Source organism: Streptomyces sp. NPDC012825 (assembly GCF_042900925.1).
Lineage (GTDB): Bacteria > Actinomycetota > Actinomycetes > Streptomycetales > Streptomycetaceae > Streptomyces.
Genome location: NZ_JBIBBZ010000009.1, coordinates 1 through 55,700 on the forward strand (window position 1 = coordinate 1; position 55,700 = coordinate 55,700).

The following is a 55,700-nucleotide window of genomic DNA, read 5'->3' on the forward strand; positions in this document are numbered from 1 at the left end:
ATCACGCCGTACCAGGCGAGGGTCCGCTGCCATCAACGGCTGGACCTCGCGGCATAAAACGGAAGTGTCGGGACCTGAGGGGTCACTTCACCCGACGGTCTGCACCCTCCGGACCGGCGGCGCTGATGGAAAAGTGGTACCGGGCGGCCCTGCAGCGAGCTGAGCTGCCGCCCGTCTCGGACGCCGCAGCCGAAGCGGTGCGGTCTCGGGGGACAACGTATTGCTCGTCCAGGCCAAGCACGCGCCGGCGCCCGACCGCGAGGGAGCCGAGGTCTGCGTCTTCGACGCCGACGAGCACCAGGTGGCGGCCGCCCGAGTTCGCGGCCGCTCGCGGCTGAGCCCTCGTCGGCCCTCTGGCGTGTCGCTGCGAGGGGCTTCTGTGTCCTCACCATTCGGTGAGGTCCACCACCCGGACGCAGTGCGGGTCGGTCGCATCTGCCGCCATGCGTTCCTCCTCAGTGATCAGGGAGGGCAGGGCCGCAAAGAGGGCCGTGACCGCACTGGACAGTCGTACGTCCGCCGCGATCACGCCGGAGGCGTCCTCCGTGTCGAGGTAGAGACGGAGTCGGTTCCGCCCCAGGAAGAGAAACCCGCGCAGACGCGGGTCCGGCTGTTCCTCAGTGAAGGGGTGAGCAAGGGAACGCAGGATGGTCAGCGCGTTGTCGGCCGGCGTGGGGTCCGCCACTTCAGCGGCGGTGACATCCACGCGGACAAGGGTCATGCCCATCACCGTGCCGACGCGGTCGCTCGCGTAGACGTGGGTGCCGGCATGGAGGGCGCGCAGGATACCGATGATGTCGTGAGCGGTGACGACATGGTCGTCCGCGTGGAGGGGGATCTCATAGGCCACCAGGTCGTCTGGGGTGTAGGCGTTCTCGGGGCCGGTGGCGATGCGGACGGCTTCGGCAGCCGTGGGGGCCGGTAGGACGCCCCGGATGTACTGGCTGCCGGTGAGAGGTGCCTGGATGTGATGGAACAGCAGGCGGGTAATATCCGCCTGCTGTTCCGCGATCTCTTCTTCATGCATGGATGTCACTCGTTGACCCAGTTGGGGCACTTGTTCATGCCCTTGCAGTAGGCGGTGATGACGCCGATCTTCTGACCTCTCCCGGCATCGTACCGACCGTCCGCGGTCTTCTGTGCGTACTGCGCGATGACGATGATCTTCACCTGGCGTCCGCCGTTGATGGCGTAACCCCAGTACTCCAGGCGAGCACCACTCACCTTGTCGGGCTTTCCGTTGAGAGGCCCGTTGACCACCTTGAACTTCTTGATGTTGTGTTTGCTGGAGAAGTGATTCCAGCCGAGGTCTCCATTACCGAAGCGCGTAGGTACGACCCGGCCACCCCAGTCCCTCTGCTCACACTTCTTGCTCTTGTTCCAGTAGGGCGCAGCATGCGCAGAAGTGGCGGGACCGACCAAAAGAGATGCTGTCCCGATGGCTACCCCGGCGAGCGTCGCGATCTTCTTCATCGCCGCACCATGACATCTCGGTGGCTGCCTGTCTCGCCGATTTGCCGTCGAGCGGATAATTTCGGCCATCGATTGCCGGGGTACACCCGTCTGTGCTCAGGCGGGTACGGACCAACTGGCTCTGTCGCTGATCTTGTGACGCCGTGATGATTGGATCGTTTCGCGTAGGTGTGCGTATCCGGGGGTTTGCATCAGGTCTTGCCACATCTGGCGGACGTCGTGGTTGAGCGGGTGCATCGGGGTGTGGATGTCCACGTGCTGCGTGCGCGTTCTCGTAGAGCTCGTAACACGATCTTGTGAACTTGCCCTGGTCGGGCGTGACCGGTGTGGCGATTCGGCCGTTCGGAGGGTGTGAGTGTTCGGCCGTGGATCGTGGACGATGACTTGTGGGCGCTGATCGAGCCGCTGCTGCCGCCCTGGCCCGAGAGGGCTCCCGGCCCGCGGCCGGTGCCGGACCGGCTGTGCCTGCAGGGCATCCTGTACGTGCTGCACAACGACATCGCCTGGCAACTGCTGGCCCTGGAGCTGGGGTTCGGCTCCGGACAGACCTGCTGGCGACGCCTTGAGCGGTGGCAGCAGGCCGGGGTTTTCGACCGGCTGCACCGGATCCTGCTCGCCGAGCTGAACGCGGCCGGTGAGCTGGACTGGTCCAGAGCATGCGTAGACGGTTCCCACGTGCGCGCGAAAAAGGGGGAGCCGACACCGGTCCGTCGCCGGTCGACCGGCGCAAGACGGGCAGCAAGCACCATCTGATCTGCGACGGACGCGGCACCCCGCTGAAGGTCATCACGACCGCGGCCAACGTCAACGACGTCACACAGACCCTCGCCCTGGTCGACGGCATCCCACCCGTCGCCGGACGCCCCGGCCGACCGCGCCGCCGCCCTGAGGCCCTGCTCGGCGACAAGGGCTACGACTCCGATCCCCACCGCCGCGAACTGCGCAAACGCCGGATCCTGCCGGTCATCTCCCGCAGGCGTGCCCCCAACATCGAGGACCTGGGCAAGCTCCGCTACGTCGTCGAGCAGACCTTCGCCCTCCTCCACCAGTTCAAACGCCTCGCCGTCCGCTGGGAACGCCGCACCGAACTCCACGACGCCTTCATCTCCCTCGCCTGCAGCCTCATCTGCTGGAGAAGACTCAAGAAAGCCCGAACATGATCGTGTTACGAGCTCTTACAAGTTGCCCTACAAGTTGCCCCCAGGCTCCCGCGCCGGGCGTCTGCGTGAGGCTGTGACCTGCATGTCAAGGGGTGCAAGAAGGAGGTTGGCGCCGCCGACTACTTCCCCGCAGGACCCTCCTGGAGCTCTTCAGGAAGTCCGACCCGAAGATCCGTCGACTTGGACGGGGCCGAAGGCTGCGCTGCAAGGCGCGCCGGGGCGCGGGGCGTGGGCATGCTCCTGGCCGTGCGCGGCGGCGGGGAAGAAGAGGGTGGGGCGGCCCGGCGGTACTGCGTCCCAGAGCGCGTCTGGGTGCCGGGCCTGACCCGTGCACGCCATATCGGCACGGGCTGAGTGCCGCCTACATGACAGCGGCCTGCCCACCCGTAGAAGCCGCTGACCAGCCCCGAAACATCGACCCCCGGATCAGCACGACCGACTCTCACCACCACCGACACCAATCCAAGAGATCGCAATCAACAGTTTCCCCTGGAACCTTTAAACAACTTCTCAGTCGTCTCTTCACTAGTCCTCGAATCCCTGTCCAGAACTGAAGCATCCAGCGTTTCCAACAAATCGTCTGGAACCACGCTTTTCAGCACATCAAGTGGGACGGGGGCGACGTCGCAGAGCATGGGAAGATCCGCGCCGCCGCATTGATTAAGGGCGCCAGTGAGAGGGAGGGCAGCAAGATTTCCACCCGCGGATCCTGTGCTGTGTGTAGTGGCTCCGTCTGCTTATACGCCTACCTGGTGGTTGGCGCAGGAGGTTCCGAAGGACGGGCTGAGGAAGTCGCCGATGCCGCCGGCGGATGCGGGAGCGGCGGCCACGATGCCGCCCGCTACGGCGGTGGCGGTCAGGGCGAGCGAGGTGAGTACGGGGGAGCGTTGTGTCATGCCTGGTGAACGAACGCTGTGACGGCCGGTCACGTACCGACTCGTCCGTCCGGTGGCACCGCCCCGGCGCCCGGTGCGTCATGGTCCGAGCATCTGCGGGTCGATGGTCCGGGGAGGAGCGCGAGCGGGTCCCGAGGGCGGTCGACGAGGTCGACGGCTGCGGGACGGCGGAGCGCCCGCCCGGGGTCCGTGTGGGCGCTTCGGGGTCGGGGAGGGGGCGGTCAGGCCGGGGTCGAGGAGGACAGGACGGGGTGGTCGACGTGGTGGTGCTCGATGTCGACGCCGTACGCCCCGCCCCACGCCTCCCAGACCAGGCGCCCGACGGTTTGTGCGACCGCGACGCTGCGGTGTCGACCTCCCTGGCACGCCACCGTGAGCCGCACCAGGCGGCCCACGGGGACCTCGTCGGCCAGGGCGCGGAGCTGGACGGGGGTGCGGAAGATCACCTCCAGGGCGCCGGGGGTGGCCAGGACGTGGGCGTGCACGTCGTCGTCCAGGCCGGTGCGGTAGCGCATCGTCGGATCGGCGGCGGGGTTGCGCAGCGCGCGGCTCAGGTCGAGGTACAGGCCGTCTGTGACGAGGGCGTGGGCGCCGTCGTGGCGGACGCCGATGGAGGAGACGACGGCGGCGACGAGGCCCCGTCCGGGGAGGTGTGTGATCTGCATGCCTCCCACCGTCCCGGCCGGACAGCTCCCCCGCCAAGGGTTGCCTGTTGCGTCCTCACGAACTCAACAGGCAACGTGGCGGCGACCGTTGGCGCGCGGGGCGAGGAGACCTACCTCCGGGTCGGGCGCCGCCGGGCAAAGGTCAGGCCGTGCCCAGCCCGGCGGGCGCCCTGAGGCGGGCGATCACCCGCACTCACCGCCTGGACGTGCGGGTACCGCTCTGCGCGCCGTCGTGCTGTGCGGCGGGGGTGTCGGCGCCGACCACGCGCAGCCCGGTTTGCCGGAGTCCGGCGAGCAGCGAGGATTCCAGGTCCTCGGTCTCGAAGTCCTCGGGGTCGACCTCTTCGAAAAAGGCGCCGATGCGCTCGGCGAGGGCGGCGGCGGCCCGGGCCTGGCGATCTGTCATGGAACAGTCTGCCGGACGGCGGGAGGCCGCTGGAAGGTTTGCGGGCGCACCCGGGCAGGGGCGGCGCTCCCCCTCGCCGCTGGGCGGCGCGGTTCACGGGGCCGTTGTGCGGCCGGTTCGGTCCTCGGTCCGGGCGAGGCAGGAGGCGTCGTCCGCGAGGTGGCCCTGTTCTCGTATGGCTACGGCGAGGGGACAAGTAGCTCAGCGTGGTTTCAGGGCCTCTGCTCGAGTGCGGGCTCGGGGACCGCTCCGTTGTTCATAGCGGCGAAATCGTCGTGCGCGGCCGCGATGGCTTCGGGATACGCCTCGCGTTTGGCGTGCTCGGCGAGCGCCCAGTAGATGCTGGCGACGGACGGGTTCTGGCCCTTGCGTTTGCCAGTGGGGATGATCAGGTCGGGCTGGATCTGCTCGACGGACTCGCCGCCCGCTCGGCGGCGGAGGACGGTATGGAGCATGTCGTCGGTGATGACCGGGGGCCGGCCGCCGTGCTTGCCCTTGTCGGCCGCGGTGTCGAGCCCTGAGCCGATGGTCATGACGGCGCGGGGACCGCGCCGGTCCAGAATGCGGCCGACGCGGATCCCGGCGAGGGCGGAGATGACGAGAGCGAGGGAGAACACCGCGGTGGTCGCCCCGGCCGGCCAGCCGGTCGCGGCGGTGATCTGCGGGTTGAGGACAGGGAACGCGTAGTAGACGATGCCCCAGCTCACGATCTCGTGGCGCAGAGCGCGCGCAGGGGTGCCCAGGCTGGCCACGAGCCGCAGCAGCCGCCCGCCGGGACCTCCTCGGCAGCCGCCCCGACCGTGGCGGGAGCACCGAGCTGGACGAGCTGCGGTGCGGGCGCGCAGCAGCCACCGCTGTCGGCCTCAGCGGCGCCGGGGGTGTCAAACAGGCCGGCGCCGCCGCAGACTCCGGTCTCGGGCAGGGTCAGTTCCACGCGGTCGGCTGCTTCGAGGTCGCCGGCGATCGCGGCGGCGACGGAGCGGACCTGCTCGTAGCCGGTCATCGCCAGGAACGTCGGGGCGCGGCCGTAGGACTTCATCCCGACCAGGTAGATGCCCTGTTCGGGGTGGGAGAGCTCGCGGTGGCCGTGGGGGTAGACGGTGCCGCAAGAGTGCTGGTTGGGGTCGATCAGCGGGGCGAGCTCGACGGGGGCCTGGAGGCGCTCGTCGAGACCGAGGCGGACCTCGGACAGGAAGGACAGGTCGGGGCGGAAGCCGGTCAGCACGATCACCTCGTCGACCGGGTCGAGGCGGCGGCCGTCCTCGGCCACGAGGACGAGCTGCCCGCCGTCGCGCTCGATCGCCTCGGTGCGAAAACCCGTGACCGCGTCGGCGTAGCCCTGGTCGACGGCGGCCTTGGCGGCCAGGCCCAGTGCGCCGCGCGCCGGGAGCTGGTCGGCTTCGCCGCCGCCGAAGGTGGAGCCGGAGATGCCGCGGCGCAGGATCCACACGCCCTTCGTGCCCGCGCCGTCGCCGGACTTGGCGAGGTCGGCGAGGTAGGCCAGCGCGGTGAAGGCGGAGGTTCCAGAGCCGATGACGGCGGTCCGCTTGCCCGCGTACCGGGCGCGGACGACGGGGTCCTTCAGGTCCGGGACGCGGTAGGTGATTCGGTCGGCGGCCGCGCGCTCGCCGAGTGCGGCGAGGCCGCTGGCCCCGGTGGGGCCGGGGGTGGTCCAGGTGCCGGAGGCGTCGATGACCGCGCGGGCGAACAGCCGATCCTCTCGGCCGTCGGCGTGGGCGACGTGGACGACGAAGGGCTGGGCGTCGCGGTCGGCGTCGACGATCCGGTCCCGGCCCGCCCGGGAGACCCCGATGACCTGGGCGCCGGTGCGCACGCGCCCCCCGAGGACGTCGGCGAGCGGCTGCAGGTACTGCTCGGCCCAGTCGCCACCGGAGGGGTAGGTCGCCGGGTCGGGCCGCGTCCAGCCGGTGGGGGCCAGCAGCTTCTCGGCGGCCGGGTCGACGACCTCGCCCCAGGTGGAGAACAGCCGCACGTGCGACCACTCGCGCACCGCCGCGCCGGCGGCCGGGCCGGCTTCGAGGACCAGGGGCTCGATGCCGCGCTCGATCAGGTGGGCGGCGGCGGCCAGACCGGCGGGTCCGGCGCCGATCACGATGACGGGCAGCTCGGTGGTGGCGGGCGCGTTCACGGCGACTCCTTGCATATTTCGACATCTGTCGATGGCTTGCGCGGCCCAGCATGGCACCTGTATCGATAGACGTCAACATAGACATTCATCGAAATTAGGGGGTTCGTTCACGGAGTACGTCGACGTCGCGGTGATCGGGGGCGGACAGTCCGGCCTCGCCACCGCCCACGCCCTGCCGAGCGAGGGCCTTCGGCCGGTGGTGCTGGAGGCGTCCGACACCGCAGCCGGGTCCTGGCCGCGGTACTACGACAGCCCCACGCTGTTTTCCCCGGCCCGGTACAGCTCCCTGCCCGGCATTCCGTTCCCCGGCGACCCGGGCCACCGCCCGCACCGCGACGAGGTCGCCGCCTACCTCACCGGCTATGCCGCCTGCCTGGACGCGGACATCCGCACCGGCCACCGGATCACCGGCGTACGACGAGGTGACGCCGGCTTCGAGGTGGAGCTCGCCGACGACAGCACGCTCGGCGCGCCGGCCGTGGTCGCGGCTTCCGGAACGTTCGGACGCCCCCACCGCCCCGCCCTTGCGGGCCTGGACGGCTTCACCGGGACGGTGCCGCACGCCGCCGACTACCGCCGCCCGGAGGCCCTTCGCCGGCCAGCAGGTCGTGGTGGCGGGAGCGGGGAACTCCGCAGTGCAGATTGCCGCCGAGCTCGCCAAGACCGCCCGGGTCACGCTCGCCACCCGCGCGCCGGTGAAGTTCGCCCGGCAGAAGATCGCCGGACGTGACCTGCACTTCTGGCTGCGGCACACCGGCGTGGACATCGCCCCGCTCGGCGGCCTGCTGCGCGAGCCGCCCACGCAGCTCGTCATCGACGACGGCCGCTACCACTCCGCGCTCGCCCAGGGCGCTCCGGACCGGCGGCCGGTCTTCACCGGCATCGACGGTATGAAGGTCTGCTGGGCGAACGGGAGCCGGGAGGAAGTCGACGCAATCGTGCTGGCCACCGGTTACCGGCCCGACGTGCCGTACCTGGCCGGCCTGGACGGCGCGCTCGACGCCGCCGGGCACCCCCGGCACCGCGGTGGGGTCTCGGCCGCCGTGCCGGGACTGGCGTTCGTCGGGCTGGAGTGGCAGCGCTCCCTGTCCTCCAACTCGCTGCGCGGGGTCGGCCGGGACGCCGCCCGCATAGCCCGCCACCTCGCCGCACACCTGCGGGGCCGCTGACCCGCTGCCCGCCTGGTTCGACATGTGTCAACATAGACGTATGTCGAATACGAAGGTGCTGCCGGTGCTCGAAGCCGACGGCCAGGGCGTGACGCCGTGCTGCCCGCCGCTGACCGAGCGGCCGATAACCGCCGAGGAGGCCGAGACCGCGGCGCGGATGTTCAAGGCGCTCGGCGACCCGGTCCGCCTCCGTCTCTTCTCGGCCGTGGCCTCGCACGAGGGCGGCGAGGCGTGCGTATGCGACGTCTCCGACGTCGGCGTCTCCCAACCCACGGTGTCCCACCACCTGAAGAAGCTCAAGGAGGCTGGACTGCTCACCTCCGAGCGGCGCGGCACCTGGGTCTACTACCGGGTCGAGCCGTCCGTGCTGGCGGCGATGGGCAAGCTGCTGGCCCTGCCGGCCGCGGCCTGACCGGGTCGGGGAGGGGGGACGTCGTGGGTAGCGGATCTGCGAGCGCGGCGATCGTTCCGCTGGCACCAGAGCACGCGGGGCAGGTGATCGCCATCTATCAGGCGGGGATCGACGAGGGGAACGCCACCTTCGAGACCATCGCGCCGGCCTGGGAGGCGTTCGACGCGGCGAAGCTGCCCGAGCACCGCTTCGCCGCCGTCGACGCCGACGGGGCGGTGCTGGGGTGGGTGGCCGCGAGCCGGGTCTCCGACCGGTGCGCGTACGCGGGCGTGGTCGAGCACTCCGTCTACGTCCACCCGGCCGCCCGCGGCCGCGGCGTCGCCTCGGCCCTGCTGAAGGCCCTGGTGGATTCCACCGAGCGGGCCGGGATCTGGACGATCCAGTCGGGGATCTTCCCCGAGAACACCGCCAGCCTCGCCGTCCACCAACGGGCCGGCTTCCGTGTCATCGGGACGCGGGAGCGGATCGGGCGCCATCACGGCGTCTGGCGCGACGTCGTCCTTGTTGAGCGCCGCAGCCCGGTGATCGTGTAGCCGTCAGCTCAGCTGAGCGATTTCGCGGACGGCGTCCCGGGCGGGGCGGCCGACGCCGATGAGGGTGGCCGAGGCCGGGCCGGTCCAGTCGCCGTAGCCAAGCAGGTGCAGCCGCGGCTCGCCCAGGGCGCGCGTGCCGTCGGTGGGGATGTGGCCGCGCGGGCCGCGCAGGTTCAGCGGGGCGAGGTGGGCCAGTGCCGGACGGAAGCCTGTGCACCACACGATCGCGTCCGCGTCGCTCTGGCTGCCGTCGGCCCACCGGACACCGGTAGCGGTGAGCTGGGCGAACATCGGCATGGCGGTCAGGAGTCCGGAGTCGCGGGCGGCACGGACCGGCGGGACGGAGACGATGTCGCCGAGGGAGGCGACCCCGCCGGTGTCGGTGCGGCCGGCGTCCAGGGCGCGGCGGCGGGCGGTGACGACATCGAACAGGGCCCGGCCGTCAATGTCGTCCGGCAGGAACCGCGGCGGGCGCTGGGTCACCCACGTCACCTCGACACGGCCGTCCAGGGCGAGGTCGGCGGCGATCTGGGCGCCGGAGTTCCCGCCGCCGACCACGACGACGCGCTGCCCGGCGAAGTCGGCCGGACGGCGGTAGTTCACCGTGTGCAGCTGCCGACTGGTGAAGACGGATCGGCCGGGGACAGCGGGCAGGAACGGCCGCGACCAGCTGCCGGTCGCGCTGATGACCGCCTTCGCTCGCCAGATGCCGGTGCTCGCCTCGACCAGGAGCCGGTCCACGTCGCGGCATACGGCGTCCACGCGGGTGCCGTGCTGAACGGGCAGGCCGTAGCGCTTCTCGTAGTCGGTGAGGCAGCCGACTACGTGCCCGGCGCCGGGGTAGGTCTCGCCCGCCTGGGCGGGTATGAGACGGCCGGGCAGCGAGGAGTGCTCCGCTGGGGAGAACAGATGCAGTGACTCCCACATGTGCTGCCAGGCCCCGCCCGGCGCCGGATCGGCGTCCAGGATCACGAAGTCGAGGCCTCGCCGGAGCAGGTGGTAGCCGGCGGCGAGCCCTGCTTGGCCGCCGCCGACTACCACCACATCCGTGTGCTGAGTCACGGGGCCGTCGTCACCGCGCCCGGGGCGAACTTCCTGCGCCAGGCGAGCGCGACGTAGACCAGGCCGATCAGCACCGGGACTTCGATGAGGGGGCCGACGACGCCGGACAGTGCCTGGCCGGAGGTGACGCCGAAGGTGGCGATCGCGACCGCGATGGCCAGTTCGAAGTTATTTCCCGCCGCGGTGAAGGCGAGGGTCGTGGTGCGGTCGTAGGCGAGGCTCAGGCCCTTGCCCAGGAGGAAGGTGCCGAAGAACATGACCGCGAAGTACACCAGCAGCGGCAGCGCGATCCGGACGACGTCCAAGGGCTGGGAGGTGATGGTCTTGCCCTGGAGGGCAAAGAGGATGACGATCGTGAACAGCAGCCCGTACAGCGCCCACGGGCCGATCTTCGGCAGGAACTTCGCCTCGTAGTCGGCGCGGCCCAGCTTCTGCTCGCCGATCCGGCGGGTGAGGAAACCGGCCAGCAGCGGGACGCCGAGGAAGATGACGACGTTCAGCGCGATGTGCCAGACGGATACGTCCAGGCCCTGGCCGTCGCCGAGGTTCATCCAGCGGGGCAGCAGGTCGAGGTAGAACCAGCCCAGCAGGCCGAACGCGAGTACCTGGAAGACGCTGTTGAGCGCGACCAGGACAGCGGCGGCCTCGCGGTCACCGCAGGCGAGGTCGTTCCAGATGATGACCATGGCGATGCAGCGGGCCAGGCCGACGATGATCAGGCCGGTGCGGTACTCGGGCAGGTCCGGCAGAAAGATCCACGCGAGCGCGAACATGACCGCGGGGCCGACGAGCCAGTTGATGACCAGCGAGGAGATCAACAGCTTGCGGTCGCTGGTTACACGGTCGAGCCGGTCGTAGCGGACCTTGGCCAGGACCGGGTACATCATCACGAGCAGGCCGAGCGCGATCGGCAGGGAGATCCCGCCGATCTCGATCTTCGCGAGCGCGTCGTTCATCCCCGGGACAAGACGGCCCAGGCCCAGGCCCAGGGCCATGGCGAGCAGGATCCACACCGCGAGGTAGCGGTCGAGGGTGGAGAGCTTCTTGATGATCGAGTCGTCGCCGCCGGCCGGGGCGCTCGGGGCGCTGGCGGTGGTGGTGGGCTCGGCGGAGGTCACGGGCAGGCCCTCTTGTTCTCGGCGGCGGTGCGGGCGGAGGCGGCGAGTTCGGCGAACTGCTCGGACAGGCCGGCGAGGACCTCGGGCTTGAGCCTGTAGTAGGTGAAGCGGCCGCACGGCTCGGTCTCCACGATCCCGGCCTCGCGCAGCACCTTCATGTGGTTGGACAGGTTGGTCTGCTTGGCTCCGGTCTCCTCGACCAGGTGCGTCGTGCAGAGCGTCTCGCGCGCCAGCAGGGTCACGATCTGAAGGCGGAGCGGATCGCCCAGCACCCGGATCACATCAGGATCGACTGAAGTCAGCATGCACTGATACTCTCACATCATCGCTCGCTGATATCAGCGAGGGCTGAAGTCATTGGCGGCTGGGTTCCGCCATGCGTCGAGAGAGAACGATCACCATGGCCGACAAGCCATCCGTCCTGTTCGTCTGCGTCCACAACGCCGGCCGCTCCCAGATGGCCGCCGCGTGGCTGACCCACCTGGCCGGAGACGGCGTCGAGGTCCGCTCCGCAGGCTCCAACCCCGGCGCTCAGGTCAACCCGGCAGCCGTCCAGGCCATGGCCGAGGTCGGCATCGACATCTCCGCCGAGACGCCGAAGATCCTCACCGTCGACGCGGTCCGCGAGTCGGACGTCTGTATCACCATGGGATGCGGCGACACCTGCCCCGTCTTCCCCGGCAAGCGCTACCTGGACTGGAAGCTCGACGACCCGGCCGGGCAGGGCGTCGAGGCCGTCCGCCCGATCCGCGACAAGATCCAGACCCTCGTCGAGGGCCTGATCGCCGAGATCGCCCCGCAGAAGCCGGAGGCGACGGCGTGAGCGAGATACGCGACGTTGTCATCATCGACTCCGGTCCCGCCGGATACACCGCCGCCCTCTACACCGCCCGCGCGCAGCTGAGGCCCCTGCTGTTCGGCAGCTCCATCTTCGTCGGCGGATCGCTGACCACCACCACCGAGGTGGAGAACTTCCCCTCTGCTCAGCAAGGCGGCCATCGCGCTCAACGGTCTCCTCGACGATGAGCTCCCCATCCTCGCGCACCCGGCGGATGTCGACCCGGGTGCAGCGAAGCTGGTAACCCCTCCGCCGGCCTGACCAATACGTACAGGGAGAGGGCACTTGCCCTGTTCCGAGCGGGGGCCGGGAACCAGTCGCTGTCCCGTCCCCCGTTCGGAGCAGGGCCGGCCACAGGCATCAGGTCCCGATCGCATGTGGGCGCCGCTGATCAACGCGTTCGTACGGAGTCCCTCCTCATCGGAGAAGGCTCCATGAGCGGGCCCCGGACCATACAAGATCCGGGTGTGACTGAGCGCCTCAGTTGGCAGGCGCAGTGGGTGGACTCGCCCGGGTCGTAACTTCAGCCGGCCGGTAATCCCACACGTCTACGGCTCGTCTGGGGGCTATCCCTGATGAACGGACGCACTCCACCCATAGGGGTGATTACCAGTCGGAACTCTACTTCCCGTTGATCGTTTGGCTGAGGATGATCGCGGTGCCGCGGGGCGGCGCCGCAACCTCGTTCATCTCCATCTGTCAGGGGAAATGCATGTCCGAACCCACCGAGCGCGAAGTCACCGAGGCGTTCCAGGCCGCTGCGCCGATCGTGCTGGCCGCCACTCCGCCCAAGAAGCAGGCCGCGCCCGCGCCTACGCCCGACGCAACATGGGAGCTCCCTGGCGGCACCGCCTGGGTGTACTACGGCGAGGGCAACCAGGCCCTCGTTCGGCCGGTACTCATGGCCGACGGCTTCAACAGCGGCCCCAGTTCTCTGGACGACCTCTGGGCGGGCTTGGAGAAGTCCGCGTACCCGCTGATCAGCGAACTGCGCCGCCGTGGACGGGATGTCGTCCTGATCGGCTTCGACGAGCGCAGCGCCTCGGTCCTCAACAACGCGCAGACGGCCACGGCGGCCATTTTCCGGGCCATCGCCGAACGGCTGGGCGGCACCCGCCTGATGGTCGGCGGCTTCAGCATGGGCGGGCTGGTGACCCGCTACGCGCTCGCCAGGATGGAGACGGACCGGATCGACCACCAGGTCGGCGTGTACTTCTCCTACGACACCCCGCACAACGGCGCCCACATCCCTCTCTCGCTGCAGGCGTTCGCGCACTACATCAGCAAGCTGGACAGCCGCTTCTCCGACCAGATCAACAGCCCTGCCGCCCGGCAGCTGCTGTGGCGGCACATCGAGAACTGGTCGGACAAGCCCGGCGTCAGCCCGCTGCGCACCGAATTCCTCGACGAACTGGAAAAGGCCGGCGGCTGGCCGCGGATCCCGCGGATCCTCGCGGTCGCCAACGGCACGGGCAACGGTACGGGCAACGGCATCAAGCCGGGCACGACCGCCGTCAAGGGCAAGGGCCTGGGCATCACAGGCACCGATCTGCGCACGATGCCGACCGGCAGCGACACGCTCGCGGCGACCCTCCGCGTCGTCACGCTGAAGAAGAACGACGTCCTCGCCGAGAACCTCCCGGACATCGAGGGCGCCCCCGGCGGCACCCTGGAAAGCTTCCAGATCCTCGCCGACGCGCTCAACAAGATCATCGGCCTTGGCGTCGACAACCCGGTCAAGGACCACTGCTTCGTCCCCACCGTGAGCGCGGTCGCCACCCGCGGCCTCGACACCCACGACGACCTGTACGCCGACATCGAATCCCTCGACCCGGACCACTTCCAGGTCGACGACTTCCTCTGCGCGTCGCAGAACGAACGCCACACCGAGATCACCGAGGAACTCTGCACCTGGCTCCTGGACCGCTTGCCCGACTAACCCACCCGGACGCCGAACAGACGGCACAACGAGCCGTGCGGCCGGACAGGGTGTTCCTGCCCGGCCGCACCCCGCCCAGCTCACCCGGGCCGGCGACACCACCCGCTCCAGCCGCCAAGCAAAACGCTCACTCGCCAACTGAAGGCTCAGTCACACACGCTCGAACTGGATCTGTTCGCGGAGGGGCTTCAGTAGTCGAGGTCGAGGTAGTCGATGTCGGTGAGCTGGACGTCGGAGAGGCCGATGGCGCGGGTGCCGCCGTTCTGGAAGTACACGTCCTTGAGCCCGTCGGCGACGATGGCGCGCAGTTCGTGGTCGTCGGCGCCGGCGTCACAGGCGTTGAAGAGGCGCTGGGCGTAGGCGGGTGGCAGGTTGGCTTTAATCAAGAGTCCTGACGTCAGTTGTTCACGAGTTTGGGAGACACCCCGAACCACGGACGGGTGATGTTCACGAGTTTCGACGTCACCGGGGTACTTGCCAGGCCAGCATCGGAGTGCTCCTGGTGAAAGGCCCTGGTCATGCCGCCAGCTCGCTTCCCGGGCGCTTACGAGCGGGAAGCGCAAGGTTCGCGTCCGGCGGGACGAGGACGGGCAGATCGTCGGGGCCGGCGGCGCGGGCGACGGCGAGGACCAGGAGGACGACGACACGCAGGCCGTCGCCGAAGCCGCCCTGCTGCACTTCTCCAGCCCGTGCGACGCGGCGACCATCGCGGCGTTCCTGCGGACCCGGGTATGCCGGCCGGAGTCCCTGGTGTGGCTGGAGGGCTACCAGGCCCTGCTGCGGTGGCGGGCGGAGAACGAGATCACCGGCCTCTACGCCATTCCCTACGACATCGAGGTCGAAGTGGGGGCGACCAAGGCGTTTCCGCTTGGCCGATGGGTGCACCAGCAGAGGAAAGCGCTGCGGGCGGGTGAGCTGGAGGAGCGGCGCAAGACGCTGCTGGACGTCCCGGAGGCCGGGATGCTCTGGGAGCCGGGCGAGGAAGCCTGGGAGAACAAACTCGCCACGCTGCGCTCCTACCGGCGGGCCACCGGCCACCTCGCCCCGCGTCAGGACGCGGTCTGGGGCGAGGGCGAGGCAATGGTCCCGGTCGGCCAGCACATGGCCAACCTGCGCCGCAAGGGCGGCCTGGGCAAGGACCCGGAGCGGGCCGCCGTGCGCGCGCAGCAGCTGACTGCGGTCGACGAGGACTGGAACTGCCCGTGGCCCCTGGACTGGCAACGCCACTACCGCGTCCTGGCGGACCTGGTCGACGCCGACGGCAGCCTGCCGGCCATCGAACCCGGGGTGCTGTTCGAGGGCGACGACATCGGCCGGTGGCTGAAGCGGCAGAAGAACCCGGGCACCTGGGCCCGGCTGTCGACCGAGCAGCAGGAACGGCTGTCGAAACTGGGCGTACAGCCCGACCAGGCCCCGGCCCCCGCCCCGGCGGCCGCGCGCACGACGAAGGGCCCGAGCAAGGCACAGCAGGCGTTCCAGCGAGGTCTGGCCGCCCTCACCCAGTGGGTAGAGCGGGAAGGCGACCGGCCGGTGCCGAGGGGGCACAGCGAGCAACTCGCCGTCGACGGTGAGGCGGAGGCGGTGACAGTGAAGCTGGGCGTATGGATTTCGAACACCAAATCCAGAAGGGACCGGCTGGACGCCGACCAACTCGCCGCTCTCGCCAAGCTCGGCATCGACCGGGCGGCATGACGTTGACTGCTGAGCATGCCGCCCTCTGATTCGGCACCCAGCACAGAGGACTCATCGTCGCCGGTCCCAACTCCCCTCTTCGCTGCCCGGACGCTCCAGCGGCCGGGCAGCGCGGAGGCGAGCCGACGCGCAACAACGTCAAGGGCGCCCGATCCTCCGCCGGACCGATCTCCGCCCCAGCCCTGCTCCATCCTCATCGTGGGCGGCGAGGGAGGATCCAAGGGGGGTGCCTGGCCCCCGACCATGCCCGAAAACGCGTGGTGAGCAGGGCAAACGCCAGGGCGGCCGACCATGTGATGCAGCAGATGTCGCAGGAGTTGTCGCAGCAGTTAGTGCAGGAGATGTGGGAGGGGTTATCGGAGGGGGCGCCGCGCTCCTCGCAGTCAGCCCCGGCGGGACCACCAGCGGCGCTACCCGCCGGCTTTGTGCTCAGCATCTTTAATGCCCACAGACGGGAAAGCTGTCCGTGTCACGGCAGGCTCTGGGAACGCCCGCACGGGACGGGGAATCACCGCCCCTGCCGAAGGAGACGGCCGCGTCGCCAGGACGCGCTGCGGGTCCTCAAGTGGGAGCCGCGTTCTCTCAGGCGTGCCTCACGGTGCCGAGCCTCGGCGAGCCAGTGGACGCTGCGTTCCTCGGTGAGCGCCAGGGCGTGCTCGTGGTGCAGCCGCTCCAGCTCGGTCTGCAGGACCGCAGCCGAGAGGTCGCACCCGGCGAACCTTCCCAGTCAGAGCACTAGACGCAGCTCGACAATTAAGCATGCCTAACGGATTTTTCTTCCGAATCTAACTGGAACTTTACCTTCCGGATGGGGATGCTGACCTTATGCAGCCGCGCCTCGTTTCCCCTCGCTTCCTCGCCCTGACCGGCACCGTGGTCCTGTGGGCCTCGGCCTTTCCCGCCATCCGAGTCGGGGTCGACGGTCTGGGGGTGCAGGCCCTCTCCTTCCTGCGGATCGTGATCGCTGCCATCGCCCTGCTGCTGGTGGCGCCGTTCGCGAAGGTCCGCATGCCCCGGTTCCGCGATCTGCCCATGATCGTCTTGTGCGGGGCGACCGGCATCGCCGCCTACCAGCTCCTGCTCAACTGGGGCGAGGTGAACGTGGCGGCCGGGACAGCGAGCCTGTTGATCGCGATCGTCCCCGCCTTCAGCGTGCTGCTGGGAAGTCTGTTCCTCAGAGAGCGGGTGAGCCGCAACATCGTCCTCGGTAGCGTCGTCGCGCTCGCGGGCGCGGCCATCGTCAGCATGGCCAAGGGCCCCGGCGGGTTCACCGTCTCCGCCCTCGTCGTCCTGGCCGCCGCCGTCGTCCAAGGGGTGTACCACGTCGCCACCAAGCCCCTGCTGCGTCACTACACCGGCCTGGAGGTCGCCACCTACGCGATGGTCGCCGGCACGATCTTCGTTCTGCCGCTGGCCTCCGCCACCTGGCACTCAACCCTGCAGGCACCGGCCGACGCCCTGGCCTGTGCGCTCTACCTGGGTCTGCTTCCCTCCGCGCTCGGCTTCGTCATATGGGCCTATGCCGTCGCCCGACTGCCGCTCGCCGCCTCCACCGCCGCCCTATACCTGGTCCCGCCGGCGGCCCTGATCATCGCCTTCGTCTGGCTGGGCGAGGTACCCCACTTCATCGAGCTGGTGGGCGGAGCGGTCAGCGTAGCGGGAGTAGTCATGATCAACCGACGCAATCAGACACAGCAGCCCCGCAGAGAACGGGAAGGTACCCCCGGCAGGGCAGCGGCCGACGAGCCCGTGACCACAGACGGCGAGAACACGCGCAGTCCGCACCGCACCATGGAATCCGTCTCCGGCCCCGGCCCGACCAAGGAGTAGACCGTGCTCGACGTACGCCGTCTGCGCATCCTTCAGCACCTCGCCACGTACGGGACCGTCGCGGCCACCGCCGAGGCGCTTCATCTGACTCCGCCCGCGGTCTCCCAGCACCTTGCCGCCCTGCAGAAGGAGGCCGGCACACCGGTGGTGGAGAAACAGGGACGTACGCTGCGCCTGACCACAGCCGGGGAACTGCTGGTGGCCCATGCCGAGATCATCCTCGCGGAACTCGCGGCGGCCGAGTCCGGCCTGGCCGCCCTGCAGAGCGGCCGGCGCGGCATCGTGCGGATCACCGCCTTCGCCTCCGCCGCCCGCACCCTCGTCGCGCCCCTGTGGCAACGACTGGCCGGCACCGATTCCACCCCTGAGCTGTCGCTGCGACTGTCCGTGCGGGAACCCGACGAAGCCCTCGACGAACTGCACAAGCGTTCCACCGACCTCGCTCTGGTCCACAGCTACACCTCGCTGCCACGCCGTTTCCCCGCCACCTACGAGCAGACTCTCCTCATGGAAGAACCGGTGCTGCTTGCCCTGCATCCCCGCCAGGCCGGCGAACTGGGCCTGGAGCCCGGCCAGCCGGTGGACCTGTCCCACGCGGCAGACCTGCCCTGGCTCACCCCGGGGCCGGAGACCTCCTGCTACGAGATGATCCAACGCGCCTGCGGCGCAGCCGGCTTCGTCCCGGACATCAGGACCCGCAGCAGCGACTTCAGCGTGCTGGCGGCCCTGGTCGCCGCGGGAGCGGGCACTGCCCTCATCCCACGCATGGCACTACCCGACACCACCGAGTTCCTCAGCCTCCACCCCTTGCTCCAGCCCCTGTCCCGCTCCATCTTCACCGTCAGCCGCGCGGGAACCAGCAAGCGCCCCGACCTACAGCGCGTACTGCAACTGCTCCACGACCCGGCCGCAATCCCCACCCCCAAACGACCTGCCTGAACGGTCATGCGCGCTCCACCGCCACGAGACCCCGGGCCGCCTGGGCCCAAGGTCTCACACGTCACCGCGCGGTCAGCGACACCAGTCGCTGTTCTGTATCCCACCGAGCACCACGTGCGCCCTCACGTTCTCCCGGTCCGGGTAGCCCCACCCGGACTTCGGCGGGAGGACGATCACGCCATAGGCATCGAGGGCGCCGACCACCGCGGCCGCGAGCGGGCTGCGGGTCCGTGCGGGCCCGGCCGCAGGCACTCTCCCGCGAAGGGCGGCAAACCTCCTGCCTGCAGATGTGGCGCATCAGGACGCCAGGGCCGCCCGGCGAGGCCCACAGCGTGCTGGTGGTCGGGCTCCGTCGGGCCGGCCGGCTCGGGGGTGCCGGCCGCCCCGAGGCAGGTCTCACCCGTCACCACGAACGCATTCTCTACGAACCGGTCCACGGCAACCATGGCGGCCCGGGCCAGGGCAGGAAGCACACGCTGCTCCAGGTACCGAAGCTCGCGCAGCCAGGAGTCGGTCACCGGGCAGTACGCACCGGCGGATCCGGCTCGCCAAGCCGCGACATCGCCACACCGCCTCCCGTCATCCGTGACGACGTGGGCACGCCGGCCGTCACGTGGCCGGCGCGACACCTCGAGGCCTGCCGTCCTCCGGCATGGGGAGGGTACCCGGCGGGTCAGCAGCTCGATCTCCGTGACGGCGACGAAGATCTCCTCTCTGGCCTCCAAGTCCACCCCCACTCCCCGCAGAGCGGCCGTCGATTTCCCGGAAGGAGACCAGCCCGACGATCCCGTCACCGATGGGAACCACCTGCTCGACCGTCCCTCGGAGTTCCTGGCCCGCCGCGTGCATCGCCCCGCGCCGGATCCATGCTGCTCTGGCCACCACCGCGCCGCCGCCGAAGACGCCCGGTACGAGTGCCTCTGGCGGTAGACCACCGCGCGGGCGGAACGCCGCGGGGGCGCGGCTACTGCTGCCACACCCCTGACGGCGTGCCGTGCGTCTGGTCAGCCGGTCACTTCTTCAGGAACTGGAGGAGGTCCTGGTTGAAGGCCTCCTTGTCGCCGGGGACCAGGGCGATGCCGTGGGAGCCGTTGCCGTAGACCTTGAGTTCGGCGTCCGGGATGATGGCGGCGGACTTGCGGCCGGTGGCGTCGATGGGTACGACCTGGTCGTCGTCGCCGTGGACGACGAGGGTCGGGATGTCGAACTTCTTCAGGTCCTCGTGGAAGTCCGTGGCCGCGAACGCGTCGACGCAGTCGACGCCGCCCTCGATGGTCTGGGCCATGGCCATGTACCAGAAGGCGTCCTTGTTGCCCTGGGTGACCGCGTTGCCCTCGCGGTTGGCGGAGAAGAAGCCGACTGCGGTGTCCTTCCAGAACTGTGAGCGCTCCTTGAGGATGCCCGCCTTGATGTCGTCGAAGACCGACTGCGGGACGCCCTCGGGGTTGTCGGGCGTCTGCAGCATCAGCGGCGGAACGGCGGAGAGCAGCACGGCGGAGCGGATGCGTGCGGTGCCGTGGCGGCCGATGTAGCGGGCGAGTTCGCCACCGCCCATGGAGTGCGCGACGAGGGTGACGTCCTGGAGGTCCAGATGGGTGAGCAGGTCGTTGAGGTCGTCGGCGAAGGTGTCGAAGTCGTAGCCGTCGTACACCGGGGTCGAGCGGCCGTGGCCGCGGCGGTCGTGCGCGATGCCGCGGTAGCCGGCATCGGCGACCGCCTTGAGCTGGTCCTGCCAGGCGTCGCCGTTGAGCGGCCAGCCGTGGATGAACACGACCGGACGCCCCTTCCCCCAGTCCTTGTAGAAGATCTCCACGTTGTCGCGCGTCGTCACGAAAGGCATTGCGGCTCCCTGTTCACTGTCCGGTCTCTGCACTGTCCGGGCCGTGTCCTGTCCGGGTGCGGGCAACCCTCCCGGTATCCGCTTCCGCGTCGGTCGCCGACGGACGACCCCTGCGCGGGCGCGGCGGGCAGGCGGGTGCGAGCACCTCGCCCACAAGAATGACAAAGGTCACAAATACTCGCATTTCGTGACGACAAGCAGGTGGCGAGCCCCGGTGCCCGTGCGTGAGTGGCCTGCTAGCCACCGGCGCGCGGGAGCCGCGAAGCCCCGTGGCGGTCTTCGGCTACGTGTACGAGACGGACCCGGCCCTCCGACTCTGTCGGGGCCGGGCCCGTCTCGTAAGCCGGCCCCGGTCGGCTGGTTTTTCCCGATCTCGCATACTTCAGCCGTTCTTTTTCGATGTGCCCGGCGACTCGTCGCCGGGCAACGGTACAGCCGGGATCTGCCCAGGGTGACAGGTCCGCCGGTCCGCGAAGGGCCCGCACAGGGCTGCCCATTGCAGGAGCAGGATGGTCTTGCCGTCGGTGATGCGTCCGTCGCGGGTCATGGCGAGGGCCTCGGCAAAGGGAAGTTCGAGGACTTCGATGTCCTCGCCCTCTTCCTCGAGTCCTCCGCCCGTGCCGGTCCGGTCGGCCGGGGTGTAGGGGGCGGCGAAGAAGTGGAGGCGCTCGGTGACGGAGCCCGGGCTCATGTAGGCGTCGAGCACATGGGTGAGCGGGCCGAGTCTGATGCCGAGTTCTTCGGCGCTCTCGCGGCGGATCGCGGTGTGCGGGTCTTGCGCGTCGAGCAGTCCGGCCGCCGCCTCGATGAGCATGCCGTCGGGGTGGCCGTTCACGTACGCCGGGTAGCGGAACTGGCGGGTGAGCAGGACACGGCTGCGTTCGGTGTCGTAGGGCAGGACGACGGCGCCGTTGCCGCGGTCGTAGGTCTCGCGCTGCTGGGTCTCCCACCGTCCGTCGCGGCGCCGGTAGTCGAAGGTGGTGCGGCGCAGGACATGCCAGCCCTGGGAGGTGAGTTCGACGTCGCGTATCCGGACGTCGGGGTTGCGGTCGAGGTCGCGTCCGGCGAGGTGGAGATCGGTGCGTCCGCGGTGATCGGGGGTGTCGACACCCGGGCTGCTCGTCACACGGACTCCTGCGTGGTGCGGCGCGGAATCTCGGCGACGTCGTGGTAGACGGGCAGGCCGCGGCGGCGGGCGGTGGCGACGTCCTGGTCGGCGCCAGCGGATTCGCCCGGCAGGCGTAGCACGGCGTCGCAATGGGCGAGCAGCCGGTCGGCGGTCGGGTAGAGCACCTGGTCGGCGAGGAGCTCGGTGGGGCCCGCGCCGGCGGAGCGGAGGACGGGAAGGGCGATCCACTCGCCGATCACGGGGAGATGCCCGGCCGTGAAGACGGGCCAGGCCGCGGTTTCCAGGCGGGCGAGGTTGGCGGCCATGGCCTGCGGGTCGCCGTCGGTGCCGGAACGATAGGGACCTGCGATGAGGATGAGCAGGGGCTTGTCGGTCATGACGGTTAAGATACATGCAGAATCGTGCAAGAACAGGAAGGAACGTGAATGCTGGCTGCTGAACGACGCAGGCACCTGCTCGATCTGCTCGCCCGCACGGGAAAGATCGTGGCCAAGGATGTCGCCGCCGAACTGGGCCTTTCCGAGGACAGCGTGCGGCGTGACCTTCGCGATCTCGCCGCCGAGGGGTTGTGCCAAAGGGTGTACGGTGGCGCGCTGCCCGCGTCTCCCGCAGTCGTGGACTACGACGCCCGGCAGACGGTGGCCCCGGACGGCAAGCGGAAGGTCGCCGCGACGGCCGCCGGCCTGGTGCGGCCCGGGGGCGTGGTGATCCTCGACGGCGGCACCACCGCCCTCGCCGTGGCGCGGGCGCTCCCGAAAGACCTCGCCTGCACGGTGATCACCCACAGCCCGACGATCGCCACGGCTCTGATCGACCACCCGCGGGCGGAGCTCTTCCTCCTCGGGGGGCGTGTCTTCAAGCACTCGGCGGTCACCTGCGGCGCCGCCGCGGTCGAGGCCGCGCAGAACGTCTCCGCCGATCTGTGCCTGCTCGGCGTCACCGGCGTCCACCCCGAGACCGGACTGACCACGGGGGACGCCGAGGAGGCGGCGATGAAGCGTGCCCTGTCCGCGCGGGCCGCAGACACCTACATCCTCGCCTCCTGCGAGAAGATCGGTACGGCCTCGCCGTACCGCGTCCTGCCGTGGGAGAAGATCACCGGACTGATCACCGACGCCGATCCTCACGACACGGTCATCGAGCAACTCAAGACACTCGGCGTGGAGGTCCTCGTAGCCTAACGAGAGCCGAACCCGGAATCTCGGACCGGCAGGAGCGCCCTCTGAGGTGCTGAGCCCGTAGCGAATCGAACAATCTCCACGCGCAGTGCCTCCCGAAGTGGTGAACATCTGCTGTCCGTTTTGAGGTTCTGGCACAACTTCCGTGCTGAGTGACGCCTCGTTACGGCTGAACATCGAAGAGAGCAATGGAAGGGGGTGGCGGGGCAAGCACTGCGCGAAGGCGCGTCAGTATGGCTCGCCACTGTTTCCAGTCCTCCGGGTCGACCCAGTTCAACTGATCGTTTCAGAATGAGTTCGGCGTAGGGGCTTGGCAGTCGGGTCGGGCGGCGGCAGAGTGGTGCGGGTGTCGGACGGTCTTGTGCCTGATGGCCTGTGGGAACGTATCGCCCCGCTGCTGCCGTCCCGGCCTCCGCGACGCCACCGATATCCGGGGCGCCTGCCGGCGGACGACCGTGTGGCTCTGCGGGGCATCGTTTACGTGCTGCGCAAGAACGTGAGCCGGAGAGACATACCCGCCGAGCTGACCGGCTGCAGCGGGGTGACCGCCTGGCGGCGGTTGCGGGACTGGACAGAGACCGGCGTCTGGCCCCGCCTGCACGAAGTCCTTCTGGCCGAGCTGCGCAAGGCAGGCCTGCCGGACATGGACGACTGCGCGATCGACGGCTCGCACGTCCGGGCCCTGAAAGGGGGGCTCACACCGGATCTTCGCCGGTCGACCGCGCGCGGCCGGGCAGCAAGCACCACCTGATCGTCGACCGCCACGGCACACCCCTGGCCGTCTCGCTGACAGGTGGAAACCGGCACGATGTCACGCAGCTGAAGCCCCTGCCGGATGCGATCCCCCGCATCCGCGGAGTGCGCGGGCGGCCGCGGCACCGGCCGGGCCGGCTGTTCGCCGACCGCGGCTACGACTACGACAAGTACCGGCGCATCCTGCGGGCTCGCGGCATCAAACCTGTGATCGCCCGACGCGGCGTCCCACACGGCTCAGGACTGGGCAAGACCCGCTGGGTCGTCGAGCGGACCTTCGCCTGGCTCCACCAGTTCAAACGCTTGCGCATCCGCTACGAGATACGCGCCGACCTCCACCTGGGACTGCTCCAACTCGCCTGCAGCATCATCTGCTTGCGACGCCTACGAACCTCATTTCGAAACGATCAGTGAGTCTGATGCGCGACAGTGAGATCCAGGAGATCGAACGCGGGGCTCTGACCACCCACTTCGGGTCACCCACCATCACCTCCCGCAAGATCAAACGCGACCCTTCCCAGCCCGAGCTGTTCTGGTGGGTCATCGAGCCGGTCGCCGAAGCCCTCGCCGTCGCCGAGCGGCTGTCCGTAGCGCACCGCATGGTCGACGGCATCCGCGTCGTGACTTTGCACGGGGAGATCGATCACACCGCCAAGGACACCCTGGCCGACGTCCTGATTCCCCAGGACGAGGCGGCGGCGCCCAGGGTCGTGGCGGACCTGGAGGGCGTGAGCTTCATGGACTCCAGCGGCATCAACGCCTTCATCCTCGCCCACCAGTACCTGACCGCCGCACACGGCTGGCTGCGCATCGCCGGCGCCCAGGAAGCCGTCCAGCGCGTCCTGCACCTGATCGGCGTCGACCCCGTCATCGACTGCCACCCCACCGTCGAACAGGCCCTGAACACCTGACACAGCAGCACACCGCGAAACACCAGACAGGGGCGGGGGGGGCCGGGGGCCCCCGCGGGCGGCCCCCGGGGGGGGGCCGCCGGGGGGGGGGGGGGGGGGGGGGGGGCGGGCGGGGGGGGGGGGGGGGGGGGGGGGGGGGGGGGGGGGGGGGGGGGGGGGGGGCGGGGGGGGGGGGGGGGGGCGCCCCCCCCCCCCCCCCCCCCCCCCCCCGCGCCTCACGACCCGAGGATCGTCGTCAGGAACTCCCCCGTCCACGCGAGGAGTTCGCGGCCCACCACCGGCTTGCCGCCGATCTTGCCCGTCGTCGGGCGCGGGACCAGGATCTGGTGGACGGCCGGCTTGACGACCGTGCGCGGGTGGAGGCGCTTGAGGCGCAGCTCCTGGGACTCGCGCAGCTCCACCGGGGCGAAGCGGACGTTCGGGCCCTGGAGGACGATCTCGCCGACCCCGCAGGCGCGGGCCAGCATCCGCAGGCCCGCCACCAGGAGCAGGTTCTCCACCGGCTCGGGCAGCTTGCCGTAGCGGTCGGTCAGCTCCTCCCGTACGGCCCTGATGTCCTCCTCCGAGTTGGCGGAGGCGATGGCCCGGTAGGCCTGGAGGCGCAACCGCTCGCCCGGCGCGTAGTCGTGCGGCACGTGCGCGTCGACCGGCAGCTCGATCTTGACCTCCAGGGGCGGCTCCTCCTCCGCGCCGCCGTCGAGCGAGGCCCGGTAGTCGGCCACGGCCTCGCCGACCATCCGCACGTACAGGTCGAAGCCGACGCCTGCGATGTGGCCGGACTGCTCGCCGCCGAGCAGATTGCCCGCGCCCCGGATCTCCAGGTCCTTCATGGCCACGTACATGCCCGCGCCCATCTCGGTGTGCTGGGCGATCGTCGCGAGCCGCTCGTGCGCGGTCTCCGTCAGCGGCTTCTCCGGCGGGTACAGGAAGTACGCGTATCCGCGCTCGCGGCCACGCCCGACCCGGCCGCGCAGCTGGTGGAGCTGCGACAACCCGAAGTTGTCGCCGCGCTCGACGATGAGGGTGTTGGCGTTGGAGATGTCGATGCCGGACTCCACGATCGTCGTGGAGACGAGCACGTCGAACTTCTTCTCCCAGAAGTCGACCACGACCTGTTCCAGGGCCTGTTCCGACATCTGGCCGTGGGCCGTCGCGATCCGCGCCTCGGGCACGATCTCGCGCAGCCGGGCCGCCGCCCGGTCGATGGAGTCGACCCGGTTGTGGATGTAGAAGACCTGGCCCTCGCGCAGGAGTTCGCGCCGGATCGCGGCGCCGATCTGCTTCTCCTCGTACGGGCCGACGAAGGTGAGGACCGGGTGGCGCTCCTCCGGCGGGGTGGTGATCGTGGACATCTCGCGGATGCCGGTGACCGCCATCTCCAGCGTGCGGGGGATGGGGGTGGCGGACATGGTGAGCACGTCGACGTTGGCCCGGAGCTTCTTGAGCTGCTCCTTGTGCTCGACGCCGAACCGCTGCTCCTCGTCCACGACGACCAGGCCGAGGTCCTTGAACTTCGTCTCGGAGGAGAAGAGGCGGTGGGTGCCGATGACGATGTCCACCGAGCCGTCGCGCAGCCCCTCCAGGGTCGCCTTCGACTCGCTCTCCGTCTGGAAGCGGGACAGTGCCCGCACCTTCACCGGGAACTGCGAGTACCGCTCGGAGAAGGTCCCGAAGTGCTGCTGCACGAGCAGCGTCGTCGGGACGAGGACCGCGACCTGCTTGCCGTCCTGGACGGCCTTGAAGGCGGCCCGCACCGCGATCTCCGTCTTGCCGTAGCCGACGTCGCCGCAGATCAGGCGGTCCATGGGGACGGTCTTCTCCATGTCCTCCTTCACCTCGGCGATGGTGGACAGCTGGTCGGGCGTCTCCACGTACGGGAAGGCGTCCTCCAGTTCGCGCTGCCAGGGGGTGTCGGGGGCGAAGGCGTGGCCGGGGGCCGCCATCCGCGCCGAGTACAGCTTGATCAGGTCGGCGGCGATCTCCTTGACGGCCTTCTTGGCGCGCGCCTTCGTCTTCGTCCAGTCCGCGCCGCCGAGCCGGTGCAGGGTCGGCGCCTCGCCGCCCACGTACTTGGTGACCTGTTCGAGCTGGTCGGTCGGGATGTAGAGCCGGTCGCCGGGCTGGCCGCGCTTCGCGGGCGCGTACTCCACGAGCAGGTACTCGCGGGTGGCGCCCTGCACGGTCCGCTGGACCATCTCGACGTACCGGCCGACGCCGTGCTGCTCGTGCACGATGTAGTCGCCGACCTCCAGGGTCAGCGGGTCGATCGTCTTGCGCCGCTTGGCGGGCATCCGCTGCCCGTCCTTGCCGGCCGCCTTCTGCCCGGACAGGTCGGTCTCGGTGAGGACGGCCAGCTTGAGGCCGGGGTCGACGAAGCCGTGGTCGATGGAGCCGCAGGCCACGTGGACGACCGAGGGCGCGATCCCGGTGAGGTCGGAGTCGAGGCGGGCGGCGATGCCCTCGCCGCCGAGGACCTCGACCGTGCGGGAGGCGGGGCCGTGGGCCTCGGTCACGTAGACCGTGCGCCAGCCGTCGGCCAGCCAGCCCTTGGTGTCGGCGAGCGCGCGGGCGGTGTCGCCCCGGTACGACTCGGGGGCGTGCATGCCGAGGGCGAGGACGTCGCCGTCCGCGTCGGCCTCGTCGGCGGCGAACGGCGACACCGACCACCAGGGCATGCCCAGCTCGCGGGCCCGGTCCCGGACGTCCGCGATGCCCCGCAGGGAGGCGGCGCCGACGTCGATCGGGGCCTCCCCGCCGCCGGCGGTCGCCGCCCACGAGGCCTGGAGGAACTCCTGGCTGGTGGCGACGAGGTCCGCCGCCCGGGTCCGGACCCGCTCGGGGTCGCAGACCACGGCCATGGCGCCCTCGGGCAGCACGTCGAGCAGCAGCTCCATGTCGTCGACGAGGACCGGCGCGAGGGACTCCATGCCCTCGACCGCGATCCCCTCCGCGATCTTGTTGAGCAGCTCGCCCAGCTCCGGGTGCTCCTCGGCGAGGGCCGCCGCCCGTTCCCGTACGGAGTCGGTGAGGAGCAGCTCGCGGCAGGGCGGCGCCCACAGGCCGTGCTCGGCGACCTCCAGGGACCGCTGGTCGGCCACCTTGAAGTAGCGGATCTCCTCGACGTCGTCGCCCCAGAACTCGATCCGGAGCGGGTGCTCCTCGGTGGGCGGGAAGACGTCCAGGATGCCGCCGCGCACGGCGAACTCGCCGCGCTTCTCGACCAGCTCGACCCGGGAGTACGCGGCGGCCGCCAGGCCCGCCACGACCTCGTTCAGATCGGCCGTCTGCCCCGACCGCAGCGCCACCGGCTCCAGGTCGCCCAGACCCTTGACCTGCGGCTGGAGCACCGAGCGGACGGGCGCGACGACCACGCTGACGGGACCGGCCGCCGGGTCGTCGTCGCGCGGGTGCGCGAGGCGGCGCAGCACGGCGAGACGGCGGCCGACGGTGTCGGAGCGGGGCGAGAGGCGCTCGTGCGGCAGGGTCTCCCAGGAGGGGTACTCGGCGACCGTGTCGGGGTCGAGGAGCGAGCGCAGCGCGGCGGCCAGGTCCTCGGCCTCCCGGCCGGTCGCGGTCACCGCGAGGACCGGGCGCCCCGAGTCCCGGGCGAGCGCGGCCACGGCGAACGGGCGCGCGGCGGCGGGGCCGACCAGGTCCACGTGGGGCCGGTTCCCGTCGGCGGCGGCCTTCACCGCCTCGGCGAGGGCGGCGTCCTTGACGACGGCGTCGAGCAGACCGTGCAGGCTCATGGGGTTTTTCCATCCCGGGACTGGAGGTGCGGACAACGCGAACGGCCCGACACGTCGCACGGGCCGGGTGGTCCCGGACGCGTCCGGCCCGGGCGTTCCCAGCCTACGACGTGCCACTGTCACTCGCCCGAAGGAACCCGGCCACTCGGGAGAGTGAAGCGGCTGGTTCGCGGGCGGCTTGTACGACTAAGATTAGTCCAGCACTTAGTCCACCCTTGCTCCACCTAGCTGTGAGAGGCCGCGATGGAAGCAGCCCGGCAGTACACCCGGCAGTACAACGTCCACGAGGCGAAGACCCACTTCTCCAAGATCCTGGAGGCGGTCGCGACCGGCGAGGAGGTGATCATCAGCAAGTCCGGGGAACCGGTCGCGAAGGTGATCCCCCTCCGGGGGAAGGTCCGGCGCACCGCCCGGGGCTCCCTCACCGCGCCCGTCGTCCTCCACGACGACTTCGACGACCTCTCCGACGACCCCGGCTTCGCCGAGGCCTTCGGGCTCGACGCGGAAGGCACCACGGAGTGAAGCTGCTCGTCGACACGCACGTCGTCCTCTGGTGGCTGCTGGACTCCCCACAGCTCTCCGACGACGTCAAGGACCTGCTCGACACGGAGGAGCACGCGTACGTCAGCGCCGTCACCCCGTGGGAGCTCTCCGTCAAGCAGGCCCTCGGCAAGCTAGACGGACCGGCCGAACTGCCGGAACTGGCCCGCGACTGCCAGCTCAGGCCGCTCCCCGTCACCGCCGAACACGGCATCCGCGCCGGCAGGCTCCCGCCCCACCACCGCGACCCCTTCGACCGGATGCTGATCGCCCAGGCGCAGACCGAGGGGCTCACGCTCGTCACCCGGGACAAGCACATCCCCCGGTACGACGTGCCCGTGCTCACGGTCTGAGCAGCCGTACGGCCCCGGTGCGCGCGCACCGGGGCCGTACTCGTCCCTCCGGACGGGTCACTCGCTCGCGATCGCGTTCAGGACGTTCATGCGTCCCGCCCGGAACGCCGGGACCAGGGCCGCGAAGAGGCCCACGAAGGCCGAGGCGACGAAGACGGTGAGGATCGTCGGCCAGGGGATGTCCAGGACGCCGAGGCCCTCCAGGGCCAGGAGCTTCTGGGCGGCGGTGCCCCAGCCCATGCCCAGGCCGAGGCCGAGGAGCGCGCCGAAGAGGGCGATGACCACGGACTCCAGGCGGATCATGCGGCGCAGCTGGCGGCGGGAGAGACCGACGGCCCGCATGAGGCCGATCTCGCGGGTCCGCTCGACCACCGACAGGGCCAGGGTGTTCACGACGCCGAGGACCGCGACGACGATCGCCAGGGCGAGGAGCCCGTACACGATGTTGAGCAGCTGCCCGACCTGGTCCCGGAGCTCCTCCTTGTAGTCGGCCTGGTTGCTGACCTTGTACTGCGGGTAGGGCGCGAGCGCGTCCTTGAGCGCCTGGTACGCCCGCGTCTCCTGGCCGTCCTTCGCGCCGGCGAGCAGCAGCAGGCTGTGCGGCATCCGGTCGGCGGGCAGGTACCGGGCGGCGGTGGCGACGTCGGTGTACATCACGCCGTTGTCGACGTTCCCCTGGTCGGAGGTGATCGCCGCGACCTTCAGCCTCGCCGGCTTCCCGCCCTCGAAGGCGACGGTCAGGACGTCGCCGACCTTCACGCCGTGCGCGGTGGCGTAGTCGCTGCCGACGGACATGGCGCCCGGCCCGTAGGCGTCCGCGAGCCGCCCGGCGGTGGTCTCCCGGCGCAGGTCCCCCGGGTACGTCGGGTCGGCGGCGGCCAGGCCCTCTTCGGTCTTCTTCCCGCGCGGGTCGGTGACGGTGACGTCGAGCCACCTGTACTCGGTGACGTGGTCGATGCCGGGGGCCTTCTCCAGGGCGGCCTGCGCCTGCGGCACGATCGGCTGCCCGGTGCCGGACTGCACGATGAAGTCGGCGCCGACGGAGCGGTCCAGCTCCTCGGTGGCGGAGGCCACCATGGAGGAGCCGACCACCGACAGGCAGGCGACGAGCGCGAGGCCGATCATGAGGGCGGCGCCGGTGGCGCCGGTGCGGCGCGGGTTGCGCAGGGCGTTGCGCTCGGCCATCCGGCCGACGGGTCCGAAGACCCGCAGGACGACGACGCCGAGGACGCGGACGACCCCGCCGGCGAGGAGCGGGCCGACGACGACGAAGCCGAGCAGGGAGAGGACGACGCCGAGGCCGAGCCAGGCGGAGCCGGGGGCGGCCTCCTCGGCGCGGGCGGCGGCCACGAGGGCGGCGGCTCCGGCGGCGGTGAGGGCGAGGCCGATCCCGCCCCGGACCCGGCCCGCCCTTCCGTCGGCGGGGGTGCCCGCGTCGCGCAGGGCGGCCATCGGGGAGATCTTCCCGGCGCGGCGGGCCGGGACGTAGGCGGCGAGGACGGTGACGACGACGCCGAGGACGACGCCGACGACCGGGGTCGTCCACTTCACGGTGAGGTCGCCGGTGGAGAGCTCCATGCCCACGGCGGACATCAGCTTCATCAGGCCGACGGCGAGGCCGACGCCCGCCGCGACGCCGGCGGCCGAGCCGGCCAGGCCGAGGAGCAGCGCCTCGATCAGGACGGAGCGGTTGACCTGCCCGCGGCTCGATCCGACGGCCCGCATGAGGCCGATCTCGCGGGTGCGCTGGGCGACCAGCATGGAGAAGGTGTTGACGATGAGGAAGACGCCGACGAGGAAGGCGATCCCGGCGAAGCCGAGCATGGCGTACTTCATGACGTCGAGGAACCCGGCGAGTTCCGCGCGGCCCGCGTCGGCGGCCTCGGCGGCGGTCTGGAGCTCGTAGCCGTCGCCGAGGGCGGCGGCGATGCCCGCCTTGAGGGCGTCGTCGCTCACGCCGGGCGCGGCGTCGGCCGTGATCTGTGTGAACAGGCCTTCCCCGCCGAGCAGTTCGCGCTGGGCGGTGGCGGTGTCGAAGTAGACGAGGGTGGCGCCGGGGTTGGTGACCTTGAAGTCGGCGATGCCGGAGATCTTCGCGGTGAAGTCGCCGGTGACGGAGATGGTCCGCAGCTCGTCGCCGAGCTTCAGGCCGTGCTTCTCGGCGGTGGCGCCGTCCACGACGACGTCGGTGGGGCCGCGCGGCTCGTGGCCGGAGACGATCTCCACCGAACGCAGTTCGTTCGGGGTCCAGTTGACGGCGATCGTCGGGGCGCCGCCGGTGGGTCCGACGTTCTCGTTCCTCGCGTCGACGACGGTGACGCTCAGGGAGGTGACCGCGCCCCGCACGTTCCGGGCGCCCTCCGCCTCCGCGACCTTCTCCAGGAGCGCGGCGGGGAGGGTCTCGGGACGGCCGGTCTGCGGGGTCTCGTCGTCGGACGCGCCCTTCGGGCTGACGGTGACGTCGGAGGCGGTGGTGGCGAAGAGCTTGTCGAACGTCGTGTTCATCGTGTCCGTGAAGACCAGGGTGCCCGAGATGAACGCGACGGAGAGCAGGACGGCGACGGCGGAGAGCGCCATGCGGCCCTTGTGCGCGAGGAAGTTGCGCAGGGAGGTCTTGAGGACGCTCATGAGGTCCGCCCGCGCGCGTCGAAGTCCTTCATGCGGTCCAGGACGGCCTCGGCGGTGGGCCGCTCCATCTCGTCCACGATCTTCCCGTCGGCGAGGTAGAGGACGCGGTCGGCGTAGGAGGCGGCGACCGGGTCGTGGGTGACCATGACGATGGTCTGCCCCAGCTCGTCCACCGACGTGCGCAGGAAGCCGAGGACCTCGGCGCCGGCCCGCGAGTCGAGGTTCCCGGTCGGCTCGTCCCCGAAGATGATCTCGGGCCGGGCGGCGAGCGCGCGGGCCACGGCCACGCGCTGCTGCTGACCGCCGGAGAGCTCGTTCGGCCGGTGCTTCAGCCGCTCGGACAGACCGACGGTGTCCACGACCCGGCGCAGCCAGTCGGCGTCCGGCCGGCGGCCCGCGATGTCCATCGGGAGCGTGATGTTCTCGATCGCGCTCAGGGTCGGCAGCAGGTTGAACGCCTGGAAGACGAAGCCGATCCGGTCCCGGCGGAGCTGGGTGAGCTTCTTGTCCTTGAGACCGGTGATCTCGGTCTCGTCCAGGAAGATCTGCCCGCTGGTGACGGTGTCGAGCCCGGCGAGGCAGTGCATCAAGGTGGACTTGCCGGAGCCCGAGGGCCCCATGATCGCGGTGAACCGGCCGCGGGCGATGTCCACGTCGACGGAGTCGAGGGCGACGACCCGGGTCTCCCCGGAGCCGTACGCCTTCACGACCTGCCGCGCCCGCGCGACGACGGCCGTAGCCCCTCCAGTACCCCCGTGCCTGGGGGTGGTCACAGCCGTCGTCACTTTTCTCTCCTCGGAGCGATGGGCGGGTTCGTAAGTTCAAGTTAAGGAACGGGAAGGGGAGTTCTCCTCCTCCGCCGGTACGAACGGCCCCTGGCCCGTATGGGGGAGAAACCCCTAGGGGCTTCTCCACCCGGGGTCGGGGTGGCACGCTGTCACCCGGAATTTAGGTGTACGAAGAAAGGAAGGGCGTACGGTGACCGAGCCGTCGACGACACGGGCCGGGACCGGCCCCGCCCCCGCCTCCGCACCCGCGCGCCGGGGACCCGTCGTCGCCGCGCTCATGCTCGGGATGGGGCTCGCCGCCATCGACGGCACGATCGTGTCCACGGCCGTCCCGCAGATCGTCGGCGACCTCGGCGGACTCGCCGTCTTCTCCTGGCTGTTCTCCGGCTACCTGCTCGCCGTCACCGTCACCCTCCCCGTCTACGGGAAGCTCAGCGACACCTTCGGCCGCAAACCGGTCCTCGTCGCCGGGATCGTCCTCTTCCTGATCGGCTCCCTGCTGTGCGCGTCCGCCTGGAACATGGCGTCCCTCATCGCCTTCCGGGTCGTCCAGGGCCTCGGCGGCGGCGCGCTCCAGGGCACGGTCCAGACGATCGCCGCCGACCTGTACCCGCTGAAGGAACGCCCGAAGATCCAGGCGAGACTGTCCTCCGTCTGGGCCGCCTCCGCCGTCGCGGGCCCGGCCGCCGGCGGCCTCCTCGCGGGCTACGCCGACTGGCGCTGGATCTTCCTGATCAACCTGCCGATCGGCCTCGTCGCCCTGTGGCTGGTCTGCCGCCACCTGGTCGAACCGGAGCGGACCGCGCCACGCGCGCGCGTACGGATCGACTGGGCCGGCGCGCTCTGCGTCTTCACCACCGGCGTCCTGCTGCTCACCGCGCTCGTCCAGGGCGGCGTCGCCTGGCCCTGGCTCTCGGCGCCCTCCCTCGGACTCCTCGGCGGGGCCGCCGCCCTCGGCGCCGTGACCGTCCTGGTCGAGCGGCGCGCCGCCGAGCCGATCATCCCCGGCTGGGTCTGGCGCCGCCGCACGATCGCCGCCGTCAACCTCGCGCTCGGGGCCCTCGGCCTGCTCATGGTCGCCCCGACCGTCTTCCTCCCCACGTACGCCCAGTCCGTCCTGGGCCTCGGCCCAATCGCGGCCGGGTTCGTCCTGTCGGTGATGACCCTGAGCTGGCCCGTCAGCGCGGCGCTCTCGAACCGGGTCTACACCCGCATCGGCTTCCGGCTCACCGCCGTCCTCGGCATCTCCGGCGCGCTGCTCGTCCTGCTCGCCTTCCCGCTCCTCCCGTTCCCCGGGGAACCCTGGCAGCCCGCCCTCCTGATGCTGCTGCTCGGCGCGGCCCTCGGCCTCTTCCAACTGCCGCTGATCGTCGGCGTCCAGTCGACCGTCCCGTACGGGGAGCGGGGCACGACCACCGCCTCCGTCCTCTTCTGCCGCCAGGTCGGCCAGAGCGTCGGCGCGGCCGTCTTCGGCGCCGTCGCCAACGGCGTCCTGGCGGCCCGCCTCGGAGGCGACGGCGACCTGGACGCCCTGGCCCGCGCCCTGGACTCCCCCGACTCCCTGCCACCCGCGACGACGGACCTCCTGCGGCGCGCGGTCGACGCGGCGGTGGACTACGTCTACCTGGGCGCGGCGGGAGCGGCGGCCCTGGCCCTCCTGGTCCTGCTCACCCTCGCGCCCCGCCGCTTCCCGGTGCTGGGGGAGGGGGCGGGGCGCGAGGAGTGACCCCGTACAAGCGGCGGTTGCACTACTCCGCAGAGGCGAGACCGACGAACCCGGCCCACGCGTCGTGCGAGACTCGGAGGGCCGGCCGGGCCACGTCCTTGGAGTCACGAACGTGCACGGCTCCCGCGCCGGCCGCGATCTCGACGCAGTCGCCGCCCTCGCCGCCGCTGTGGCTGCTCTTGAACCAGGCGAGGGCTTCCGTGTCGTTCATAGCTCTCCCGACAACTTCCCGATGAACTCAAGCGACTCTCGGGGGTTGAGGGCCTGTGCCCGGATGATCCCATAGCGGGCTGCGGCGAGAACGGCCTGCTTGGGGTCGGTCTCCAGGACACTGTTGCCCTGGGCCTCGGCATAGACGAACCTCTTGCCGTCCTCGCGAGTGATGACGGTGAACGGTCCGTCCACGCCCGCATTTTCCGCGCAGTCGAGGGGCACGACCTGGATTTCGACGTTCCCAGCAGCTCCATCGCCCGCTTCTCCAGCTGCGCCATGCCTTGGAAGAACGGCGGATACTGCGCCTTCTCCGACTGTTCCTTCCACACCGCCAGCAGCCCACCCGCGTTCAGCACCTCGTCCGAGCGGTCGATCGCGCGCGGTGGCGGGATCCTCCGGCCCTGCTCGAACGACGCGATCGTGGAGGCCGAGTAGCCCGGCCGTTTGCCGAACTCCTCCCGTTCCGTCCTCTTGCTGCTCGCCCTACTTCGGCGACAGGATCTTCAGCCTGCAATTCACGTCCACCACCCGGGGCGCCCGGCTCGCGCGGCGGCTCGCCGGGGTGCGATGGGACGAGTGGGGCGTGCCGTACGGGACGGAGGCGCACGAGGCCGTCGTCCTGGTCGCCGCCGAACCGGCGGCGAACGCGGTGCGGCACGGGCACGTGCCGGGGCGGGACTTCCACCTGCTGCTGCGGATCACGGAGAACCCCCGGCCCCTCGCCCGGATCGAGGTCGGCGACACCCGCTCCGAGCGCGTACCGCCCCGGCCCGGACAGCTCCCCGGCCGCGGTCCGGAACTCGCGGACGGGGGCCGGGGGCTGCTGCTCGTCGACGGGCTCGCCGCCCGCCGGGGCCGGTGCCCGAGCTCCTGGCACCGGGGAAGACGGTGTGGGCGGAGTGCGTCCTCGCCTGAGGGTCCTCACGCGGTACGTGGAATCGTCAGGCAGAAGGGATGGCCGGCCGGGTCCAGGAGGACCCGCCAGCGGTCGGGCCGGGGCTGGTCGGCGAGGACGGTCGCGCCCAGGGCGACGAGCCGGGCCTCCGCCTCGTCGAAGTCGTCGACGTCGAAGTCCAGGTGTAGTTGCTGCGGTACGTCCTGACCGGGCCAGGACGGGGGCCGATAGCCCTCGACCCGCTGGAAGCCGAGGAAGAGCCCGGACCCGGCGGGCCCCCGGGAGAGGCCCGCGAACTCGGCGGTCGAACGGTCGTGGAGCGGCAGACCGGTGGCCCGGTGGTAGAAGTCGGCCAGGGCGAGGGGGTCGGCGCAGTCGAGGGTGACGGCCGTCAGCTTCATGATCATGGGTGGGAAGCTAAACGGGCGGGACGGTGCCGCGCGACGCGATTTCCCTTCCGGCGGGGCGAGTTGCCCACTGTCGCCCGGCCGGGGCCGGTTACGAGTCCGGGTCCTCGCCGGGGCAGGTACGCCCGGAGCCGGCCGCCCGGTTACGAGTCCGGGGCCGGGTCCTTCGCCGAGGCGGGTACGCCCGGAGCCGGCCGCCCGACCCGCCGGCTCCGGACCCGGCCCTTCCGCCCAGGCAGAGCCGGCCGCTTCCGGTGCCTACTCCTGGCCCCGCTCCCGCTCCGGCTCCGGCTCCGGTGTCGGCCCCCGGCCCGTCAGGGCCGCGAGGGAGTCGCGGATGTGCTCCATGTGGGAGTGCATCTCGTCCCGCGCCTCCTCGTGCTCCCGCAGGATCCGCTCCGTCGCGCGCTCGATCCGCTCGGCCTCCAGACGGGCCTGGGTGAGCAGCTCCGACGCCTTCGCGTCCGCGTCCTCCTGGCCGTGCCGGGCCTGCTCCTCGGTCTCCGACAGGGCCCGGCGGGCCTCCGCGAGACGGGCCTCCGCGCGACCGAACAGCTCCTCGTGGCGCGCGTCGAGTTCGGCCGCCCGCGCCTCCTCCTCGCGCTCGGCCTCCTCCCGTACCGCCTTCTGCTCGGCCTCCTGCGCCGCCAGGAGTTCCGCCGCGCGCCGCTCGGTCTCCTCGAAGGCCTCCCGGGCCGCCGACCGCAGCTCCTCCGCCTCGCGGTCCACCTCCGTCGCCAGCTCCCCGGCCCGTCCCCGGGCCGTCTCCAGGGTCGCGCGGGCCTTCGCCTCCGCCGCCTCGCGGACGCCCTCCGCGTACGCCCGCGCCGACTCCGCCGCCTCCCGGGCCGCCGCGTCGGCCGCCTCGGCGAGGGCCTGCGCGTCGGCCTCGGCGGCGCGCACGAGCGCCTCGTCCTCCGCCTCGGCGAACTCCAGGATCTTCCGCGCCCGCTCGCCGAGCGACTCGTACCGCTGCGGCGGCAGCGCCTCGGCGGTCTCCCGGAGCCGTACGAGCTCCGCCTCCCGCTCCGCCACGAGAGCGGTGAGCCACGCCTCCCGCTCGTGGGCGCCGTCGCCCTCGTCGGAGAGCACGGCGAGGAAGCGGTCGACCTGCTCGGGGCGGTAACCCCGTCCCCGCCCGACAGCGAAACTCATCCCTGGCGTCCCTTCCCTCTGGCCCGAACTTCCAGGATGCGCCATGAGAACGGACAAAAGACGCCCAACGTGTACACACGCCGAGCGCCTTTCGTCACATTCAGTCCCACCATAGTCCGGACGGAGTCGGAGCCGGGTCGGATCCGGGTCAGATCCGGGTCAGAGCAGGCCGTCCCACATCTGCTCCAGGAGCACCGACCACCAGTTCTCCGGCGACGCGAGCGCCGCCGGGTCCAGCATCGCCAGCTGCGCCTGGAAGTCCACCGTCCAGCGGCCCGCCTGCTCCGGATTGAGCCCGAACCGCAGCCGCCACATCCGGCCGAGCAGCGCCATCGAGCGCGTGAACTCCGGAAGCCCGGTGTTCACGAACTGCGGCGGCACCGACTGCCCGCCCGGACCGGCCTCCACCGGCACCGCCACGATGTGCGCGGTCCCGTACTGGACGCAGATCGCCCGCCCGAAGTCCGAACCGAGCACCAGGTACGAGCTCGCGTCCGGCGCGGCCGGAACCTGCCGCTGCGCCGCCAGCTCGGCCAGTGTCGGCACCACCGGCACCGCCGGCTGCGCCCAGAAGAACGGACCGAAGTCCGCCGGCAGACCCGCCCACACCAGCGTGCGCGCCACCAGCTCCGGCACGCCCTGCCGCGACACCGCCCGCTGGTCGAAGCGGAGGACGCCCGGACCGAACGCCCCGGCCAGCTCCTGCGCGACCGCCTCCGGCGGGACCGGCGGTGCCGGCTGCACCGGCGGCAGCGGCGCCCGCACCGGGGCCGGCCGCGCCGGACCGTCCGCGACCTGGTGCAACTCGCCCTGATGGGTCAGCAGTTGACGCATCCCCTGCTGCCGGCCCGCGTGGTCACGGCCGTACGGGGCGATGCTGGTGATCCGCGCCTGCGGCCACGTCTCCCGGATCATCCGCGCGCAGTAACCACCCGGCAGCTCGCACGACGCCAGTTCCGTGTGCAGTTCGAGCACCTGCTGCGGCGGCACGTTCATCGCCCGCAGCTCGTGCAGGATCTGCCACTCCGGGTGCGGGGTGCCGGGCGCCGAACGCCGGATGATCTGCGCCTCGGAACCGTCCGGCGCCCGGTAGCGCAGCACCGCCTGATAGCCCGGACCGACCGTCGGCTGCCCCGGCGGCTGCTGCGGATACCCGTACGCGGGCGGCGGCGTGTGCCCGCCGTGCACCGGCGGCGCCGGGGCGGGCGGGGGCGGCGGACCCGCCGGACCACCGGGACCCGGGTGCGCCAGCATCGTCGCGGCGTGCGCGACACCGCCCGGAGGCGTACCGGGCACGCCCGGCGGCGGCGGGGGCGGCGGAGGCGCGCCCGGACCGGGCTGCGCCAGCATCGTCGCCGCGTGGTGCACGGGCTGCGGCGGCGTCACCGGACCCGGCGGCGCGGGCGGCGGCCCGGGAGGACCGGGCGGACCCGGCCGCACGGGCGGCTGCGGCGGCTGCGGGCCGTCGGGCCCGAGCTGCGACACCAGCTGCGTCGGGATGTACGCGTTGCCGCCCGACGACGCCCCCGGCACGCCCGGGGCGCTCGGCGGGGGCGGCGGACCGGCCGGACCGCGCCCGCTCTTCGGCGGCGGCGTGGCCTTGCTCGTCGCGGCGTCCGCGATGTCCCCGGCCCCGCCACCGGCACCCGGGGGCGCGGACGGCGGAGGCGGCGGGGCGCCGGGGCCGGGCGGGACCGGCGGGGTCGCCGGGGTGACGCCCGGCGGGGCCGGCGCGGCCGGGTCGAGCCGGGGCGCGACGGCGGTCGGCGGCAGCGCGCTGCCCCCCTTCATCAGGGCCGTCGGCGCGTCGGCACCCACCACCGGCGGCGGGGCGTCCTCGTCGTCCGTCCCCGACAGCGGCGGCGCGAAGACGGTCGCGGGCAGCGGCACCGCCCCGTCCGCACCCCCGGAACTCGCGTTCGCGTCCACCCACGGGCTGCCCACGGACCCGGGAGCGGGCGGCGCGGCGGGACCCGGCGGGGCCGCCGGAGCCGCCGGGACGCCGTCCATCGCGGTCGGCTCGTAGGCGTCGTCGGAGGCGGCGCCGGACGCCGGGGCACCCGTGGCCCCGGAGGCCTCCGACGAGGACGAGGGCGAGGACGAGAAGGAGGGGGACGAGGGCGAGGACACCGACGCCGACTCGGACGCGGAATCCACCGAGGACGCGGAATCCACCGAGGCCTCGGACGACACCGCCGACGCCCCGGAGGACACAGAAGCCCCGGAGGAAGCGGAAGCCCCCGGGAACACAGGGGAAGCGAAGGAGCCCGAAGACGCCGAGGAACCCGAAGACGCCGACGACGCCTCCGACACCGACGGCACCGGACCCGTCCCGCCCGCCCCCTCCACCACGTCCGACACGTCGTCCACCGGACCCGACGCGCTCGCGCTCTCCTGCGAGGCGTGCGCCTCCTCCCGCGGCAGCCCGACCTTGTCCGCCGCGTCCTGCAACCACTCCGGCGGAGTCAGCAGGAACGACGTCTGGTTCAGATCGATCCGCGCCGCCGGCACCGCCGCCTGCGCCGGCACCTCCTCCGCGGACCCGTACTCCTCCTCGTACCGCCGGATCACCTCGCCCACCGGCAGCCCCGGCCACAGCGTCGCCTCACCGCTGTCCCGCGCGATCACGAGCCGCTGGCGCCCGCCGTCCGACGTCGGACCGCCCTCGCGGTCCTCCGCCCACACCACGAACCCCGACTCGAACTCCCGCACCCGCACCTCACGGTGCTGATAGCCCGGCAGATCGCCGTTGATCCACTCCTCGGCGCGCTCCTGCGCCTGCGCGAACGTCACCACAGCCAGCTCACTCCCCCACCGGGACCACGGGCACGGCGCGCGCGAAGCCGCCGTCCACCATCAGGTTCGCCACCGTCTCCAGCTCCGGCGGATTGCCCGCGAGCCGCTGGAGGAACGCGTCGAAGTCCGCGCCGCAGGGCAGCAGCAGCCGCTCCACCCGCTCGTCCACCGACCAGCCCGCCGCCACCTCACCGGCGTCCCGCGCGTCGTCGTACGCGCAGAACCACACCGAACCGACCGCGGCACCCCGCACCTTCAGGGCGATCAGACCGCCCTGCACGAACGCGACGCCCAGATAGTCCTTCGTCAGATGGTCGCGCAGGCACTTGTTCACGTACACGAGGTCGTTGATCCCGGCCTCCTCCCGCACCGTGAAGAACGGCTGGTCCACCAGGAGCCCCAGCTCCGCGTCCAGCGCCACCCCCACCGGGGCGCACCCGCCCGCCGCCCTCAGGAACGAGCGGTACGCCCCCGGAAGCCGGTAGCCCAGGTCCTCCTCGACGCCCTGGAGCTGCTGCTCCGACACCGACACCCGGCCCTTCGGCAGCCCGAAGTGCGCCGGCCGCGTCTCCTGCAACGGACGCGTGCCCCGCTTCGTCTGGTCGACGGCCGCCGTCGCCACCCCGCCGTGGTGCCGCAGCAACGCCTTCACCTCGACCGGCACCAGCTCCATCCGGCGACCGTGCGCCACGTGGTGCCAGGTCCAGCCGTGCGGCGTCGCCACCGCCGGAATCGTGTCCCACAGCTCGTGACCGGTCGCGGCCATCGCCGCGTTCGCCGACACGTAGTCCGTGAGCCGCAGCTCGTCGACGCCGAAACCCTCCGGCGGATCCGCGATCTCCGCCGCCGCGCGCGCGTACGGCGAGAAGTCCGGGTAGCCGCGCCCGTCCACCCGCACCCCCCTGGGGTGCCGGGAAGCACGGACCGGATCCGGAAAGTGCACGACCTGCCCGGCGTAGGCCGCGTTCGGTGGCGCGGTGTCCTGGCCGAGCCGACCTGTCGTCATGGCGGTTGCCCCCTGCATGGCGTCGCTGACTGCTGCTACCGACAGCCGGACCGCTGACCGCCGCCGACTGATGCCGCACAGCCTATGCGCTGCCACAAGAGGCCGAACCGGCCCGATCCGGCGGTGACCAAACGTCACGACCCCATGACAGACACACCATGATTCCGACACACCGAAAGCGCGTTACGCCGCCCCAGCTTCCCCATGTGGCTCCCTGTTTGGCAGGCTGTCCACGCAACTCGGGGGAATTGCAGGAGGGGAAGACCAGCACCATGCACGCAGCACCGACGCCCACACAGGGTGACCCACGCCTCAACTGGAGCAGCAGCGCCGAGGCCGGCCGCGCCCCCTTACTGCGTCACCGCCGCGACGGAATCCTCCCCACCGTGGGCGCCGCCCTCTCCGTACGCGGCGAGACCCTCACCGGCACCGCGGGCCGCGGCGACCGCCCGCCCGCCCTGCACCCGCTCGTCCAGGACTTCCTGGACACCCTCACCAGCGGCCAGCGGGAACGGTTCACCGGACGGTGTCCCGAGGCCATCCTGCTCTCCCGGCACCTCGCCGCCGCCGAGAGCGGACGCTCCCGACGCGCCCAGCGCAAACCGCTCACCCACGGAGAGGCCCGCCGCTCCCTCAAGCACGCCAAGCTCACCGCACGGCACATCCGCGAGGACGGCGACCCGCTGCACGGAAGCTACGCACCGCCCTGCCGCTCCTGCACGGCGATGCTCGCCCACTTCGGCGTCCGCGCCGTCGACCCCACCACACCCGTCGAGAACGGCTGACCCCACCCCCATGCCCGACCACAGCACCACCCGGTTCCCGGTCAACGTCGACGCCGCCCTCCGCGAGGCCGGCTGGCAGCCCGGCCGCTGGGACATCGAACGCGCCGAGGAATGGGCCGACGCCCTGCGCGCCCACGTCTCCCCCGCCGGCCACCGGCACAGCGTCTTCCCCGCCGTCGTCGAGGCCTGGGCCGAATTCGGCGGCCTGCGCGTCACCGCCCCCGGCCACGGCCGGCAGATAGCGCCCGCCGCCGTCCGCTTCGACCCCCTCGCCGGCCTCCACCTCTCCCGCACCCTCGCCGACCTCGGCCGCGCCCTGGAGACCGAACTCGCCCCCCTCGGCGAGGAGGGCGACCACCAGGCGGTCCTCGCCATGGACGCCGAAGGACGCGTCTACAGCCTCGACCACGCGGGCGACTGGTACCTCGGCAAGGACATCGACGCGGCCCTCTCCACCCTCGTCACCGGAGCCCGGCCGACACGCCTGACGACGGGGTAGGACGGACGGGGCAGGACGGACGAGGCAGGACGGACAGGACAGGACGTACGGGGCGGGACCCCTACGCCCCGTCGGAGGCGAGCGGCAGCACCGCCGACACCTTGAAACCACCCGCGTCCGTCGGACCGGACACGAACGCGCCGCCCAGCCGGGACACCCGCTCCCGCATCCCCACCAGCCCGTTCCCCCCGCTCGGCAGACCGACGCCGGAAGCCCCCGCGTCCGAGGGACACGGACCGTTCTCCACCTGCATCGCCACCTCCGACCCCCGGTGCGCCAGACGCACCACTACCTCGGCGCCCGCCGCGTGCTTGTGGACGTTGGTCAGCGCCTCCTGCACCACCCGGTACGCCGTACGCTCCACCTCCGCCGGATACGCGCGCACCTCGCCCCTCACCACCAGCTCCACGACCGTCCCCGCGAGCCGCGACTGCTCGCACAGCGCCTCCAGGGCGTCCAGGCACGGCCCGTCCTCCGCCGCGGCCTCCGCGGCGGCCGCGGCGGCCCGGCCGACCGCCGCCAGCGGCACCGGCGCCGGAGCGGACGGAACGGTCCCCTCCCGCAGCACACCCAGCATCTCCCGCAGCTCCGTCAGCGCCTGCCGGCCCATGTCACCGACGAGCGCCGCGTTCTTCACGGCCTTCTGCGGATCCTTCAGGGCCACCGCCTGGAGCGCGGCCGCGTGCACCACCATCAGCGACACCCGGTGCGCCACCACGTCGTGCATCTCGCGCGCGATCCGCGTCCGCTCCTCCTGCCGCGCCCACTGGGCCTGCTGCTCGGCCCGGTCCGCGAGGAGCGACAACTCCTGCTCCAGACTGTCCGCCCGCTCCCGCAGGCTCTCCATGAGCCGGCGGCGGGCCCCTATGTAGAGGCCGAGGAGCAGCGGCGGCGCGTTGAGCCCGAGGGTCAGCAGGAGCGCCATGCCCGGCACGTACCAGCTGCTCGTCCCCAGCTCGGCCCGGGCGATGTCCTGCCGCAGCGAGACCACCGTCACGACGAACACGGCCGTCGTCGACATCCCGGCGAGCACGACGGTGATCCGGCGCGGCACGTCGGAGGCGGCGAGCGTGTAGAGCCCGACGATCCCCATCAGGAAGCCCATCTCGGCGGGCGCGACGGCGATCGACACGAGGACGACGGCGATGGGCCAGCGCCGGCGCACGACGAGCACGGAGCCGACGAGCAGCCCGAACACCACGCCCAGGGGCACCGGCAGCGCGGCCTTCTCCGCGAACCCGACCCCTTCGAGCCCGCACTCGAGCGCGGACACGCCCCCCAGCCCCACGTCGAGAACGGCGCTCCGCCGTCTCCCCCACCACCGGCCCCCGACGCCCGCGGCGCCCCGATCTGCCCCCGTTACGGTCATGCCCACCACCCTACGGGCGCCCCCATGCCCGCCACGCCTCCCGTCAACGCTGCGCACACCAGTCCCTCGAACCGTTGAATCGCCAGAGTTTTCGACGCGGACGTCCGGATTCCGGACGAGGGTGTCCGTATGACAACCGCCACGGGCAAGTACGCGGACTTCGAGAACCTGCGCGAGCAGGCGATCGCGCTCCGCCGCGAAGGTCTCAGCCGCCGCCAGATCCGGGACCGCCTCCACGTCGACAACAACGACATCCTCAACCGCCTCCTGGAGGGCGAGCCCCCGCCGGAGTGGACCAAGCGCCCGAACGCCAAGGACGACCTACGGGCCCGTGCCCGCGAGCTGCGCCTGGAGGGCAGGACGTACGACCAGATCCAGGTCGAACTGGGCTGCTCGAAGAGCTCGATCTCCCTGTGGGTCCGGGACCTGCCGAAGCCGGAACGGAAGCGGACCCCGGAGGAGGCATCCGCGATCGCCCGACGGGGCTGGGAGGCGACCCTGCGACGGCGCGAGGAGGAACGGGAGGCCACCAAGCGCACGGCCGCCGAGGAGATCGGAGCCCTGTCGGAGCGGGAACTCTTCCTGCTGGGCGTGGGGCTCTACTGGGCGGAGGGCTCGAAGGACAAGCCGTACGACCGCCGGGAACGCGTGGTGTTCGTGAACAGCGACCCCGGCATGATCCGGGTCTTCACCGCCTGGCTCGACCTCCTCGGGGTCGGGCCCGAGCGCCGGAGGTACTGCGTGATGATCCACGAGACCGCCGACGCGGCCGAGGCCGAGCGGTACTGGGGCGATCTCGTCGGCGCCGCCCCCTCGGCTTTCAACAAGACGACCGTCAAGCGCCACAACCCCCGGACCAACCGGAAGAACATGGACGTCGGCTATCACGGCTGCCTCGTGATCCAAATCCTGGGGAACGTTGATCTGTACCGTCGCATCGAAGGTGCCTGGTGCGGCATAGTAGGGGCCGTCCCGGTTCCCTCGATCGGAAATCGGGCATAGCGGGCGAACTATCCCGGATCGTCTAAGGGCAGGACAAATGGTTTTGGTCCATTGAATGAGGGTTCGAATCCTTCTCCGGGAGCCCCCTGTCGCGGGTCCTGACCTCCAAGGTCAGGACCCGCGCTCATGTCCGCCCCCCGGCCCCCCGGTATCCTTCGTGCGTCCACCACCCAAAGCCGAAGGGCATTCCCGTGAGCGCCAACCTCCCCCAAGTTCTCGGCTTCGCTCGAACAGGGGAGGCCCCCTTGGCAGCCGTCGTCGTCCTCGCAGCGGGTGAGGGCACCCGCATGAAGTCGAAGACCCCCAAGGTCCTGCACGAGATCGCCGGGCGCTCGCTCGTCGGGCACGTCGTGTCCGCCGCGCGGGAGCTGGAGCCCGAGCACCTCGTCGTGGTCGTCGGGCACGCGCGGGAGCAGGTGCGGGGGCACCTGGAGGAGCACTACGCCGGCACCCGCACCGCCGTCCAGGAGGAGCAGAACGGCACCGGGCACGCGGTGCGGACGGCCCTGGAGGAGCTGGGCGAGGCGCCCGCGGGGACCGTCGTGGTCGTCTGCGGCGACACCCCGCTGCTCTCCGGCGGGACCCTGCGCGCCCTGGCGGACACCCACGCGGCCGACGGCAACGCCGTCACCGTGCTGAGCGCCGAGGTCCCCGACTCGACCGGGTACGGGCGGATCGTGCGGGACGCGGCGACCGGCGCCGTGACGGAGATCGTCGAGCACAAGGACGCCTCCGACGAGCAGCGCGCGATCAAGGAGATCAACTCCGGCGTCTTCGCGTTCGACGGGAAGCTGCTCGCCGAGGCCCTGGGCAAGGTGCGGACGGACAACAGCCAGGGCGAGGAGTACCTCACCGACGTGCTGTCGATCCTGCGCGAGGCGGGTCACCGGGTGGGCGCCTCCGTGGCCGCCGACCACCGCGAGATCCTGGGGATCAACAACCGGGTGCAGCTCGCCGAGGCCCGGGGGCTCCTGAACCGGCGGCTCCTGGAGCGCGCGATGCTGGCCGGCGTGACGGTCGTCGACCCGGCGTCGGTGTTCGTGGACGTGACGGTGACCTTCGAGCCGGACGCGGTGCTCCTGCCGGGTACGCAGCTGCTCGGCGCCACGCACGTCGGTGAGGACGCCGTGGTGGGCCCGAACACGCGCCTGAAGGACACGACGGTCGGCGCGGGGGCCCGGGTGGACAACACGGTGGCGGATTCGGCCACCGTCGGCGCGGGCGCCTCGGTGGGCCCGTACGCGTATCTGCGTCCGGGGACGAAGCTGGGCGCGAAGGCCAAGGCGGGCACGTACGTCGAGATGAAGAACGCGACGATCGGCGAGGGGACCAAGGTCCCGCACCTGTCGTACGTGGGCGACGCGACGATCGGCGAGTACACGAACATCGGCGCGGCGAGCGTCTTCGTGAACTACGACGGCGAGGCGAAGCACCACACCACGATCGGGTCCCACTGCAAGACGGGCTCGGACAACATGTTTGTGGCTCCTGTCACGATCGGGGACGGGGCCTACACGGCCGCCGGATCCGTGATCACGAAGGACGTGCCGGCCGGTGCTCTGGCCGTGGCCCGGGGCCAGCAGCGGAATATCGAGGGTTGGGTCGCCCGGAAGCGGCCCGGCAGCGCTGCCGCGCAGGCCGCTCAGGCCGGCGCGGAGGGATCTGTCGGCGAAAGCTGACCGGAAACAGGTGCGCCGAACTCGGCGTACCGTGATACGTGCACACAAATTCGGCTGGTTCGCTCACGCGCACGGGAGCGCGGGGATCGCGGCCAGGGAACACGTCTGAGGAGACAGTGCTGTGACCGGGATCAAGACGACCGGCGAGAAGAAGCTGATGCTCTTCTCCGGCCGCGCCCACCCCGAGCTGGCCGAGGAGGTCGCGCACCAGCTGGGCGTCGGCCTCGTTCCCACCAAGGCGTTCGACTTCGCCAACGGTGAGATCTACGTCCGCTTCCAGGAGTCGGCCCGTGGTGCGGACTGCTTCCTGATCCAGAGCCACACGGCTCCGATCAACAAGTGGATCATGGAGCAGCTGATCATGATCGATGCTCTGAAGCGGGCCTCGGCCCGGAGCATCACCGTGATCATCCCGTCGTACGGCTACGCCCGTCAGGACAAGAAGCACCGCGGTCGCGAGCCGATCTCGGCGCGCCTGGTGGCGGACCTGCTGAAGACGGCGGGTGCGCACCGGATCCTGACGGTGGACCTGCACACGGACCAGATCCAGGGCTTCTTCGACGGTCCGGTGGACCACCTGTCGGCGCTGCCGGTGCTCGCGGACTACGTGGGCGCGAAGGTGGACCGCTCGAAGCTGACGATCGTGTCCCCGGACGCGGGTCGCGTGCGGGTCGCCGACCGCTGGTGCGACCGTCTGGACGCGCCGCTCGCGATCGTGCACAAGCGGCGTGACAAGGACGTCGCGAACCAGGTGACCGTGCACGAGGTCGTCGGTGACGTGAAGGGCCGCGTGTGCGTCCTGGTGGACGACATGGTCGACACGGGCGGCACGATCTGCGCGGCGGCGGACGCCCTGTTCGCGCACGGCGCGGAGGACGTGATCGTGACGGCGACGCACGGCATCCTGTCGGGTCCCGCGGCCGACCGTCTGAAGAACTCGAAGGTGAGCGAGTTCGTGTTCACGGACACGCTGCCGGTTCCGGGCGCCCTGGAGCTGGACAAGATCACGGTGCTCTCGATCGCGCCGACGATCGCGCGCGCGGTGCGCGAGGTGTTCGAGGACGGTTCGGTGACGAGCCTCTTCGAGGAGCACTGAGCCCCGGACGAGGAGCAGGGAGGGCCGTTTCCCCGGTGGGGAGGCGGCCCTCTCCCGTGCTCGCGCTGATCCATTTGGGCGGTTCGGGGGCGGCGGGTAGACTGCCGGGGTTGCTCGGCGAGGGAGGCCGTGCCCTTCGAGGGTCACGGCAGGTCCGTTATCGACGCGCTCTTCGTAGCAGGCCATCGCCAGTCGTGGCCGGGTGACTTCGCTTTCCGTCACCTTCTACGAGGAGTGCCACATGTCCGAGGTCAAGATCGCCGCCTCCGTCCGTTCGGAGTTCGGCAAGGGCGCGGCCCGCAAGATCCGCCGTGACAACAAGGTTCCCGTCGTGCTCTACGGCCACGGCACGGACCCGGTCCACCTGACCCTCCCGGGCCACGAGCTGCTGCTCGCCCTGCGTACGCCGAACGTCCTGCTCTCGCTCGACATCGACGGCAAGGGCCAGGAGCTGGCGATCCCGAAGGCCGTGCAGCGCGACCCGCTGAAGGGCTTCCTGGAGCACGTCGACCTGATCCTCGTGAAGCGCGGCGAGAAGGTCACCGTCGAGGTCCCGGTGCAGGCCGAGGGCGAGCTGGCCGCCGGTGGCAACCTCCTTGAGCACGTGCTGAACACGCTCTCCGTCGAGGCCGAGGCCACCCACCTGCCCGAGTCCTTCTCGGTCTCCGTCGAGGGCCTGGAGGCCGGTGCCTCCGTCCTCGCCAAGGACATCGAGCTCCCGAAGGGCACCACCCTGGTGACCGACGCCGACGCCGTCGTCCTCCAGGTCCTGGCCGCGCAGGCCGAGGAGCCGGCCGCCGAGGGTGACGAGGCCGCCGCCGAGGGCGAGGCCGTCGAGGCCGCCGCCGAGGGCGACGAGGCCTGAGCCATAGGCTCTGCCTGACGTGACGGGGTGACGGGCCGTGCGGCCCGTCACCCCGTTTCCCTTGTACGGACACGAGGAGACCTGACGCACATGACGGACGACGCCAACGCCCCCTGGCTGATCGTCGGCCTCGGCAACCCGGGGCCGGAGTACGCGGCCAACCGGCACAACATCGGCTTCATGGTCGTGGACCTGCTCGCGGAGCGGATGCGCGGCTCGTTCAAGCGGGCGCAGAAGGCGCAGGCGCAGGTGGTGGAGGGCCGCATGGGTTCGCCGGGGCCTTCGAGCCGCCGGGTGGTGCTGGCGAAGCCGATGTCGTACATGAACCTGTCGGGCGGTCCGGTGACGGCGCTGCGCGACTTCTACAAGGTGCCGACGGCGCGTGTGGTGGCGGTCCACGACGAACTGGACGTCGACTACGGGGTGCTGCGGCTGAAGCTGGGCGGCGGCGACAACGGGCACAACGGTCTGAAGTCGATGACGAAGGCGATGGGGGCGGACTACCACCGGGTGCGGTGCGGGATCGGGCGTCCGCCGGGCCGGATGCAGGTGGCGGACTTCGTCCTGAAGGACTTCTCGTCGGCGGAGCGCAAGGATCTGGACTGGTTCGTGGACCGGGCGGCGGACGCGGTGGAGTGTCTGGTGGCGGAGGGTCTGGAGCGGGCGCAGTCGGCGTACAACTCCTGAGGCCGGCGACACGGACGTACGGCTCCTGAGGCCGGCGGTACGGACGTACGACTGTACGATCGCGGGTCATGACGCACGTCCGTAACGCCGCCATGGCCCTGGTCGCCCTGCTCCTCGTCGTCGCGGGTGTGTGGGCCTCGTGGGCCTCGGCCCAGCACGTGCTGCTCGGCAAGGGGCGGGAGCACGGCACGCTGACGGTGACCGCCTGCGGCGAGGAGTCGTGCAGGGGGCCTTATGTGCCCGGGGAGCCGGGTGGGGAGCGCCGGACGCTGTCGATAGGGCGGTCGGTGGCGGCGGGACCGGGGATGACGATTCCGGTGGTGGTGAAGCCGGGTACGGACGAGGGCGTGCGGACGGGCTGGGGCGGTGGTCTGCACGCCTGGCTGCCGCTCGGCGGGGCACTGCTCCTGGCGGCGCCGCTGGTGGGCGGGGGGTTGCGGCTGCCGCGGACGGCGTGGTCGTTCGTGGGTCTCGGCGGGGGACTGCTGGTGGCGACGTTCCTGACGCTCTGACGGGCCGCGGGAGAGCCGCGTGAGGGCTGCGGGAGGGTCACGGAAGGGTCGTGGCCGGTATCAGGTCGGCTCATGGCTCAATCGTTACGGTCCTCCGCCTTAAAGGAGGGTTAAAGGGGCGGATAGGCTGCGTTCGCCGCCCCCCACGGCTTCCCTCATCCCAGATGGACGACTGCACATGCGACGCTCCTCCATATCCGCTGCCGCGCTCGTCGCGGCCATGGCGGGTTCTCTCGTTCTGGCCCCCGCCGCCCTCGCGGCGGACGGCTCGAAGCCCCTTCCCCTGCACCAGGTGAAGGACCTGCCGCTGACCGCCTCGGAGTTCGGCACCCAGGAGAAGGTCTGCGGGAACGTCCCGACGAACCAGGACGGCTGGCACTTCGTGCTGCCGGGCAGCGGCAAGGGCGGTTCCGCCGTCTTCACCGAGCTGACCGTGACGTTCGAGCCCGGTGGCACGCAGACCGTCACGGTCTTCGGCCCGCCGTCCGACAAGCACGCGTACGTGGCCTCGCAGCCGGGCGCCAAGCTGGTCTCGGCGTCGGCGGAGGTCTCCGCGCCGGTCAAGCAGGGCTGGTTCAACCTCTCCCACACCTGCCCGGCCACCCCGGTGACCGAGACGACGAGCCCCGGCACGGAGACGACCTCTCCGGGTACGGAGACCACCTCCCCCGGCACGGAGACGACTTCGCCGGGCACGGAGACCACCTCCCCCGGCACGGAGACGACTTCGCCGGGCACGGAGACCACCTCCCCGGGCGCGGAGACCACCTCCCCGGGTACGGAGACGACCTCCCCCGGTACGGAGACCACCGCGCCGGGCGAGACCCCCGGCGGCACCGAGTCCCCGTCCGCCACGGACGGCGCCTCCGACGGCGCCTCCACGCCGGGCACCCCCGGTGAGGGCGACCTCGCCGAGACCGGTGCCGGCGCCCCGGTCGGCGTCCTCGCCGCCGCGGCCCTGGCCCTCGCGGCCGCCGGTACGGTCCTGGTGACCCGTCGTCGCAAGGCGCGGCAGCACTGACGTACCCCGTTCCGTGACGAAAGCCCCCGCCGGGCGGACCCGGCGGGGGCTTTCGTCGTGCGTGCGGCGGGGGTCAGCCGGTGTTGCGCAGGCCGGCGGCGACGCCGTTGACGGTGAGGAGCAGGGCCCGTGCGAGCAGCGGGTCCGGGTCCTCGCCGCGCTCGGCGGCGGCGCGCTGGCGGGCGAGGAGGGCGACCTGGAGGTAGGAGATCGGGTCCAGGTAGGCGTCGCGGATGGCGAAGGTCTGCTGGAGGACCGGGTTGGAGTCCAGGAGCTTCTCGCCGCCGGTGATCTTGAGGACCTCGGCGACGGTCAGCTCGTGCTCGGCCTCGATGGCGTCGAAGACGTGCTTGAGGTCGTCGGGGACCAGGGTGTCGACGTAGTGGCGGGCGATGCGCAGGTCGGTCTTCGCGAGCGTCATCTCCACGTTGGAGAGGAAGTTGCGGAAGAAGTGCCAGCGCTCGTACATCTCGCCGAGGACCGGGGCGCCCTCCTGCTGCGAGGCCGCCTCGCGCAGGGCCTTGAGGCCGGAGCCGACGCCGAACCAGCCGGGGACGATCTGGCGGGACTGGGTCCAGCCGAACACCCACGGGATGGCGCGCAGTCCGTCGAGGGAGACGCCGGAGCCGGGGCGGCGGGAGGGCCGTGAGCCCAGGTGCAGGTCGGCGAGCTGGTCGACGGGGGTGGAGGCGAGGAAGTACGCCGGCAGGCCGGGGTCCTCGACGAGCTTGCGGTAGGCGGTGTGGGCGGCGTCGGAGACGGTGTCCATGGCCGCGTCCCAGCGGGCGAGGGCCTCGTCGGACTGGCGCGGCGCGGTGTGCAGGGCGGAGGCCTGCAGGGTGGCGGCGACGGTCAGTTCGAGGTTCTCGCGGGCGAGGGACGGGATGAGGTACTTGTCGGAGATGACCTCGCCCTGTTCGGTGACCTTGATCTCGCCCTCCAGGGTGCCCCAGGGCTGGGCGAGGATCGCGTCGTGGGAGGGGCCGCCGCCGCGGCCGACGGTGCCGCCGCGGCCGTGGAAGAGGCGGAGGCGGACGCCGTAGCGGTGGGCGACGTCGCGCAGGCGCCGCTGGGCGCGGTGGATCTCCCACTGGGAGGTGGTGATGCCGCCGAACTTGGAGGAGTCGGAGTAGCCGAGCATGACCTCCTGGACGTCGCCGCGGAGCGAGACGAGGCGCCGGTAGGAGGGGTCGGCGAGCATGTCGTCGAGGATGACGTCGGCGGCCTTGAGCTCGTCGGTGGTCTCCAGGAGCGGCACGATGCCGATCTTGGCCCAGCCGGCGTGCAGGTCGATCAGGCCGGCCTCGCGGGCGAGGACGGCGGCGGCGAAGACGTCGTCGGCGCCCTGGCACATCGAGATGATGTAGGACTCGATGACCTCGGGGCCGAAGCGCTCGAAGGCCTCCTTGACGGTGTGGAAGACGCCGAGGGTCTTCTGTCCGGCGGCGTCGAGGGGGGCCGGGGTGGGGGCGAGGGGGCGGCGGGAGCGCAGTTCCTTGGCGAGGAGCTTCTGCCGGTAGTCGCGGGGCATGTCGGCGTACCGCCAGGACTCCTCGCCGAGGCGGTCGAAGAGCTGGCCGAGGGCGTGGTGGTGGGCCTCGGCGTGCTCGCGGACGTCCATGGTGGCGAGCTGGAGGCCGAAGGCGGAGAGGGTGCGGATGACCCGGTCCATGCGCCCGTCGGCGAAGAGGGCGCCGCGGTGCTCGCGCAGCGAGGTCTGGATCAGGGTGAGGTCGTGGAGGAGCTCGGCGGTGCCGAGGTAGTCGCGGCCCTCCTGGTGGGGGGTGCCGCTCGCCAGGCGGTCGCGGGTGTTGACGAGCTTCTGCCGGACGCAGGTGGCCTTGAGGCGGTACGGCTCCTCGGCGTTGAGGCGCTTGTAGCGGGGGCTGATCTCCGGGAGGAGGTCCAGGTCCTGCTGGAGGGAGTCCAGGAGTTCCGGGGTGGCTCCGGTGTAGCGGATGGAGTTGGAGAGGAGTCCGCGCAGGAAGTCGACCAGTTCGAGGGCGTCGCCGATGCCGTGCTCGTGCTGGAGGATCAGGATGTCGCGGGTGACCTGGGGGGTGACGTTGGGGTTGCCGTCGCGGTCGCCGCCGATCCAGGTGCCGAAGGTGAGGGGGCGGGTGCCGGCGGGCAGTTCGACGCCGACGCGCTCCAGTTCGGCGGCGAGGTCCTCCAGGACGTCGCCGACGGCGCCCGCGTGGAGTTCGTCGAGGTAGTAGATGGCGTTGCGGGCCTCGTCGGCGGGCTCGGGGCGGACCACCCGGAGCTCGTCGGTCTGCCAGATGAGGTCGATGTTCTCGGCGAGGCGCAGGTCGGTGCGGCGCCGGTCGCTCTGGGTGAGCGGGGTCTCCAGGAGGGCGGCGATCCGGCGCAGCTTGTTGAGGACGGAGCGGCGGGCGGCCTCGGTGGGGTGCGCGGTGAAGACGGGGCGCACGTTGAGGTTCTTGACGGTCTCGCGGACGTGCTCGGGGTCGCCGTCCTTGAGCATGTCGGCGGTGCGGGCGAGGAGGCCGCCCTCGGCGGCGCGCCTCTCGCGCAGTTCGCGGCCGCGGTGCACCTGCTCGGTGACGTTGGCGAGGTGGAAGTAGGTGGAGAAGGCGCGTACGAGCTTGGCGGCCGTCTCGAGTTCGACGCCGCGGAGCAGCTCGGCGGCGGCCTCTCCGTCCTCGCGGGTGAGGCCGCGGACGCGCTCGACGAGGTCGAGGAGTTCGTGGCCCTCCTGCCGGACGAGTGTCTCGCCCAGGAGGTCGCCCAGTCGGCGGATGTCGGCGCGCAGCTCGGCGCTGGCGGTGGAGGTCTGGTCGGCACTGCTCACAGGTGCGGGCTCCTTGCAGTGTTTGAGCACGTCTGGAGGTGTTCTGGAGGCTTGCGGACCGCGCTGTCCGACGCACCAAGGATAGGTGGCCGTCCCTCCGGTGGCGGCCGGGCCCCTCTTGTGCCCACTTGCCGCGCGCCGGGACGCTGCCATACTTACGGAAGCGTAGGTTACGGAGCCGTAGCCACGTGGCCGTTCACGTGCGCGTTTCCGCGCGCGTCACCCCTTCTGCCCTCACCCCCCAGGGAGACCCATGACCATGAGCCCCGAGATGACCTCGGCGCCGCAGGCGCCGGACGGACCGGACGGCGCCGGGGCGCCGCCCTTCGCCACGCTCGGCGGTGACAGCAAGGGGTCGGTCGAGCAGATCGCCCTGACGCTGTTCATCGTGGTGCCGTTCCTGGCGGTGCTCGCGGCGGTGCCGCTGGCGTGGGGGTGGGGGGTGAGCTGGCTGGACCTCGGTCTGATGGTGGCGATGTACTTCATCGGCTGCCACGGGATCACGATCGGTTTCCACCGGTACTTCACGCACGGTTCGTTCAAGGCGAAGCGGCCGCTGCGGATCGCGCTGGCGGTCATGGGGTCGCTGGCGGTGGAGGGGCCGCTGGTGCGCTGGGTGGCGGACCACCGCAAGCACCACAAGTTCTCGGACGCGGAGGGCGACCCGCATTCGCCGTGGCGGTTCGGCGAGACGGTTCCGGCGCTGATGAAGGGCCTGTGGTGGGCGCACATCGGCTGGATGTTCGACGAGGAGCGGACGCCGCAGCACAAGTACGCCCCCGATCTGATCAGGGATCCGGCGCTCCGGGCGATCTCGCGCCAGTTCGTGCTGTGGACGGTCGTGTCGCTCGCGATTCCGCCGCTGGTGGGCGGTCTGGTGACGTGGTCGTGGTGGGGCGCGTTCACGGCGTTCTTCTGGGGTTCGCTGGTGCGGGTGGCGCTGCTGCACCACGTGACGTGGTCGATCAACTCGATCTGTCACGCGGTGGGCAAGCGTCCGTTCAAGTCGCGCGACCGTTCGGGGAACGTGTGGTGGCTGGCGGTCCTGTCCTGCGGCGAGTCGTGGCACAACCTGCACCACGCGGACCCGACGTCGGCGCGGCACGGGGTGCTGCGCGGGCAGGTCGACTCCAGTGCGCGGCTGATCCGCTGGTTCGAGAAGGCGGGCTGGGCGTACGACGTGCGCTGGCCGGCGAAGTCCCGCATCGAAGCCCGGCGCCAGAACGTGTCCGCAGACGCGGCATGATGGAGGACGTGGCGATCGAGGGCAGGAACGGCGGCAGCGGCGGCAGCGGCGGAGAGCAGAAGCCCCGGCGCGGGCGCCGGGTGCGGATGACGGGCGCGGAGCGCCGGGAGCAGTTGCTCGACATCGGCCGCACGCTGTTCGCCGCGAAGGGCTTCGAGGGCACGTCGGTGGAGGAGATCGCGGCGAAGGCCGGGGTCTCCAAGCCGGTGGTGTACGAGCACTTCGGGGGCAAGGAGGGGCTGTACGCGGTGGTGGTCGACCGGGAGATGCGCCAGCTCCTGGACGGGGTGACGGGGGCGCTGACGGCGGGGCATCCACGGGAGCTCCTGGAGCAGGCGGCGTTCGCGCTGCTCGACTACATCGAGAACTACACGGACGGTTTCCGGATCCTCGTACGTGATTCGCCGGTGGCGCAGTCGACGGGCACGTTCGCGTCGCTGATCAGCGACATCGCCACGCAGGTGGAGGACATCCTGGGCCTGGAGTTCAAGGCCCGGGGGTTCGACCCGAAGCTGGCGCCGCTGTACGCGCAGGCGCTGGTGGGCAGTGTGGCGCTGACGGGTCAGTGGTGGCTGGACGTCCGCCGCCCGAAGAAGGCGGAGGTCGCGGCGCACCTGGTGAACCTGGCGTGGCACGGCCTGGACGGGCTGGAGCAGAAGCCGCGGCTGATAGGGCACCGGAAGAGCTGACGGACTCGGGAGAACGGCTGGACTCCTCCCTTCCTCCGGGGCGTACAGTCGCGCCCACATCCGGGGGGTGATTCGCCCTCCGTGCGTGCCCAGGGCCGTGCGGAGGCGCCGCGGACCCCTTTTCCCGGTCCTTGGTTCTCGCGTTCCCCAGGGGGGGGATCTTTTGCGTTCCATGTTCTCCGGGCGTGCCCGTCGTGTCACCACCTGCGCGGCGCTCGCCCTTTCCGCCGGCATGCTGCCGGCTTCGCCCGCCGTCGCCGACTCCGCGCCCCGGCCGCCGCGGCCGGCGTCGGAGCTGTCGCCGACCGACGTCGCACCGGCGCCGAGGCTCGACCCGTCGGTGCCGGGCGGGGCGGCCGGCACGGCCCGTACGGCCGGGGCGACGGCCGCCCCCGCGCCCCGCTTCGACGTGACCGGCGACGGCGTCACCGACCTGATCCACCGCACGAGGAACGGCTTCACCTTCGTCACGCCGTCCACGGGCGCGGCGCCCGTCGAGTTCACCACCGCCGGGACGGTCCTGGACCTCGACCTCGTGCCGCTCGGCGACCAGGACCGCACGGGCAGGCCCGAAGTGCTGTCGCTCTCCGCGAACGGCGCGCTCCGGCTGTACCGGGAGGCGTCCGCGACCACGGGCGCGCTCGCGTGGACGGGCCACGGCTGGAACGTCTACAACAAGGTGTTCTCGCCCGGTGACGTCGACGGCGACGGCAGGGCCGACCTCATGGCCCGCCAGTACAACGGCGACCTGTACTTCTACCGGTCGACCGGCACGGTGACGGCGCCGTTCGGGGGCCGCCTGAAGGTGGGTGCGGGCTGGGGCGCGTACGACCAGCTCGTCGGTCTCGGCGACAACGACGGCGACGGCAGGGGCGACCTGCTCGCCCGCACTCCGGCCGGCCAGGTGTACTTCTACGGCAGCACCGGCGACAAGGCGGCGCCGTTCAAGCCGCGCAGGTCGATCGCCACGGGCTGGCAGGTCTACAACCAGCTGATCGCCGCCGACGACCTCCGGGCCGACGGCGACGCCGACCTGTACGCCCGTGACACGGGCGGCGTCCTGTGGGCCTATCACGGCCGGGGCGAC

General features: G+C 71.3%; 50 protein-coding genes, 1 tRNA gene and 5 pseudogenes (1 of these 56 running past the window's edge). 31 read left to right on the forward strand and 25 right to left on the reverse strand.

From position 1 onward, the window contains the following. Window positions 1-385 precede the first annotated feature (385 nt). Window positions 386-1,027 carry a hypothetical protein gene (locus ACFY7E_RS19750; protein WP_389486543.1) on the reverse strand — a complete coding sequence of 214 codons (642 nt, stop codon included), beginning with the start codon at window positions 1,025-1,027 and terminating at the stop codon, window positions 386-388. A gap of 5 nt (window positions 1,028-1,032) precedes the next feature. After that, window positions 1,033-1,473, reverse strand: a complete 441-nt coding sequence (locus ACFY7E_RS19755; RefSeq protein WP_389486545.1) for a hypothetical protein — start codon at window positions 1,471-1,473, stop codon at window positions 1,033-1,035. Between the two features lie 351 nt (window positions 1,474-1,824). Here ACFY7E_RS19755 and ACFY7E_RS19760 point away from each other — a divergent pair. Beyond that, window positions 1,825-2,633, forward strand: a protein-coding gene (locus tag ACFY7E_RS19760) for an IS5 family transposase (RefSeq protein WP_389486547.1) whose coding sequence is annotated in 2 segments (ribosomal slippage) — window positions 1,825-2,142 and window positions 2,145-2,633 — 807 coding nt in all. Because the reading frame shifts where the segments join, the coding sequence is not laid out codon by codon here. Window positions 2,634-3,370: 737 nt separating this feature from the next. Here the strand turns inward: ACFY7E_RS19760 and ACFY7E_RS19765 are convergent. From ACFY7E_RS19765 to ACFY7E_RS19785, 5 genes are all read right to left on the reverse strand, one after another. Beyond that, window positions 3,371-3,529, reverse strand: a complete 159-nt coding sequence (locus ACFY7E_RS19765; RefSeq protein WP_389486549.1) for a hypothetical protein — start codon at window positions 3,527-3,529, stop codon at window positions 3,371-3,373. A 221-nt stretch (window positions 3,530-3,750) separates the two neighbouring features. After that, the gene (locus ACFY7E_RS19770; RefSeq protein WP_389486551.1) at window positions 3,751-4,194 is read right to left on the reverse strand and encodes a hypothetical protein; all 444 of its coding nucleotides are present in this window, start codon (window positions 4,192-4,194) and stop codon (window positions 3,751-3,753) included. 193 nt (window positions 4,195-4,387) lie between these two features. Continuing rightward, on the reverse strand, window positions 4,388-4,600 hold the full coding sequence (locus tag ACFY7E_RS19775; protein ID WP_389486553.1) for a hypothetical protein: 213 nt from the start codon (window positions 4,598-4,600) through the stop codon (window positions 4,388-4,390). 212 nt (window positions 4,601-4,812) lie between these two features. After that, window positions 4,813-5,352 carry a hypothetical protein gene (locus ACFY7E_RS19780; protein ID WP_389486924.1) on the reverse strand — a complete coding sequence of 180 codons (540 nt, stop codon included), beginning with the start codon at window positions 5,350-5,352 and terminating at the stop codon, window positions 4,813-4,815. After that, on the reverse strand, window positions 5,304-6,749 hold the full coding sequence (locus ACFY7E_RS19785) for an NAD(P)-binding domain-containing protein (protein WP_389486555.1): 1,446 nt from the start codon (window positions 6,747-6,749) through the stop codon (window positions 5,304-5,306). The genes ACFY7E_RS19780 and ACFY7E_RS19785 overlap by 49 nt, the downstream gene beginning before the upstream one ends. A 31-nt stretch (window positions 6,750-6,780) precedes the next feature. Here ACFY7E_RS19785 and ACFY7E_RS19790 point away from each other — a divergent pair, with 31 nt between their 5' ends. The 4 genes from ACFY7E_RS19790 to ACFY7E_RS19805 are packed head-to-tail and all read left to right on the forward strand — an operon-like array spanning window position 6,781 to window position 8,863. Continuing rightward, window positions 6,781-7,479: an NAD(P)-binding domain-containing protein gene (locus ACFY7E_RS19790; protein WP_389486557.1), complete on the forward strand. Its 699-nt coding sequence runs from the start codon at window positions 6,781-6,783 to the stop codon at window positions 7,477-7,479. After that, window positions 7,385-7,918, forward strand: coding sequence for a hypothetical protein (locus ACFY7E_RS19795; protein ID WP_389486559.1), 534 nt, complete (start codon window positions 7,385-7,387; stop codon window positions 7,916-7,918). The genes ACFY7E_RS19790 and ACFY7E_RS19795 overlap by 95 nt, the downstream gene beginning before the upstream one ends. Before the next feature lie 40 nt (window positions 7,919-7,958). Then, the gene (locus ACFY7E_RS19800; RefSeq protein WP_389486561.1) at window positions 7,959-8,330 is read left to right on the forward strand and encodes an ArsR/SmtB family transcription factor; all 372 of its coding nucleotides are present in this window, start codon (window positions 7,959-7,961) and stop codon (window positions 8,328-8,330) included. Window positions 8,331-8,353: 23 nt separating this feature from the next. After that, on the forward strand, window positions 8,354-8,863 hold the full coding sequence (locus tag ACFY7E_RS19805) for a GNAT family N-acetyltransferase (RefSeq protein WP_389486563.1): 510 nt from the start codon (window positions 8,354-8,356) through the stop codon (window positions 8,861-8,863). A 3-nt stretch (window positions 8,864-8,866) separates the two neighbouring features. On the opposite strand, the gene ACFY7E_RS19810 is transcribed toward ACFY7E_RS19805, so the two are convergent. Genes ACFY7E_RS19810 through ACFY7E_RS19820 form a run of 3 tightly spaced genes read right to left on the reverse strand, consistent with a single transcriptional unit; the run spans window position 8,867 to window position 11,348 of the window. Then, window positions 8,867-9,925: an ArsO family NAD(P)H-dependent flavin-containing monooxygenase gene (locus ACFY7E_RS19810; RefSeq protein ID WP_389486565.1), complete on the reverse strand. Its 1,059-nt coding sequence runs from the start codon at window positions 9,923-9,925 to the stop codon at window positions 8,867-8,869. Continuing rightward, window positions 9,922-11,043 carry an ACR3 family arsenite efflux transporter gene (gene arsB / locus ACFY7E_RS19815; protein WP_389486567.1) on the reverse strand — a complete coding sequence of 374 codons (1,122 nt, stop codon included), beginning with the start codon at window positions 11,041-11,043 and terminating at the stop codon, window positions 9,922-9,924. The genes ACFY7E_RS19810 and arsB overlap by 4 nt, the downstream gene beginning before the upstream one ends. Beyond that, window positions 11,040-11,348, reverse strand: a complete 309-nt coding sequence (locus tag ACFY7E_RS19820; RefSeq protein ID WP_389486569.1) for an ArsR/SmtB family transcription factor — start codon at window positions 11,346-11,348, stop codon at window positions 11,040-11,042. Before ACFY7E_RS19820 ends, arsB begins: the two co-directional genes overlap by 4 nt. 95 nt (window positions 11,349-11,443) lie before the next feature. On the opposite strand from ACFY7E_RS19820, the gene ACFY7E_RS19825 reads away from it, so the two are divergent. From ACFY7E_RS19825 to ACFY7E_RS19835, 3 genes and pseudogenes are all read left to right on the forward strand, one after another. After that, complete coding sequence (locus ACFY7E_RS19825; protein ID WP_389486571.1) at window positions 11,444-11,866, forward strand: arsenate reductase ArsC; 423 nt, start codon at window positions 11,444-11,446, stop codon at window positions 11,864-11,866. Continuing rightward, window positions 11,863-12,036: pseudogene (locus ACFY7E_RS19830) on the forward strand (thioredoxin-disulfide reductase); the annotation flags it as partial. The gene ACFY7E_RS19825 and the pseudogene ACFY7E_RS19830, both read left to right, overlap by 4 nt. Window positions 12,037-12,593: 557 nt before the next feature. After that, a complete protein-coding gene (locus ACFY7E_RS19835) occupies window positions 12,594-13,820 on the forward strand; it encodes an esterase/lipase family protein (protein ID WP_389486573.1) in 1,227 nt (408 codons plus the stop codon). Window positions 13,821-14,008: 188 nt separating this feature from the next. On the opposite strand, the pseudogene ACFY7E_RS19840 reads toward ACFY7E_RS19835, so the two are convergent. Beyond that, window positions 14,009-14,203, reverse strand: a pseudogene (locus ACFY7E_RS19840) (XRE family transcriptional regulator); the annotation flags it as partial. 142 nt (window positions 14,204-14,345) lie between these two features. On the opposite strand from ACFY7E_RS19840, the pseudogene ACFY7E_RS19845 reads away from it, so the two are divergent. The 3 genes and pseudogenes from ACFY7E_RS19845 to ACFY7E_RS19855 all read left to right on the forward strand — a co-directional run. Then, window positions 14,346-15,512 (forward strand): annotated as a pseudogene (locus ACFY7E_RS19845) (helicase associated domain-containing protein); the annotation flags it as partial. 825 nt (window positions 15,513-16,337) lie between these two features. Then, window positions 16,338-17,342, forward strand: a complete 1,005-nt coding sequence (locus ACFY7E_RS19850) for a DMT family transporter (protein WP_389486575.1) — start codon at window positions 16,338-16,340, stop codon at window positions 17,340-17,342. A gap of 3 nt (window positions 17,343-17,345) precedes the next feature. Beyond that, window positions 17,346-18,281: a LysR family transcriptional regulator gene (locus ACFY7E_RS19855; RefSeq protein WP_389486577.1), complete on the forward strand. Its 936-nt coding sequence runs from the start codon at window positions 17,346-17,348 to the stop codon at window positions 18,279-18,281. 1,012 nt (window positions 18,282-19,293) lie between these two features. Here ACFY7E_RS19855 and ACFY7E_RS19860 read toward each other — a convergent pair. From ACFY7E_RS19860 to ACFY7E_RS19870, 3 genes are all read right to left on the reverse strand, one after another. Further along, a complete protein-coding gene (locus tag ACFY7E_RS19860; RefSeq protein ID WP_389486579.1) occupies window positions 19,294-20,121 on the reverse strand; it encodes an alpha/beta fold hydrolase in 828 nt (275 codons plus the stop codon). A 382-nt stretch (window positions 20,122-20,503) separates the two neighbouring features. Next, window positions 20,504-21,247 (reverse strand): NUDIX domain-containing protein, encoded by a 744-nt coding sequence (locus ACFY7E_RS19865; protein WP_389486581.1) that lies wholly within the window; start codon window positions 21,245-21,247, stop codon window positions 20,504-20,506. Continuing rightward, the gene (locus ACFY7E_RS19870; protein ID WP_356548215.1) at window positions 21,244-21,627 is read right to left on the reverse strand and encodes a DUF4406 domain-containing protein; all 384 of its coding nucleotides are present in this window, start codon (window positions 21,625-21,627) and stop codon (window positions 21,244-21,246) included. The genes ACFY7E_RS19865 and ACFY7E_RS19870 overlap by 4 nt, the downstream gene beginning before the upstream one ends. A gap of 48 nt (window positions 21,628-21,675) precedes the next feature. On the opposite strand from ACFY7E_RS19870, the gene ACFY7E_RS19875 reads away from it, so the two are divergent. From ACFY7E_RS19875 to ACFY7E_RS19885, 3 genes are all read left to right on the forward strand, one after another. Beyond that, window positions 21,676-22,431, forward strand: a complete 756-nt coding sequence (locus tag ACFY7E_RS19875; RefSeq protein WP_389486583.1) for a DeoR/GlpR family DNA-binding transcription regulator — start codon at window positions 21,676-21,678, stop codon at window positions 22,429-22,431. A gap of 343 nt (window positions 22,432-22,774) precedes the next feature. After that, a protein-coding gene (locus tag ACFY7E_RS19880) for an IS5 family transposase (RefSeq protein ID WP_389486585.1) occupies window positions 22,775-23,595 on the forward strand; the annotation gives its coding sequence in 2 pieces (ribosomal slippage) (window positions 22,775-23,114 and window positions 23,114-23,595; 822 coding nt in all). A gap of 5 nt (window positions 23,596-23,600) precedes the next feature. Next, entirely contained in the window at window positions 23,601-24,092 is a 492-nt protein-coding gene (locus tag ACFY7E_RS19885; RefSeq protein ID WP_389486587.1) for an STAS domain-containing protein, read from the forward strand. A gap of 215 nt (window positions 24,093-24,307) precedes the next feature. On the opposite strand, the gene mfd is transcribed toward ACFY7E_RS19885, so the two are convergent. After that, window positions 24,308-27,841 carry a transcription-repair coupling factor gene (gene mfd / locus ACFY7E_RS19890; RefSeq protein WP_389486589.1) on the reverse strand — a complete coding sequence of 1,178 codons (3,534 nt, stop codon included), beginning with the start codon at window positions 27,839-27,841 and terminating at the stop codon, window positions 24,308-24,310. 243 nt (window positions 27,842-28,084) lie between these two features. On the opposite strand from mfd, the gene ACFY7E_RS19895 reads away from it, so the two are divergent. Together ACFY7E_RS19895 and ACFY7E_RS19900 are read left to right on the forward strand one after the other, a co-directional pair. Next, window positions 28,085-28,363, forward strand: a complete 279-nt coding sequence (locus ACFY7E_RS19895; protein ID WP_389486591.1) for a type II toxin-antitoxin system Phd/YefM family antitoxin — start codon at window positions 28,085-28,087, stop codon at window positions 28,361-28,363. Beyond that, the gene (locus ACFY7E_RS19900; protein WP_389486593.1) at window positions 28,360-28,734 is read left to right on the forward strand and encodes a type II toxin-antitoxin system VapC family toxin; all 375 of its coding nucleotides are present in this window, start codon (window positions 28,360-28,362) and stop codon (window positions 28,732-28,734) included. The genes ACFY7E_RS19895 and ACFY7E_RS19900 overlap by 4 nt, the downstream gene beginning before the upstream one ends. Before the next feature lie 57 nt (window positions 28,735-28,791). On the opposite strand, the gene ACFY7E_RS19905 is transcribed toward ACFY7E_RS19900, so the two are convergent. Continuing rightward, window positions 28,792-31,362, reverse strand: coding sequence for an ABC transporter permease (locus tag ACFY7E_RS19905; RefSeq protein ID WP_389486595.1), 2,571 nt, complete (start codon window positions 31,360-31,362; stop codon window positions 28,792-28,794). Continuing rightward, entirely contained in the window at window positions 31,359-32,147 is a 789-nt protein-coding gene (locus ACFY7E_RS19910; RefSeq protein WP_383444238.1) for an ABC transporter ATP-binding protein, read from the reverse strand. The genes ACFY7E_RS19905 and ACFY7E_RS19910 overlap by 4 nt, the downstream gene beginning before the upstream one ends. Before the next feature lie 193 nt (window positions 32,148-32,340). Here ACFY7E_RS19910 and ACFY7E_RS19915 point away from each other — a divergent pair, with 193 nt between their 5' ends. After that, a complete protein-coding gene (locus ACFY7E_RS19915; protein WP_389486598.1) occupies window positions 32,341-33,876 on the forward strand; it encodes an MFS transporter in 1,536 nt (511 codons plus the stop codon). 22 nt (window positions 33,877-33,898) lie between these two features. On the opposite strand, the gene ACFY7E_RS19920 is transcribed toward ACFY7E_RS19915, so the two are convergent. Continuing rightward, the gene (locus ACFY7E_RS19920) at window positions 33,899-34,087 is read right to left on the reverse strand and encodes a DUF397 domain-containing protein (protein WP_389486600.1); all 189 of its coding nucleotides are present in this window, start codon (window positions 34,085-34,087) and stop codon (window positions 33,899-33,901) included. After that, window positions 34,084-34,553: pseudogene (locus ACFY7E_RS19925) on the reverse strand (Scr1 family TA system antitoxin-like transcriptional regulator); the annotation flags it as partial. The pseudogene ACFY7E_RS19925 and the gene ACFY7E_RS19920, both read right to left, overlap by 4 nt. 185 nt (window positions 34,554-34,738) lie before the next feature. Between ACFY7E_RS19925 and ACFY7E_RS19930 the strand changes: the two are divergent. Beyond that, window positions 34,739-34,873 (forward strand): annotated as a pseudogene (locus tag ACFY7E_RS19930) (ATP-binding protein); the annotation flags it as partial. 137 nt (window positions 34,874-35,010) lie between these two features. Here the strand turns inward: ACFY7E_RS19930 and ACFY7E_RS19935 are convergent. From ACFY7E_RS19935 to ACFY7E_RS19950, 4 genes are all read right to left on the reverse strand, one after another. Next, window positions 35,011-35,391, reverse strand: coding sequence for a VOC family protein (locus tag ACFY7E_RS19935; RefSeq protein ID WP_389486602.1), 381 nt, complete (start codon window positions 35,389-35,391; stop codon window positions 35,011-35,013). A 258-nt stretch (window positions 35,392-35,649) separates the two neighbouring features. Beyond that, window positions 35,650-36,546: a cellulose-binding protein gene (locus ACFY7E_RS19940; protein ID WP_389486604.1), complete on the reverse strand. Its 897-nt coding sequence runs from the start codon at window positions 36,544-36,546 to the stop codon at window positions 35,650-35,652. 159 nt (window positions 36,547-36,705) lie between these two features. Further along, the gene (locus ACFY7E_RS19945; protein WP_389486605.1) at window positions 36,706-39,342 is read right to left on the reverse strand and encodes an SUKH-4 family immunity protein; all 2,637 of its coding nucleotides are present in this window, start codon (window positions 39,340-39,342) and stop codon (window positions 36,706-36,708) included. A gap of 7 nt (window positions 39,343-39,349) precedes the next feature. Next, the gene (locus ACFY7E_RS19950) at window positions 39,350-40,348 is read right to left on the reverse strand and encodes an SMI1/KNR4 family protein (RefSeq protein ID WP_389486607.1); all 999 of its coding nucleotides are present in this window, start codon (window positions 40,346-40,348) and stop codon (window positions 39,350-39,352) included. Window positions 40,349-40,620: 272 nt separating this feature from the next. On the opposite strand from ACFY7E_RS19950, the gene ACFY7E_RS19955 reads away from it, so the two are divergent. After that, window positions 40,621-41,133 (forward strand): YwqJ-related putative deaminase, encoded by a 513-nt coding sequence (locus tag ACFY7E_RS19955; protein ID WP_383444220.1) that lies wholly within the window; start codon window positions 40,621-40,623, stop codon window positions 41,131-41,133. A 10-nt stretch (window positions 41,134-41,143) separates the two neighbouring features. After that, on the forward strand, window positions 41,144-41,632 hold the full coding sequence (locus tag ACFY7E_RS19960; RefSeq protein ID WP_389486609.1) for an SUKH-3 domain-containing protein: 489 nt from the start codon (window positions 41,144-41,146) through the stop codon (window positions 41,630-41,632). A 61-nt stretch (window positions 41,633-41,693) separates the two neighbouring features. Here ACFY7E_RS19960 and ACFY7E_RS19965 read toward each other — a convergent pair whose 3' ends face one another. Then, complete coding sequence (locus tag ACFY7E_RS19965) at window positions 41,694-43,001, reverse strand: sensor histidine kinase (protein ID WP_389486611.1); 1,308 nt, start codon at window positions 42,999-43,001, stop codon at window positions 41,694-41,696. 129 nt (window positions 43,002-43,130) lie between these two features. On the opposite strand from ACFY7E_RS19965, the gene ACFY7E_RS19970 reads away from it, so the two are divergent. The 8 genes from ACFY7E_RS19970 (at window position 43,131) to ACFY7E_RS20005 (ending at window position 49,863) form a co-directional block, all read left to right on the forward strand. After that, on the forward strand, window positions 43,131-44,003 hold the full coding sequence (locus tag ACFY7E_RS19970) for a hypothetical protein (RefSeq protein WP_389486614.1): 873 nt from the start codon (window positions 43,131-43,133) through the stop codon (window positions 44,001-44,003). An 11-nt stretch (window positions 44,004-44,014) separates the two neighbouring features. Then, window positions 44,015-44,085, forward strand: a tRNA-Gln gene (locus ACFY7E_RS19975). Window positions 44,086-44,248: 163 nt separating this feature from the next. After that, entirely contained in the window at window positions 44,249-45,682 is a 1,434-nt protein-coding gene (gene glmU, locus ACFY7E_RS19980; RefSeq protein WP_389486616.1) for a bifunctional UDP-N-acetylglucosamine diphosphorylase/glucosamine-1-phosphate N-acetyltransferase GlmU, read from the forward strand. Window positions 45,683-45,803: 121 nt separating this feature from the next. Further along, window positions 45,804-46,778: a ribose-phosphate diphosphokinase gene (locus ACFY7E_RS19985; RefSeq protein WP_030216703.1), complete on the forward strand. Its 975-nt coding sequence runs from the start codon at window positions 45,804-45,806 to the stop codon at window positions 46,776-46,778. A 241-nt stretch (window positions 46,779-47,019) separates the two neighbouring features. Beyond that, on the forward strand, window positions 47,020-47,643 hold the full coding sequence (locus tag ACFY7E_RS19990) for a 50S ribosomal protein L25/general stress protein Ctc (protein WP_383445716.1): 624 nt from the start codon (window positions 47,020-47,022) through the stop codon (window positions 47,641-47,643). A 90-nt stretch (window positions 47,644-47,733) separates the two neighbouring features. Continuing rightward, window positions 47,734-48,330, forward strand: coding sequence for an aminoacyl-tRNA hydrolase (gene pth / locus ACFY7E_RS19995; protein ID WP_389486619.1), 597 nt, complete (start codon window positions 47,734-47,736; stop codon window positions 48,328-48,330). A 68-nt stretch (window positions 48,331-48,398) separates the two neighbouring features. Next, window positions 48,399-48,842 carry a hypothetical protein gene (locus ACFY7E_RS20000; protein WP_383445722.1) on the forward strand — a complete coding sequence of 148 codons (444 nt, stop codon included), beginning with the start codon at window positions 48,399-48,401 and terminating at the stop codon, window positions 48,840-48,842. 178 nt (window positions 48,843-49,020) lie between these two features. Next, window positions 49,021-49,863 (forward strand): LPXTG cell wall anchor domain-containing protein, encoded by an 843-nt coding sequence (locus tag ACFY7E_RS20005; RefSeq protein WP_389486621.1) that lies wholly within the window; start codon window positions 49,021-49,023, stop codon window positions 49,861-49,863. A 73-nt stretch (window positions 49,864-49,936) separates the two neighbouring features. Here the strand turns inward: ACFY7E_RS20005 and ppc are convergent, their stop codons facing one another. Further along, window positions 49,937-52,678, reverse strand: a complete 2,742-nt coding sequence (ppc, locus tag ACFY7E_RS20010) for a phosphoenolpyruvate carboxylase (protein WP_389486623.1) — start codon at window positions 52,676-52,678, stop codon at window positions 49,937-49,939. Window positions 52,679-52,949: 271 nt separating this feature from the next. On the opposite strand from ppc, the gene ACFY7E_RS20015 reads away from it, so the two are divergent. The 3 genes from ACFY7E_RS20015 to ACFY7E_RS20025 all read left to right on the forward strand — a co-directional run. Next, the gene (locus tag ACFY7E_RS20015) at window positions 52,950-53,924 is read left to right on the forward strand and encodes an acyl-CoA desaturase (RefSeq protein ID WP_389486902.1); all 975 of its coding nucleotides are present in this window, start codon (window positions 52,950-52,952) and stop codon (window positions 53,922-53,924) included. Then, window positions 53,924-54,613, forward strand: a complete 690-nt coding sequence (locus ACFY7E_RS20020; protein ID WP_389486904.1) for a TetR/AcrR family transcriptional regulator — start codon at window positions 53,924-53,926, stop codon at window positions 54,611-54,613. Before ACFY7E_RS20015 ends, ACFY7E_RS20020 begins: the two co-directional genes overlap by 1 nt. A gap of 172 nt (window positions 54,614-54,785) precedes the next feature. Next, window positions 54,786-55,700, forward strand: partial view of an FG-GAP repeat domain-containing protein gene (locus ACFY7E_RS20025; RefSeq protein WP_389486625.1) — the 5' portion only. The gene runs 798 nt beyond the window's last position; 915 of the gene's 1,713 nt are visible here — the first part of the coding sequence; the start codon lies at window positions 54,786-54,788; its stop codon lies off the right edge, out of view.

Excerpts from the sequence above, each read along its gene's own strand:
- ACFY7E_RS19850 (WP_389486575.1), top strand. The coding sequence starts at position 16,338 with ATGCAGCCGCGCCTCGTTTCCCCTCGCTTCCTCGCCCTGACCGGCACC.
- ACFY7E_RS20005 (WP_389486621.1), top strand. The coding sequence starts at position 49,021 with ATGCGACGCTCCTCCATATCCGCTGCCGCGCTCGTCGCGGCCATGGCG.
- ACFY7E_RS19835 (WP_389486573.1), top strand. The coding sequence starts at position 12,594 with ATGTCCGAACCCACCGAGCGCGAAGTCACCGAGGCGTTCCAGGCCGCT.
- ACFY7E_RS19895 (WP_389486591.1), top strand. The coding sequence starts at position 28,085 with ATGGAAGCAGCCCGGCAGTACACCCGGCAGTACAACGTCCACGAGGCG.
- ACFY7E_RS19765 (WP_389486549.1), bottom strand. The coding sequence starts at position 3,529 with ATGACACAACGCTCCCCCGTACTCACCTCGCTCGCCCTGACCGCCACC.
- ACFY7E_RS19750 (WP_389486543.1), bottom strand. The coding sequence starts at position 1,027 with ATGCATGAAGAAGAGATCGCGGAACAGCAGGCGGATATTACCCGCCTG.
- ACFY7E_RS20000 (WP_383445722.1), top strand. The coding sequence starts at position 48,399 with ATGACGCACGTCCGTAACGCCGCCATGGCCCTGGTCGCCCTGCTCCTC.
- ACFY7E_RS19860 (WP_389486579.1), bottom strand. The coding sequence starts at position 20,121 with ATGCCTTTCGTGACGACGCGCGACAACGTGGAGATCTTCTACAAGGAC.
- ACFY7E_RS19755 (WP_389486545.1), bottom strand. The coding sequence starts at position 1,473 with ATGAAGAAGATCGCGACGCTCGCCGGGGTAGCCATCGGGACAGCATCT.
- pth (WP_389486619.1), top strand. The coding sequence starts at position 47,734 with ATGACGGACGACGCCAACGCCCCCTGGCTGATCGTCGGCCTCGGCAAC.
- ACFY7E_RS19825 (WP_389486571.1), top strand. The coding sequence starts at position 11,444 with ATGGCCGACAAGCCATCCGTCCTGTTCGTCTGCGTCCACAACGCCGGC.
- ACFY7E_RS19955 (WP_383444220.1), top strand. The coding sequence starts at position 40,621 with ATGCACGCAGCACCGACGCCCACACAGGGTGACCCACGCCTCAACTGG.
- ACFY7E_RS19950 (WP_389486607.1), bottom strand. The coding sequence starts at position 40,348 with ATGACGACAGGTCGGCTCGGCCAGGACACCGCGCCACCGAACGCGGCC.
- ACFY7E_RS19990 (WP_383445716.1), top strand. The coding sequence starts at position 47,020 with ATGTCCGAGGTCAAGATCGCCGCCTCCGTCCGTTCGGAGTTCGGCAAG.
- ACFY7E_RS19775 (WP_389486553.1), bottom strand. The coding sequence starts at position 4,600 with ATGACAGATCGCCAGGCCCGGGCCGCCGCCGCCCTCGCCGAGCGCATC.
- ACFY7E_RS19870 (WP_356548215.1), bottom strand. The coding sequence starts at position 21,627 with ATGACCGACAAGCCCCTGCTCATCCTCATCGCAGGTCCCTATCGTTCC.
- ACFY7E_RS19970 (WP_389486614.1), top strand. The coding sequence starts at position 43,131 with ATGACAACCGCCACGGGCAAGTACGCGGACTTCGAGAACCTGCGCGAG.
- ACFY7E_RS19800 (WP_389486561.1), top strand. The coding sequence starts at position 7,959 with ATGTCGAATACGAAGGTGCTGCCGGTGCTCGAAGCCGACGGCCAGGGC.
- mfd (WP_389486589.1), bottom strand. The coding sequence starts at position 27,841 with ATGAGCCTGCACGGTCTGCTCGACGCCGTCGTCAAGGACGCCGCCCTC.
- ACFY7E_RS19940 (WP_389486604.1), bottom strand. The coding sequence starts at position 36,546 with ATGAGTTTCGCTGTCGGGCGGGGACGGGGTTACCGCCCCGAGCAGGTC.
- ACFY7E_RS19965 (WP_389486611.1), bottom strand. The coding sequence starts at position 43,001 with ATGACCGTAACGGGGGCAGATCGGGGCGCCGCGGGCGTCGGGGGCCGG.
- ACFY7E_RS20015 (WP_389486902.1), top strand. The coding sequence starts at position 52,950 with ATGACCTCGGCGCCGCAGGCGCCGGACGGACCGGACGGCGCCGGGGCG.
- ACFY7E_RS19905 (WP_389486595.1), bottom strand. The coding sequence starts at position 31,362 with ATGAGCGTCCTCAAGACCTCCCTGCGCAACTTCCTCGCGCACAAGGGC.
- ACFY7E_RS19770 (WP_389486551.1), bottom strand. The coding sequence starts at position 4,194 with ATGCAGATCACACACCTCCCCGGACGGGGCCTCGTCGCCGCCGTCGTC.
- ACFY7E_RS19820 (WP_389486569.1), bottom strand. The coding sequence starts at position 11,348 with ATGCTGACTTCAGTCGATCCTGATGTGATCCGGGTGCTGGGCGATCCG.
- ACFY7E_RS19875 (WP_389486583.1), top strand. The coding sequence starts at position 21,676 with ATGCTGGCTGCTGAACGACGCAGGCACCTGCTCGATCTGCTCGCCCGC.
- ACFY7E_RS20020 (WP_389486904.1), top strand. The coding sequence starts at position 53,924 with ATGGAGGACGTGGCGATCGAGGGCAGGAACGGCGGCAGCGGCGGCAGC.
- ACFY7E_RS19960 (WP_389486609.1), top strand. The coding sequence starts at position 41,144 with ATGCCCGACCACAGCACCACCCGGTTCCCGGTCAACGTCGACGCCGCC.
- ACFY7E_RS19790 (WP_389486557.1), top strand. The coding sequence starts at position 6,781 with ATGGCTTGCGCGGCCCAGCATGGCACCTGTATCGATAGACGTCAACAT.
- ACFY7E_RS19920 (WP_389486600.1), bottom strand. The coding sequence starts at position 34,087 with ATGAACGACACGGAAGCCCTCGCCTGGTTCAAGAGCAGCCACAGCGGC.
- ACFY7E_RS19885 (WP_389486587.1), top strand. The coding sequence starts at position 23,601 with ATGCGCGACAGTGAGATCCAGGAGATCGAACGCGGGGCTCTGACCACC.
- ACFY7E_RS19935 (WP_389486602.1), bottom strand. The coding sequence starts at position 35,391 with ATGATCATGAAGCTGACGGCCGTCACCCTCGACTGCGCCGACCCCCTC.